Origin of the sequence: Kineosporia sp. NBRC 101731, assembly GCF_030269305.1 — a bacterium.
Taxonomy (GTDB): Bacteria; Actinomycetota; Actinomycetes; order Actinomycetales; family Kineosporiaceae; genus Kineosporia.
In genome coordinates, this window is record NZ_BSTC01000008.1 from 288,358 (window position 1) to 344,806 (window position 56,449).

Annotated in this window: 53 protein-coding genes and 1 tRNA gene (2 of these 54 running past the window's edge); 33 read left to right on the top strand and 21 right to left on the bottom strand. The window is 69.4% G+C overall.

All coding sequences use genetic code 11. From position 1 onward, the window contains the following. Nucleotides 1–1,195, top strand: partial view of a right-handed parallel beta-helix repeat-containing protein gene (locus QSK05_RS22955; RefSeq protein ID WP_285599356.1) — the 3' portion only. Its footprint begins 635 nt before the window's first position; only the last 1,195 of its 1,830 coding nucleotides appear in the window; the start codon falls outside the window, past its left edge; its stop codon occupies nt 1,193–1,195. Nucleotides 1,196–1,262: 67 nt separating this feature from the next. Here the strand turns inward: QSK05_RS22955 and eda are convergent, their stop codons facing one another. Together eda and edd are read right to left on the bottom strand one after the other, a co-directional pair. Then, nucleotides 1,263–1,910 carry a bifunctional 4-hydroxy-2-oxoglutarate aldolase/2-dehydro-3-deoxy-phosphogluconate aldolase gene (gene eda, locus QSK05_RS22960; RefSeq protein WP_285599357.1) on the bottom strand — a complete coding sequence of 216 codons (648 nt, stop codon included), beginning with the start codon at nt 1,908–1,910 and terminating at the stop codon, nt 1,263–1,265. Then, entirely contained in the window at nt 1,907–3,838 is a 1,932-nt protein-coding gene (edd, locus tag QSK05_RS22965; protein WP_285599358.1) for a phosphogluconate dehydratase, read from the bottom strand. Before edd ends, eda begins: the two co-directional genes overlap by 4 nt. Before the next feature lie 111 nt (nt 3,839–3,949). Between edd and QSK05_RS22970 the strand changes: the two genes are divergently transcribed. Both QSK05_RS22970 and QSK05_RS36430 read left to right on the top strand, forming a co-directional pair. Further along, nucleotides 3,950–5,149: an ROK family transcriptional regulator gene (locus tag QSK05_RS22970; RefSeq protein WP_285599359.1), complete on the top strand. Its 1,200-nt coding sequence runs from the start codon at nt 3,950–3,952 to the stop codon at nt 5,147–5,149. Between the two features lie 185 nt (nt 5,150–5,334). Further along, nucleotides 5,335–5,487, top strand: coding sequence for a BBE domain-containing protein (locus tag QSK05_RS36430; protein ID WP_352302247.1), 153 nt, complete (start codon nt 5,335–5,337; stop codon nt 5,485–5,487). A gap of 438 nt (nt 5,488–5,925) precedes the next feature. Here QSK05_RS36430 and QSK05_RS22980 read toward each other — a convergent pair whose 3' ends face one another. Further along, nucleotides 5,926–6,771, bottom strand: a complete 846-nt coding sequence (locus QSK05_RS22980) for a helix-turn-helix transcriptional regulator (protein ID WP_285599361.1) — start codon at nt 6,769–6,771, stop codon at nt 5,926–5,928. Nucleotides 6,772–6,907: 136 nt separating this feature from the next. On the opposite strand from QSK05_RS22980, the gene QSK05_RS22985 reads away from it, so the two are divergent. Beyond that, complete coding sequence (locus QSK05_RS22985) at nt 6,908–7,441, top strand: YbhB/YbcL family Raf kinase inhibitor-like protein (RefSeq protein ID WP_285599362.1); 534 nt, start codon at nt 6,908–6,910, stop codon at nt 7,439–7,441. 66 nt (nt 7,442–7,507) lie between these two features. Here QSK05_RS22985 and QSK05_RS22990 read toward each other — a convergent pair whose 3' ends face one another. Together QSK05_RS22990 and QSK05_RS22995 are read right to left on the bottom strand one after the other, a co-directional pair. Further along, complete coding sequence (locus QSK05_RS22990; protein ID WP_285599363.1) at nt 7,508–8,200, bottom strand: GOLPH3/VPS74 family protein; 693 nt, start codon at nt 8,198–8,200, stop codon at nt 7,508–7,510. Between the two features lie 435 nt (nt 8,201–8,635). Next, nucleotides 8,636–9,328, bottom strand: a complete 693-nt coding sequence (locus tag QSK05_RS22995) for an HNH endonuclease family protein (RefSeq protein WP_285599364.1) — start codon at nt 9,326–9,328, stop codon at nt 8,636–8,638. 227 nt (nt 9,329–9,555) lie between these two features. Here QSK05_RS22995 and QSK05_RS23000 point away from each other — a divergent pair, with 227 nt between their 5' ends. After that, the gene (locus tag QSK05_RS23000) at nt 9,556–10,065 is read left to right on the top strand and encodes a DUF1877 family protein (protein ID WP_285599365.1); all 510 of its coding nucleotides are present in this window, start codon (nt 9,556–9,558) and stop codon (nt 10,063–10,065) included. Nucleotides 10,066–10,270: 205 nt separating this feature from the next. Here the strand turns inward: QSK05_RS23000 and QSK05_RS23005 are convergent. Beyond that, nucleotides 10,271–10,343, bottom strand: a tRNA-Arg gene (locus tag QSK05_RS23005). 553 nt (nt 10,344–10,896) lie between these two features. Continuing rightward, a complete protein-coding gene (locus QSK05_RS23010; RefSeq protein ID WP_285599366.1) occupies nt 10,897–13,506 on the bottom strand; it encodes an AMP-binding protein in 2,610 nt (869 codons plus the stop codon). A gap of 315 nt (nt 13,507–13,821) precedes the next feature. On the opposite strand from QSK05_RS23010, the gene QSK05_RS23015 reads away from it, so the two are divergent. From QSK05_RS23015 to QSK05_RS23025, 3 genes are all read left to right on the top strand, one after another. Further along, the gene (locus tag QSK05_RS23015; RefSeq protein ID WP_285599367.1) at nt 13,822–15,402 is read left to right on the top strand and encodes a TROVE domain-containing protein; all 1,581 of its coding nucleotides are present in this window, start codon (nt 13,822–13,824) and stop codon (nt 15,400–15,402) included. Nucleotides 15,403–15,510: 108 nt separating this feature from the next. Beyond that, entirely contained in the window at nt 15,511–15,879 is a 369-nt protein-coding gene (locus tag QSK05_RS23020) for a DUF6153 family protein (RefSeq protein WP_285599368.1), read from the top strand. A 55-nt stretch (nt 15,880–15,934) separates the two neighbouring features. Further along, complete coding sequence (locus QSK05_RS23025) at nt 15,935–16,492, top strand: DUF305 domain-containing protein (protein WP_285599369.1); 558 nt, start codon at nt 15,935–15,937, stop codon at nt 16,490–16,492. A gap of 50 nt (nt 16,493–16,542) precedes the next feature. Here the strand turns inward: QSK05_RS23025 and QSK05_RS23030 are convergent, their stop codons facing one another. After that, nucleotides 16,543–18,021 (bottom strand): amidohydrolase, encoded by a 1,479-nt coding sequence (locus QSK05_RS23030; RefSeq protein ID WP_285599370.1) that lies wholly within the window; start codon nt 18,019–18,021, stop codon nt 16,543–16,545. 203 nt (nt 18,022–18,224) lie between these two features. Here QSK05_RS23030 and QSK05_RS23035 point away from each other — a divergent pair, with 203 nt between their 5' ends. Genes QSK05_RS23035 through QSK05_RS23050 form a run of 4 tightly spaced genes read left to right on the top strand, consistent with a single transcriptional unit; the run spans nt 18,225 to nt 23,645 of the window. Next, a complete protein-coding gene (locus QSK05_RS23035) occupies nt 18,225–19,784 on the top strand; it encodes an ABC transporter substrate-binding protein (protein WP_285599371.1) in 1,560 nt (519 codons plus the stop codon). After that, nucleotides 19,781–20,740, top strand: a complete 960-nt coding sequence (locus QSK05_RS23040; protein ID WP_285599372.1) for an ABC transporter permease — start codon at nt 19,781–19,783, stop codon at nt 20,738–20,740. The genes QSK05_RS23035 and QSK05_RS23040 overlap by 4 nt, the downstream gene beginning before the upstream one ends. Next, a complete protein-coding gene (locus QSK05_RS23045; protein ID WP_285599373.1) occupies nt 20,737–22,668 on the top strand; it encodes a dipeptide/oligopeptide/nickel ABC transporter permease/ATP-binding protein in 1,932 nt (643 codons plus the stop codon). The genes QSK05_RS23040 and QSK05_RS23045 overlap by 4 nt, the downstream gene beginning before the upstream one ends. Beyond that, complete coding sequence (locus QSK05_RS23050; RefSeq protein WP_285599374.1) at nt 22,665–23,645, top strand: oligopeptide/dipeptide ABC transporter ATP-binding protein; 981 nt, start codon at nt 22,665–22,667, stop codon at nt 23,643–23,645. The genes QSK05_RS23045 and QSK05_RS23050 overlap by 4 nt, the downstream gene beginning before the upstream one ends. An 81-nt stretch (nt 23,646–23,726) precedes the next feature. Here QSK05_RS23050 and QSK05_RS23055 read toward each other — a convergent pair whose 3' ends face one another. Further along, on the bottom strand, nt 23,727–24,704 hold the full coding sequence (locus QSK05_RS23055) for an asparaginase (RefSeq protein ID WP_285599375.1): 978 nt from the start codon (nt 24,702–24,704) through the stop codon (nt 23,727–23,729). A 400-nt stretch (nt 24,705–25,104) separates the two neighbouring features. Here QSK05_RS23055 and QSK05_RS23060 point away from each other — a divergent pair, with 400 nt between their 5' ends. Further along, nucleotides 25,105–25,584, top strand: a complete 480-nt coding sequence (locus QSK05_RS23060; RefSeq protein WP_285599376.1) for a GNAT family N-acetyltransferase — start codon at nt 25,105–25,107, stop codon at nt 25,582–25,584. Between the two features lie 209 nt (nt 25,585–25,793). Further along, nucleotides 25,794–26,357, top strand: coding sequence for a GNAT family N-acetyltransferase (locus QSK05_RS23065; protein WP_285599377.1), 564 nt, complete (start codon nt 25,794–25,796; stop codon nt 26,355–26,357). Here QSK05_RS23065 and QSK05_RS23070 read toward each other — a convergent pair. Next, complete coding sequence (locus QSK05_RS23070; protein WP_285599378.1) at nt 26,354–27,517, bottom strand: hypothetical protein; 1,164 nt, start codon at nt 27,515–27,517, stop codon at nt 26,354–26,356. The two genes, QSK05_RS23065 and QSK05_RS23070, sit on opposite strands and share 4 nt — an antisense overlap. Beyond that, a complete protein-coding gene (locus QSK05_RS23075; RefSeq protein ID WP_285599379.1) occupies nt 27,514–28,590 on the bottom strand; it encodes a helix-turn-helix domain-containing protein in 1,077 nt (358 codons plus the stop codon). The genes QSK05_RS23070 and QSK05_RS23075 overlap by 4 nt, the downstream gene beginning before the upstream one ends. 329 nt (nt 28,591–28,919) lie before the next feature. Between QSK05_RS23075 and QSK05_RS23080 the strand changes: the two genes are divergently transcribed. The 3 genes from QSK05_RS23080 to QSK05_RS23090 all read left to right on the top strand — a co-directional run bounded on the left by QSK05_RS23080 (nt 28,920) and on the right by QSK05_RS23090 (nt 30,870). Beyond that, nucleotides 28,920–29,681 (top strand): hypothetical protein, encoded by a 762-nt coding sequence (locus QSK05_RS23080; protein ID WP_285599380.1) that lies wholly within the window; start codon nt 28,920–28,922, stop codon nt 29,679–29,681. Between the two features lie 206 nt (nt 29,682–29,887). After that, a complete protein-coding gene (locus tag QSK05_RS23085; protein ID WP_285599381.1) occupies nt 29,888–30,472 on the top strand; it encodes a hypothetical protein in 585 nt (194 codons plus the stop codon). An 8-nt stretch (nt 30,473–30,480) separates the two neighbouring features. After that, nucleotides 30,481–30,870 (top strand): hypothetical protein, encoded by a 390-nt coding sequence (locus QSK05_RS23090; RefSeq protein ID WP_285599382.1) that lies wholly within the window; start codon nt 30,481–30,483, stop codon nt 30,868–30,870. 26 nt (nt 30,871–30,896) lie between these two features. Here the strand turns inward: QSK05_RS23090 and QSK05_RS23095 are convergent, their stop codons facing one another. Next, nucleotides 30,897–31,463 (bottom strand): CGNR zinc finger domain-containing protein, encoded by a 567-nt coding sequence (locus QSK05_RS23095; RefSeq protein WP_285599383.1) that lies wholly within the window; start codon nt 31,461–31,463, stop codon nt 30,897–30,899. 29 nt (nt 31,464–31,492) lie between these two features. Beyond that, a complete protein-coding gene (locus QSK05_RS23100; protein ID WP_285599384.1) occupies nt 31,493–32,185 on the bottom strand; it encodes an SDR family oxidoreductase in 693 nt (230 codons plus the stop codon). A 203-nt stretch (nt 32,186–32,388) separates the two neighbouring features. On the opposite strand from QSK05_RS23100, the gene surE reads away from it, so the two are divergent. From surE to QSK05_RS23125, 5 genes are all read left to right on the top strand, one after another. Beyond that, nucleotides 32,389–33,147, top strand: a complete 759-nt coding sequence (gene surE / locus QSK05_RS23105) for a 5'/3'-nucleotidase SurE (protein ID WP_285599385.1) — start codon at nt 32,389–32,391, stop codon at nt 33,145–33,147. Between the two features lie 208 nt (nt 33,148–33,355). Further along, nucleotides 33,356–34,909, top strand: a complete 1,554-nt coding sequence (locus tag QSK05_RS23110; protein WP_285599386.1) for an alkaline phosphatase D family protein — start codon at nt 33,356–33,358, stop codon at nt 34,907–34,909. Nucleotides 34,910–35,066: 157 nt separating this feature from the next. After that, nucleotides 35,067–35,750, top strand: a complete 684-nt coding sequence (locus tag QSK05_RS23115) for an urease accessory protein UreF (protein WP_502879810.1) — start codon at nt 35,067–35,069, stop codon at nt 35,748–35,750. A gap of 61 nt (nt 35,751–35,811) precedes the next feature. Next, nucleotides 35,812–36,489, top strand: coding sequence for an urease accessory protein UreG (ureG, locus tag QSK05_RS23120; RefSeq protein WP_502879817.1), 678 nt, complete (start codon nt 35,812–35,814; stop codon nt 36,487–36,489). Beyond that, a complete protein-coding gene (locus QSK05_RS23125) occupies nt 36,490–37,227 on the top strand; it encodes an urease accessory protein UreD (RefSeq protein ID WP_285599389.1) in 738 nt (245 codons plus the stop codon). Here QSK05_RS23125 and QSK05_RS23130 read toward each other — a convergent pair. Continuing rightward, nucleotides 37,163–38,227, bottom strand: a complete 1,065-nt coding sequence (locus QSK05_RS23130) for a glycoside hydrolase family 16 protein (RefSeq protein ID WP_285599390.1) — start codon at nt 38,225–38,227, stop codon at nt 37,163–37,165. The two genes, QSK05_RS23125 and QSK05_RS23130, sit on opposite strands and share 65 nt — an antisense overlap. Nucleotides 38,228–38,510: 283 nt before the next feature. On the opposite strand from QSK05_RS23130, the gene QSK05_RS23135 reads away from it, so the two are divergent. From QSK05_RS23135 to QSK05_RS23150, 4 genes are all read left to right on the top strand, one after another. Then, nucleotides 38,511–39,200 carry a hypothetical protein gene (locus QSK05_RS23135; protein WP_285599391.1) on the top strand — a complete coding sequence of 230 codons (690 nt, stop codon included), beginning with the start codon at nt 38,511–38,513 and terminating at the stop codon, nt 39,198–39,200. A gap of 56 nt (nt 39,201–39,256) precedes the next feature. After that, complete coding sequence (locus tag QSK05_RS23140; protein WP_352302308.1) at nt 39,257–39,595, top strand: YkvA family protein; 339 nt, start codon at nt 39,257–39,259, stop codon at nt 39,593–39,595. Further along, nucleotides 39,592–40,656, top strand: a complete 1,065-nt coding sequence (locus tag QSK05_RS23145) for an AbrB family transcriptional regulator (protein WP_285599392.1) — start codon at nt 39,592–39,594, stop codon at nt 40,654–40,656. Before QSK05_RS23140 ends, QSK05_RS23145 begins: the two co-directional genes overlap by 4 nt. Before the next feature lie 64 nt (nt 40,657–40,720). Continuing rightward, nucleotides 40,721–41,398 (top strand): hypothetical protein, encoded by a 678-nt coding sequence (locus tag QSK05_RS23150; protein WP_285599393.1) that lies wholly within the window; start codon nt 40,721–40,723, stop codon nt 41,396–41,398. 88 nt (nt 41,399–41,486) lie between these two features. Here QSK05_RS23150 and QSK05_RS23155 read toward each other — a convergent pair whose 3' ends face one another. The 3 genes from QSK05_RS23155 to QSK05_RS23165 are packed head-to-tail and all read right to left on the bottom strand — an operon-like array spanning nt 41,487 to nt 43,842. Next, on the bottom strand, nt 41,487–43,205 hold the full coding sequence (locus QSK05_RS23155; RefSeq protein WP_285599394.1) for an urease subunit alpha: 1,719 nt from the start codon (nt 43,203–43,205) through the stop codon (nt 41,487–41,489). A gap of 7 nt (nt 43,206–43,212) precedes the next feature. Continuing rightward, nucleotides 43,213–43,530: an urease subunit beta gene (locus QSK05_RS23160; RefSeq protein ID WP_285599395.1), complete on the bottom strand. Its 318-nt coding sequence runs from the start codon at nt 43,528–43,530 to the stop codon at nt 43,213–43,215. 9 nt (nt 43,531–43,539) lie between these two features. Further along, the gene (locus QSK05_RS23165; RefSeq protein WP_231486120.1) at nt 43,540–43,842 is read right to left on the bottom strand and encodes an urease subunit gamma; all 303 of its coding nucleotides are present in this window, start codon (nt 43,840–43,842) and stop codon (nt 43,540–43,542) included. Between the two features lie 240 nt (nt 43,843–44,082). Between QSK05_RS23165 and QSK05_RS23170 the strand changes: the two genes are divergently transcribed. The 6 genes from QSK05_RS23170 (at nt 44,083) to QSK05_RS23195 (ending at nt 51,944) form a co-directional block, all read left to right on the top strand. Next, on the top strand, nt 44,083–44,730 hold the full coding sequence (locus tag QSK05_RS23170; protein ID WP_285599396.1) for a thioredoxin-like domain-containing protein: 648 nt from the start codon (nt 44,083–44,085) through the stop codon (nt 44,728–44,730). A gap of 6 nt (nt 44,731–44,736) precedes the next feature. Continuing rightward, nucleotides 44,737–45,495, top strand: coding sequence for a DUF305 domain-containing protein (locus tag QSK05_RS23175; RefSeq protein WP_285599397.1), 759 nt, complete (start codon nt 44,737–44,739; stop codon nt 45,493–45,495). Between the two features lie 25 nt (nt 45,496–45,520). Continuing rightward, nucleotides 45,521–45,997 carry an NUDIX hydrolase gene (locus QSK05_RS23180; protein ID WP_285599398.1) on the top strand — a complete coding sequence of 159 codons (477 nt, stop codon included), beginning with the start codon at nt 45,521–45,523 and terminating at the stop codon, nt 45,995–45,997. A 154-nt stretch (nt 45,998–46,151) separates the two neighbouring features. Continuing rightward, a complete protein-coding gene (locus tag QSK05_RS23185) occupies nt 46,152–46,691 on the top strand; it encodes a hypothetical protein (protein ID WP_285599399.1) in 540 nt (179 codons plus the stop codon). Nucleotides 46,692–46,996: 305 nt separating this feature from the next. Beyond that, entirely contained in the window at nt 46,997–51,247 is a 4,251-nt protein-coding gene (locus tag QSK05_RS23190; RefSeq protein WP_285599400.1) for a PDDEXK-like endonuclease domain-containing protein, read from the top strand. 121 nt (nt 51,248–51,368) lie between these two features. Next, nucleotides 51,369–51,944, top strand: a complete 576-nt coding sequence (locus tag QSK05_RS23195) for a ricin-type beta-trefoil lectin domain protein (protein WP_285599401.1) — start codon at nt 51,369–51,371, stop codon at nt 51,942–51,944. Between the two features lie 3 nt (nt 51,945–51,947). On the opposite strand, the gene QSK05_RS23200 is transcribed toward QSK05_RS23195, so the two are convergent. The 4 genes from QSK05_RS23200 to QSK05_RS23215 all read right to left on the bottom strand — a co-directional run bounded on the left by QSK05_RS23200 (nt 51,948) and on the right by QSK05_RS23215 (nt 55,650). Then, complete coding sequence (locus tag QSK05_RS23200) at nt 51,948–52,358, bottom strand: SRPBCC family protein (protein WP_285599402.1); 411 nt, start codon at nt 52,356–52,358, stop codon at nt 51,948–51,950. Between the two features lie 165 nt (nt 52,359–52,523). Next, entirely contained in the window at nt 52,524–52,943 is a 420-nt protein-coding gene (gene mscL / locus QSK05_RS23205; protein WP_285599403.1) for a large conductance mechanosensitive channel protein MscL, read from the bottom strand. 387 nt (nt 52,944–53,330) lie between these two features. Further along, nucleotides 53,331–53,993, bottom strand: coding sequence for an RcpC/CpaB family pilus assembly protein (locus QSK05_RS23210; protein WP_285599404.1), 663 nt, complete (start codon nt 53,991–53,993; stop codon nt 53,331–53,333). Nucleotides 53,994–55,299: 1,306 nt separating this feature from the next. Further along, complete coding sequence (locus QSK05_RS23215) at nt 55,300–55,650, bottom strand: FmdB family zinc ribbon protein (RefSeq protein WP_285599405.1); 351 nt, start codon at nt 55,648–55,650, stop codon at nt 55,300–55,302. 251 nt (nt 55,651–55,901) lie between these two features. Between QSK05_RS23215 and ribD the strand changes: the two genes are divergently transcribed. Continuing rightward, a protein-coding gene (ribD, locus tag QSK05_RS23220; RefSeq protein WP_285599419.1) for a bifunctional diaminohydroxyphosphoribosylaminopyrimidine deaminase/5-amino-6-(5-phosphoribosylamino)uracil reductase RibD crosses the window boundary here: on the top strand, nt 55,902–56,449 show its start. Its footprint extends 565 nt past the window's final position; the window shows 548 of its 1,113 coding nt (coding positions 1–548); it begins with the start codon at nt 55,902–55,904; its stop codon lies beyond the right edge, outside the window.

Here is a 56,449-nt window from a genome sequence, read left to right on the forward strand (position 1 = left end):
CACGCCGACCACGACGACCACGAGTGCGCCGGTCACCACGACGACGCCCGCCGCCACGGCGACCACCAGCGCCCCTGCGACCACCACGTCCAGCGGTTCCGCGGTGGCCGGTGCCCTGTACGTGTCGCCCAAGGGCACGGCCAGTGCGGCCGGTACCGCGGCGGCCCCGACCACCCTGGCCAACGCCATCACCAAGGTGGCCGCCGGTGGCACGATCTACCTGCGGGGTGGCACCTACTCGCTGTCCGCGACGCAGACCATCGCGGCGGGCAACAACGGCACGGCCAGTGCGCTCAAGACCATCTCGGCGTACCCCGGTGAGAAGCCGGTGCTGGACTTCTCGGCGATGGCCACGGGTGACGCGAACCGCGGTCTCGCGCTCAACGGCAACTACTGGCACCTGTACGGATTCACGGTGCAGAAGGCCGGTGACAACGGCATCGCGGTCGGTGGTAGCCACAACACCATCGAGCGCGTCGTGACGGCCTACAACCGCGACAGCGGCCTGCAGATCTCCCGGGTCTCCTCGGCCGTCGCGAAGGCGGACTGGCCGGCCAACAACCTGGTGCTCAGCTCCGAGTCGCACGACAACGCCGACCCCGACGGTGAGGACGCGGACGGCTTCGCGGCCAAGCTCACCGTGGGCGTCAACAACGTCTTCCGTTACACCGTTTCGCACCACAACATCGACGACGGCTGGGACCTGTTCGCCAAGGCCGACACCGGTGCGATCTCCCCGGTGACCATCGAGGACTCGCTCTCCTACAGCAACGGCACGCTGAGCGACGGTACGGTGAACGCCTCGGGTGACCGGAACGGCTTCAAGCTCGGCGGTTCGGACATCAAGGTCAACCACATCGTCAAGCGCAGCATCGCTTACAACAACGGCCACCACGGCTTCACGTACAACAGCAACCCCGGCTCGATGACGATCGCGAACAACCTCGGCGTCGACAACGCCGAGCGCAACTACGCGTTCGACGAGGGCACGTCGACGTTCACCAGCAACACCTCGTGCCGCTTCAAGGTGAGCGGCTCGAATGACAAGATCACCGGCACGGCCGGCAGCACGAACCAGTTCTACTCGGGTAGCAACGGTTCTCGCTGCTCCGCCTACAGCGGTGCCTTCGCCTGGTCCTTCGACACGGCCGGCAAGCTGGTCACCACCTTCGGTGGCAAGGCCGTCACCTTCTGATCCGGTCCGACACCAAGAACCGCCCCGGCCAGAGCTTCTGGCCGGGGCGGTTCTTTGCGCGCAGGAGCTACCGCAGGGTCCGGGTCGCGGCGGCCAGCGCCGTGATCTGCTGCCAGTCGGCGTCCTTCACCGCGGTCTGGGGCGTCAGCCAGGTTCCGCCGACACATCCGACGTTGGGTAGGGCCAGGAAGTCGGGAGCCGACTCCGGGGTGATGCCGCCCGTCGGGCAGAACCGCAGCTGTGGCAGCGGACCGGACACAGCCTTGAGCAAGGCCGTTCCGCCGACCACGGTGGCCGGGAAGAGCTTGGCCTCGGTGATGCCCCGCTCCATGAGCCGCATCATGTCCGACGGGGTTGCGCAGCCGGCCAGGAACGGCAGCCCGACGCGGTCGAGACCGTCGAGGAGACGGTCGGTGCTGCCCGGGCTGACCAGGAACCGGGCACCGGCGGCGGCCGAGTCCTGGGCCTGCTGCTCGGAGCAGACGGTGCCGGCACCGATGAGCATGTCGGGGACCTCGGCGGCGATGGCCCTGATCGCGTCGAGCGCGGCGGGGGAGCGCAGGGTCACCTCGATGATGCCGACGCCTCCGTCGAGGAGGGCGCGGGCCAGGGGCACGGCGCTCTCGACGTCTTGCACGACGACGACCGGGATGACCGGGGAGACGTCGAGGAGCGAGGTGGTGGTGTCGGCGAGAACGGCCGGTGCGGTGCTCATGCGTATCGTCTTTCGCTGGTTCCGAGGTCGAGGGAGATGCCGGTCTCGATGCCGGAGTGGTGGGTGGACGCGCCGTTGGAGGCGCTGCCGAGCATGCCGAGGGTGTCACCGAAGACGGTGGCGCCCTGGTCGGCCGGCCCGACCGTCGAGCGGAACGCGGCGAACAGTTCCCGTCCGGCCCCGAAAGCGGGTGCTGCAGTGCGGGTGACGATCGGCCGGGCGGCGAGCACGGCCGGTTCGACATCCACCTGCAAGGTGCTGGTCAGGCAGTCGAGGGTGATGACGTCGCCGTCCTGGATCCGGGCGATGGGTCCGCCGGCGGCGGCTTCGGGGGTGACGTGGATGGCGGCCGGGATCGCACCGGAGGCACCGGACATCCGCCCGTCGGTGACCAGGGCCACGCGCTGGCCGCGGTCCTGCATGATGCCGAGCGCGGAGGTCAGGCCGTGCAGCTCGGGCATGCCGTTGGCCGCCGGTCCCTGGTGGCGGATGACGACGACCGCGTCGCCGTCGAGGTCACCGGCCCGGAACGTCGTGAGGAAGTCTGCGTCGGTGTCGAACACGCGAGCCGGTGCGGTGATGACCAGGTGTTCCGGGGCCACGGCCGACACCTTGACCACGGCCTGACCGAGATTGCCGTGCACGATGCGGATTCCGCCCTCCGGGGAGAACGGATCGCTGACCGGGCGCAGCACGTCGGCGTCCAGCGTCCGGGTTGGGCCGGGACGCCAGGCGAGCGAGCCGTCCACCACGACCGGCTCTTCGGTGTAGCGGCGCAGACCCGGACCCGCAATGGTCTGGACGTCGTCGTGCAGGAGCCCGGCGTCGAGCAGTTCCCGGATCAGCAGGCCGATCCCGCCGGCGGCATGGAAGTGGTTCACATCGGCCGAGCCGTTGGGGTAGATGCGTGACAACAAGGGGACGAGGCGACCCAGGTCGCTGATGTCGTCCCAGGTCAGGGTGATGCCGGCGGCGCGGGCGATCGCCACCAGGTGGATGGTGTGGTTGGTGGAGCCACCGGTGGCCAGCAGCCCGACCACGCCGTTGACGACAGCCTTCTCGTCAATGACGTGCGCGATGGGCGTGTACTCCGACCCCTGCGGCGTGACGCCCGTGACCCGCGCCGCGGCGGCGTCGGTCAGCGCGTCGCGCAGCTCGGTTCCCGGATTGGGCAGGCTCGCACCCGGCAGGTGTAGGCCCATGACCTCCATCAGCAGCTGGTTTGAGTTGGCAGTGCCGTAGAAGGTGCAGGTTCCCGGGCCGTGGTACGACGCGGCCTCGGCCTCGAGCAGCGTCTGCCGGTCGACGAGACCCTGCTCGAACTGCTTGCGGATGCGGGCTTTCTCGCCGTTGGGGATGCCACTGGTCATCGGGCCGGCCGGGATCAGCACGGTGGGCAGGTGCCCGAAGGCCAGCGCGCCGATCAGCAGGCCGGGCACGATCTTGTCGCAGACCCCGAGCATGATGGCGCCGTCGAACATCTCGTGGGACAGGGCCACAGCAGTGGACATGGCGATCACGTCGCGGCTGAACAGCGAGAGCTGCATGCCGTCGCGACCCTGGGTGATGCCGTCGCACATGGCCGGCACGCCGCCGGCGAACTGTGCGATGCCGCCCGCGCGGATGACTGACTTCTTGATCCGGGCGGGGTAGTTCTCGAACGGACGGTGGGCCGAGAGCAGATCGTTGTAGGCCGAGACGATCGCGATGTTCGGCTTGGTGGTTCCGCGCAGGGCGGTCTTCTCCTGGGCGTCACCCGCGGCGAAGCCGTGAGCCAGGTTCGAGCAGCCGAGCCGGCCGCGGGCCGGGCCGGCGGCGATGGCTTCGGAAACGCGCTCGAGGTAGGCGGTGCGGGTGAGCTCTGAGCGCCGGGCGATGCGGGCGGTGATCTCCTGGATGGCCGAGATGGGCCCAATGGGTCCGTTCATGTGACGAGGGTAACCAGTTTTGCTTCCGAAAGACATAACTCCTGTCCCTCAAAAGCTAAATTAGAGTGAACGCGTGGAAACGGTGCGGGGGATCGGCCAGTGAGGGGCACTGTGACGGCGGTCACTGCCGGTGACGTACTTCAGCTGGTTCGCGACGGGGAGGCCCGTTCGCGCGCGGAGGTCGCCCGGCTGACCGGTTTGTCGCGGACGGCGGTCGCCGCCCGGGTGGACGCGCTGGTCGAGGCCCGGCTGGTCGCCGAGACGGAGTCGCCGGGGATCGGCGTCGGGCGTCCGCCCAAGCGTCTGGACTTCGAGGCCGGGGCCGGTCTGGTGCTCGCCGCCGCCATCGGGCGCAGCCGGGCGCAGTTCACCGTATGTGACCTCGCGGGGCGGGTTCTCGGAGCCGACGAGCTCGAGCAAGAAGTCGGTCAGGGGCCGGCCGACGTCCTGCCGAGGGCAGTCAGCCGACTGCGGGCCCTGCTCCTGAAGGTCGGGCGGGACCCGGCGGACGTGCTCGGGATCGGCGTCAGTATCCCCGGCACGGTCGACCCGGTGGCCGGTACGAGCCTCAACTCGGCGATCATGCGTGGGTGGGACAGCGTACCGATCGCGCCCTACTTCGCCGAGCTCTCCTCGGCGCCCGTGGTGATCGAGAACGACACGAACGCGATCGCCCTGGCTGAGCTCGACGCCCACTTCACGCGCTACCAGGACGCCCTGATCGTGAAGGCATCCACCGGTCTGGGCGCGGGAATCGTCGCGGGAGGCGTTCTGCAGCACGGAGCGCGGGGTGCGGCGGGTGATATCGGACACGTGAAGTACCGCGGCGCCCACAACGTGCCGTGCCGGTGCGGTGACAGTGGCTGCCTCGAGGCGGTGGCCGGTGGGTGGGCGCTGGTGCGCGACCTGACGGCTCAGGGCCGCGAGGTCGCACACGTCCGTGACGTCGTCAGCCTCGCCCTCGAAGGTGACGTCGTGGCCCGCCGGGCCATCCGGAGCAGTGGGCAGGCGATCGGGGCGGTGCTGGCCGCCGCCGTCACCCTGCTGGATCCGGCCGTCATCGTCGTCGGCGGTGACATGGCCCCGGCCTACGACCTGCTCGTGGCCGGCCTGAGGGAGACCCTCTACCGCGACGCCACCACCGTCGCCGCCCGAGACCTCGATGTCCTGGCCGCAACTCACGGCGCCGACTCCGGAACCCGGGGCACCGCGGTCCTGGCCCTACGGCGTGTGCTGAGTCCCCGGGCCGTCGACGACCGGCTCAGCCTCGGCATCACGCGGGCACGGTCGACACTTCGGACCGAAGTCTGAGGTCGGGTTCTGGCTGACCGCCCGGAATGCCTGTCCCGCAGTCGTTCCGTTGAGAAGGCACCGCGGTCTCAGATGCCGTTCTCGCCACCGTCGACGTAGAGGGTGGTGCCGACCAGGCCTCGCTCATGCAGGGCTATCTGGCCCGGTGCATCGAGACCCTCGCGCCGTGGGCGCACCCCCGGACGATGGTCAACTTCCTCTCCCCGGACGAGGGTCGTTCCCCGGAAGAACTGCGGAACGTCTACGGCACCGACCTCAATGACCGTCTCGTCGCGGTGAAGGAGAAGTACGACCCCGAGAACATGTTCCGGCTCAATCACAACACCGTCCGCGCATGAGCACGGGCCTCCTCGGGTCGGCGAGGGTGGCGGCACCTGGCCCAGGCATTCGGCCAGCCGCTTGATCTCCTCCAGGTCGCCGGTTGCCGGGTTGAAAATAATTTCTTCGACTCCGCTTTCCTCGAAGCCGGCGCAAATGGCGCGGACCTGATCCGTGTCGACCGCTGCGTTCCCGGCGATCAACCCGGCAACCCCTCGGACCACCGTGAAAGTCTCGTTGGAGCGGGGATGTACGTGCTCACCCACGACGGCCGCCCCCGGGAGGGCGTACAGGTCGGCGACCGTTCTGCCTTCACTACTGACAGCAGCCTGACGCAGAACGCCGTATTCGCCGGTGGCCGGATTGGTCACGACATCGAAGGTCATGCCGTCCATCCTGGAACGGGCCGGACGACGTCATCAAGAAGACACAAAAAGTGCCTACTCCGTGTGCGTGGCTCAGCCGACCACGCGCAGACCACTGTGCTGGGAAACAATGGTGCGCAATGCGTCCTCTGTTGCCGCATCCGCCGGAGTGATGACGGAAAGGCGCTGATCCGAGCCGTCCTGGACGGCCAGCACGTCGTAGCGAAGGGTCATGACGCCGACGGTCGGATGGAGGACGCGTTTGGTCCCGTTCGTGCGTTCCTGGACCGTCTGGTCGTCCCACCAGGTCGCGAAATCGGGGCTCTTCTGCCGTAGTTCGCCGACCAGGGCCTGGAGTCGGGGGTCGTCCGGGTGCCGGGTGAGGTTCGCCCGCAGATTGCCGACGTGCTCGCGGGCGATCCGGGTCCAGTCCATCTGGAAGTCGCGGGAGGCGGGTTCGAGGAACAGCGGCAGCGTCGTATTGGTCGCGACGGCGAAGCCGGGCCCCAACAAGGCTACGGCGGCGGCATTGTGGGCCAGCACGTCGAACCGGAAGTCGAGGATCCAGGCCGGGGTCGTCGGCATGCTGCGCAGCAGGGTCTGGAGCGACTCGCTGGCCGGGGCGGGCACGTGCCGGGCCGGCGGGGCCTCGCCCCGGGCGATCAGGTGCAGATGATGACGCTCGGCCTCCGAGAGCGCCAAGGCCTGCGACACCGCGTCCAGGACAGCGGTGCCCGGTACGCCGACCCGCCCCTGCTCAAGCCGGATGTACCAGTCGATGCTGACGGCGGCCAGCTGCGCGACCTCCTGCCGCCTCAGCCCGGGCGTCCGGCGCCGGGCGACCTCCGGCAGGCCGACGTCACCCGGCTGCACCCGGGCCCGCATCGCCCGGAGAAAGGCAGATAGTTCGGGCCGGTTCGTCGCCCTGGGCGCTGTCACCGCCCCAGCCTGCTACGCCGCGCGGTGGTTCGTCGAGAGCCGAGGGTGGCACTCCGGGCACCAGCATGCCAAGGGTCTCCCTGGGAGTTCCCGCAGGTCGCAGGGTTGTGGGTGTTCGCAGTCCACCCTCTTGCCGATGGAGCACCCCAGCATGAACAACCCGTTCGACCGTCTCCCCGAGGTGCCCGCCTTCGAGCTCAAGAGCGCCGCCGCCGTCGACGGCCGGCCCCTGCCGCTCGCCCAGATGTCCGGCGCCTTCGGGATCCCGGGTGGCCAGGACATCTCCCCGGACCTGACCTGGTCGGGGGCCCCCGAGGGCACCAAGAGCTACGCCGTGACCATGTACGACCCGGACGCCCCGACCCTGTCGGGCTTCTGGCACTGGGCCGTCGCCAACATCCCCACCACCGTCACCTCCCTGCCCGCCGGTGCCGACCTGCCGGAGGGAGCGATCCAGCTGCCGAACGACGCCCGCATGCCGCAGTACATCGGCGCCGCCCCGCCGGCCGGCCACGGCCCGCACCGCTACTTCATCACCGTGCACGCCCTGGACGTGGAAGACATCGGCGTGCCGGCCGAGGGCACCCCGGCCTTCCTCGGCTTCACCATGGCCTCCCACATCCTTGCCCGCGCCACCATCGTGGCCACCGCCGAGACCCCGGCCTCCTGACAGCACTGGCCCGGTTCCCGAAGGGGAACCGGGCAGGCCGTTGATCACGCTGGGAAACGGTGCTCGTCAGCTCGAGGCGATCGCGCTTACCGCCCCGGCCGATGCAGCGCCGAGGGCGATGGTGCGCAGTGCCGCTGTCACTGCGTCTCCCGCGGGGGAAGCGGCGCCTAGCTCGAGGATCCGATCGCGCAGGTCGCGCGCGGACAGTTCCGGCAGATCCCGGCCCAGCACTGTCTTGTGGACGCCGAGGCCGAGGAGGATCGACAGGATCGTCAGGTCCCGGTTGGTCACCGGGCCGCCGGTGAGCGCCTGACGTAGACGCGCGCGCAGAGCTTGTTCGGGAACTGGGTCGAGCGTCGGGTGCTTGGCGGGCACGAGACCACGGAGGCGGGCGTCGCGCAGGCCGAGAGTCCCCGCGTCGGCGAGTCGCTGACCGGCCGCCGCCTCCGGATTGAGTTTTCGGTCGCGGACCAGTTTGGCGAACTCGTCTCCGTCGCGCTGAACGAGTTGGGCGAGCGCGGGGTCGAGGACGGGGTCGCCTAGTGGTGCGGGATCAGTCACGTGGATCCGGTGCCCCTTGGCCTCCTCGACCGTGATCCGGCCGGCGGCCACGAGGTCTGCGACCATGGCGGCGGTCATGCCGATCCCGCGCTGCGTTCCGAAGCCTTCGCGGACGCCGGCATCGGTGGTCAGCAGGAGGAAGAGCTCCTCGCAGATGAGCTGTGTCGGGCCATCGGTAGGGCCGTCGGTGGCGGTCATCGGGTCACCTCTGCACGGGTGATGCCGCACGCCGGTCGCTGGGCCGGGACGAGGCCGACGACGGCGAAAGCGGCGACGAACGACGTCGCCGCAGGGCTTCTGGTGATGATCATTGGCAGGGTGCTCCTCGCTGTCCGCCCTCAGGGGCGTGGCCGTCGATCGACGTTCGACCGATGTCTGGACCAATCCTAGGAAATGGGGCAAGACCCACCAAGAACCAGGAAACGAAGGGTGTCCCTTCGTGCGGGTCAATCAGGCGTTGCGTGGGCTGCGCCCGGCCTCGATCAGCCGCGAAGACCGCGTCCAGCAGCCCGGCGTCGACCTGGACGCGGACTCCGGTGCCCCCGAGTTCGGCGCCGAGCGTCTACCCGGCCGCCGAAACTCGCAAGAATTCGTGGGCCATTCCTTGGCCCATGGTTTTGCTGCGCCGGGACCTCACCCGCGGGCGGGCACCTTCATCTTCACGTGTCCACAGTCTCCGGCCAAGAGCTTCGTCAGTGCGCGCTTCTCGGCGGTGTCGATACTCAGTTTCCACCGGTACTTGATCGCGACCCACTGTCGGGCATACGTGCAGCGACTCTTGGCCGGCAGCCACTCGGCGGGGTCCTGGTCAACCTTGTCCTGATTGACGCTGCGGGTGACCGGCTTGAGTGTCCAGGTGTAGCCGAGGTCGTTGGCGTAGCGGAGGCGCTTTTTCTTCTTCCACTTCGAGGCGCCGGACTTCCAGGCCTCACTGAGGGCGACCACGTGGTCGATCTCCAGCTTCTGGGCATCGGTCCAGGTGCGGCCGTCATAGGGCGACGTCCACTTCCCGGTGAGCACGGCGCACCGGCTGGCGGAGTAGAAGGTGACCTTGACCTGGGAGTCCCGCTGCATGACCTCGGAGCGGGTGTCCTGGCAGTCCTTGTCCACGTCCAGCCAGTCCTTCCCGAACTTGTCCCGCTCGTAGCCGCCGCGGTGTTCGGCCCTCACCGTGAGTTTGCCCAGCAGCGCCTTGCCCGTGGTGGTGCGGGCGGCAGCGGTCGGCGATGTCTGTGCCTCGCTACGCGCCTGGGCCGGACCCGCGCCGATCGACGAAGACAGAAGGACGGCCGCCAGACCGAGGACGACGGAAACGGGGCGACGCACGGAGAGACCTTCCGGGACGTTGAACGGCACCGGCTGGTGCACGCCTCATGATGACCGAGTCGGGGCCGCGCCGGAGTGCATTCCGGGGCACGAATCTATGGGCGACCGGAATCTTGTCGAAGGTGTCAGACCGACTGTCGCATCAAGCTGGGCCGACGGGGTGGAGGATGCCCGTGCACGAGACTGCTGCGCGCCTCAGGGAGCGAACGTCGTGGTAGCCATGTCTGGTGGCGATCGTTCAGCAACTCGCGCGGCCGACGATGGATCAGCTTGGTCGCTGTCGGGAGTCCGTGGAGGAACTGCATCGGCTCTGTTCCTTCGAGATGCTTCCGGCAGGTGATCATTTGGACCTGGATTGGGCCCCTGACCCGCTCATGCGTCTTGGACGGCTGACGTCGATCACGGCGGCGGCCGAAGCCGCGATCAGCAAAGCGCTGTCGGACAGCATCGAAGTCAATCCTGCTTACCGGGAGCATCAAGACACCATCTGGGGCCACCCCGTCACCTACCTCGAGCAAGATGACGTGGCCGAGGTCGCCTCTGGACTGGCTGCGATCGATGCGCCTGCGGTCATTGGTGGATTGCCCCGCTGGAATCGACGAATCAACTCGCGATTGTTCGACGGTCAGAAGGCGTCCGACCCCAAGCACTATCTCCTACAGCACCTGGCCGCGCTTCGAACGTTCTACTCAGAGGCAGCGCAAGCGGGTCGTGCTGTCGTGCTCTGGTGGGACTGACCGGCGTCACCCCGGCCGGAAGGCCCCTGTGTCATAGGCGCCTGACCTGCACGGCTGCTCCAGGAAGGTGTCCCTTCTGAGGCACACCCGGGACACAGTCAGCCACGCAACTCTGGTTTTTGACAGCATCCGGTGGCATCCACCGGTAATTGGAGTGAAGAGGTAAAAGAACTGGTCAGGGCCTGAATAAGGCGTCTGACCGGGGTGCCCCCGAGAGGATTCGAACCTCCGACACACGGTTTAGGAAACCGATGCTCTATCCCCTGAGCTACGAGGGCGTGAGTCGTCCGAGGACGACCCGCAGACCATAGGCTATCGCAGGACCGGCTCGGGGCGAGAGCATGTCCGGCGAGGCAGCGAAGGTCACACCGCCTGCGGCTGGGAGCACGGGGGCCGCGACCCCCCCAGATCTACGGGATCGTGTGCGTTCGCAGCGCCATGGGCGCAACGAACGCACACGATGACCATCGGACGCGGGCCCGGACCGGCCAGACCGGGCTCCGTAATCCGGTTGCCGCTCCTGCCCGGGCACTGAAATAGTGAGTGCAGCACGAAGCGCAGGCGAGGGTTACTTCTGGCTCTCTGGGTTCGATTCCTGGCGGTGGCTCCGGCCACTGTGTACCCTCGCCGACCCGGATCTCGTGCCCACAACTGAATTCCGAAGCGTAGACGCGGGTTACTTCGACTCCTAATCGGCGGGTTGCGGGTTCAAGTCCCGTCGCCGGAACTCGATCCGGCGTAGCTCAATTGGCAGAGCAGCATGTTCCTTCGTCGCCTTGGATCTCGGAATTCAGCAGTGGTCGGGAAGGGTCAGTACTGGTCGGGAAAGGGTCAGTACTGGTCCGGCCAGGCCTTGCTGGGGCGGATCAGGTGCGGTCGGCTGCCCTCCCGGGGTCGCCGCGGCGTGCGCGACCGCCGTTGCTGAGCCGGTTCCAGCTGGCTCCAGATCACCTCGGCGGTCTTGCGGGCGTACGGGTCGCGCAGGATGGACATGTGGTCGCCGGGTACGTGGGTGAGGCGCCAGGTGCCGGTCAGGTACGGGGTCCAGGAGCGGCGCACGGCCTTCTTCTCGCTGTCCGCCGCCACGATCACCAGGGTCTCGCCGTCGTAAGGCTTTCCCCGGTAGCGCAGGTGCAGGAAATTACTCTGCCGCCAGAAGCGCCAGTACTGGTCGTCGGTGGCGCCGCGCAGGCCGGTGGTGGCCACGCCGATGGCCGCGCGCAGCTTCTCCACGGCTGAACCCTCCAGCGGGACGTGGGATTTCCCGTCCGGCGGGAACGAGTCGATGACGACCAGGAGAGCTACCTCCTGACCAGCCTCCCGGAGCCGGCGGGCCACCTCGAGTGAGAGCACGCCACCGAACGAGTGTCCACCGATGAAGTACGGGCCGGCCGGCTGCACCGCGCGCAGGGTCTTGATGTGGCGCCGGGCCGCGGATTCCACGCTCCAGTCGGGAAGGCCCCGGGCCTCCAGGCCGTGCGCCTGGAGGGCGAACACCGGCTGGTCGTCCGGGAGATGGCGGACGAGCGGCACCAGGGTGACGCCGAGCCCGCCGCCACCGGTGAAGAGGAACAAGGGTGGACGAGATCCGTTGGCCCGCAAGGGGACGAGGGTCTGGTGGGCGGCGTCGGTCGTGCGCACGACGCGCTCGGCGAACTGCCGCAGTGTGGGCGCCTGCACCAGCACGGTGGTCTGGGCGTCGCTCGCCGGCACCCCGAGCTCCGAGGTCATCCGGCTCATCAGGCTCTCGGCGGCCAGGGAGTCACCGCCGAGCTCGAAGAAGTCGTCTTCCAGGCCGACCTCGGGCAGCGTCAGCACACTGCACCACAGCGCCCGCACGACCTCTTCCCATTCGCTCAGGTTCTCGGTGCCCCGGCCGGCTGTGACCACGGGCGGTTCGGGCAGCGCGGCGCGGTCCAGCTTGCCGCGGTCGGTGCGGGGCAGGGCCTCCAGGAAGACGATGGCCTCGGGCACCATCCACGAGGGCAGCACCCCGGCCAGGTACTGCCGGGCCACGGCCGCGCTGGGGCGGTCGGCGCTGGTCACGATGTAGGAGATGAGGCGTTTGCCCTCGTTCTCCCCACCCTTGGACGCGCCGATGGTGATCGACTCGCGGACCTCGGGCAGGGCCGACAGCGCGGCGTCCACGTCACCGGGCTCGACCAGGTAACCGCGGATCTTCACGCTGTGGTCGCGCCGCCCGAGCAGGCGCAGCGCTCCGTCCGGGCCGATCGTGCCGACGTCGTTGCTGCGGAACGTGCGGGCCCCATCACCGGCCGGGGTGAACGCCTGGCTGGCCTTTTCGTCACCCAGGTACTCCAGTGCCAGGTTGAGTCCGGTCAGGGTGACCGTGCCGGAACCGCCGGGAGGCACCGGGGTGCCCTCCTCGTCCACAATTCCGATCTCGATGTCCGGCATCGGCATCCCGACGGGCAGTGCGCCGGTCAGCACCGGATGCGTAGGAGCGACCGGATAGTCGGTGCAGTAACCAGTTTCGGACGAACCGAACCGGTTGCGCAGCTCGCAGGTATCGGGCAGCAGGGCCCGGGCGGCCTCGAGATCGGGCCCGTAGGCGGCCTCACCGGCGAACGTCACCGACCGCAGTCCGCCGAGCAGTTCCGGGTCCGGCCCGCTGTTCACCAGGTTCCGCAGGATCGCCGGGCTGGCCTGCATGATCGTCACGTGGTTCTGGTGGATCCAGGCCGGCAGGTCGCGGATGCCACGGCCCCGGATGTCGTACATCGCCGTGGTGGTGCCGACCAGAACGCCTGCGACGGCAGCCATCAGCCCGGCGTAGAACGCCATCGGCAGGGCATTCGCGACCACGTCGTCGGCGTCGTAACAGTCGGTCGCCCGGGCGACCGCCCAGGCCTCCCGCACGAGCATCCGGTCGTCGTGCACCACTACTTGGGGACGCCCGGTGGAACCGGAGGTGAGGGCGTAGACGACGCGGTCGGTGGGTGCCGGGGCCAGCGTCCAGAGCTCCTCCAGATCGGCCTCGGTTCCTGGGTTCTCGCCGGAGGTGTCGACGATGACCCGGCCTACCAGCCCGGCCGCGGTCTCGGCGTTGGCCGGGTCGGTGAGACAGATCCGGGCGTCGACCCGTTCCACGAACGCGCGCAGCCGGGCCGGGGGAGTGCGCGGGTCGAGCACCAGGATCGGGCGGCCGGACGTGAGCCCGGCCCACAGTCCCGCGACAGCGGCCGCGCCGTGCGCGTACAACAGTGCCACGGGCTGTTGCGGCGGGGTTCCGACCACGGCGGCCGCCACCTGGTGCCGGAGGGCGGCGGTGCGCCGGGCGAATTGGCCGTAGGTGAGGCTCAGGTCGTCGTCGTGCACGGCCACCTCGTCGGGCAGCGCGGTGACCACCTGCCGCAACCGGGCCACGCTGCCCGCCTCGATGTCCCGGTATCTCAGCGGTTCGACCGTCCGCGTGGTCATCTCAGCCCTTCCTAGGCCCACACCACGCAGAACGTGCGTGAAAGTTCTTATCCGTTGAGCCCCATGGTAGGCGCGGGACTTGGGCGGAATCTGGGAACAGGTGAAAACACCTGCCGCGTGGGCGGTCGTCATGCGCCAATGGTCCGTTGGGTGCGGATCGCATGTCCGTCGGACGGACCAACCTCTGGGGGAAGTCACAGCCGCCGCGCGACGGGATTCATAAATCAGTTGTTCTCCCCGGCGTCGTTTTGGGACGGTACTGGCGCGCGAGGTCCGGATGATCCGGACGCGCCCACGTGATGTAGAGGGACGATCATGGGAAAGTTCTCGATCAGGAGTGCCGGCCGGGCCGCAGTGGCCTCGCCGGTGAAGAGTGACGGCCGCCGCGGCGCCACGCACGAGGGTGGGCGGGGGTACGGGCGCGACGCCAAGTCGGAGCTCTATCTGCTGGCCGTCACCAACATGGTCTCCGAGAACACTTTCTACGAGGCCGCTTCGGATCGGGACCAGCGTTTCCGCGCCCTGGTCCACGCCGTCACCCTCGAAGATCCCAGCTGGATAGCGCGTTTCGTGCCCTACCTGCGGGACGGGATGAACCTGCGCTCGGCGTCGGTGGTGATGGCGGCCGAGTACGCGCTGGCCCTGCGGGGGGCCCCGGAATCGACCCGGGCCCAGGCACCTTCGGTGCGAACGGTGATCGGTGCGGCGCTGCGGCGAACGGACGAGCCGGGCGAGTTCATCGGGTACTGGAAGTTGCGTACGGGTAAGGTGACGCTGCCCGGCGGTGTGCAGCGAGGCGTGGGTGATGCTGTCGCACGGCTTTTCTCGGAGTACGGCGCGCTCAAGTACGACGGGCGCAGCCACGGTGTGCGGCTCGGCGACGTCATCGAGCTGACCCATCCGCGGGCGGGCAGTGCGGCGCAGGGTGACCTGTACACGTACCTGCTCGACCGGCGTCATCACCCCGACGAGGTCCGCGCCGGCCTCGGACGGCTACCGATGATCACGGCGAACCGCGCGCTCGACGAGATGCCGCAGGAGCAGCGTGCGGCGTTCCTGCGGGAGCCGGGTGCGCCCGCGCGGCTCACGGAGGCGGGCTTCACCTGGGAAGAGCTGTCCGGCTGGCTGAACGGGCCGATGGACGCGGCGGCCTGGGGCGCGGTGCTGCCGTCGATGGGCTTCATGGCCCGGTTGCGGAACCTGCGGAACTTCGACAAGGCAGGACTGACCGACGCCGCAGTGGCCCCGGTCATCGCCATGCTCAGCGATCCGGTGAAGGTGGCGCGTTCCCGGCAGTTCCCCTTCCGGTTCCTGGCCGCGTACCGGGCCGCACCGTCGCTGCGGTGGGCCTACCCGCTGGAGCAGGCGGTGAACCACAGCCTGGCCGCCGTGCCGTCCCTGCCGGGGCGCACGCTGATCCTCATCGACCGGTCCGGCTCGATGTGGGCGCCGCTGTCGGCCCGCTCCGACCTGAACCGGGCCGACGCCGCCGCGATCTTCGGCACGGCCCTGGCGGCCCGGGCACAGGATGCGACGCTCGTGCAGTTCGGCACGACCAGCCAGGTCGTGGCCCGGAAGAAGGGGGAGTCGGTGATGAAGGTGCTCGACCGGTTCGGTGACCTGGGTGGCACCAACACCGCCAGTGCCCTGCGGGAGCGCTACGCCCAGCACGACCGGGTCGTCATCGTGACCGACGAGCAGGTGAGCCAGGGCCAGAACGTCGACGCGGCCGTTCCGCCCCAGGTTCCGCTCTACACCTGGAACCTGGCCGGTTACCAGGCGGGACACACCCCGTCGGGCCACGCGAACCGCCACACCTTCGGCGGGCTGACCGACGCCGCTTTCCGGATGATTCCCCTGATCGAGGCGGGAAAGTCCGCGGACTGGCCGTTCTGACGCGTACCGGGTGGGGGTCGGTGATCCCCACCCGGCACGCCCCTGGTCCCTCGACGTCGTGACCTACGACCGTGGCCTGCCCGGAACACACCTCACTACCGTGATGCCGTGCGCCGTACCGAGGGGAGACGCCTGGTCGTGCTCGCCGCCGTGATCGCGGTGCTGGCCGGCCTCCTGGCCATGCATGCCCTCTCCATGGGCGGCCACGGCGACCACCCGCAGACCGGCGTCACCACCCATCAGGAGCACGGCCGGACCCCGGCGCCTGATCACGATCAGCACGAGATGACGACCATGTGCCAAGCCGTGCTCAGCGGTGCGGCGGCGTTCGTCCTGCTGCTTCTGGGGCTGGGTCTTCTTCGCCGGCGGGTGTTCCGCGAAAGTCCTACGAACACCTGCGCGACCACCTCGTCCTTCATCGGACAGCACCGAAGACCACCCCCGTCCCTGACCGAACTCTGTATCAGCCGGACCTGAGTCGCGTCTGCCCGCCGACGACTCGAACCGCTCTGATACGAAGGGTTTCCTCAGTATGCGCACCAACAAGTTCATCGTTGCCCTGGCCGTTCTCGTGCTCACCGGATGTGCCGGTACGAGCACCTCGACCGCCGATCACACCCGCGCCGACGTGACGTTCGCGACCGGCATGATTCCGCATCACGGCCAGGCTCTCACGATGGCCGACCTGGCCCTGGACAAGGCCGAGAGCCCGCAGGTCAGAAAACTGGCCGAAGAGATCAAGGCCGCCCAGGACCCCGAGATCGTGCAGATGTCAGGTCTTCTCAAGGGATGGAATCAGCCCGTCCCGACGGTCACGGGTCACGTCCACGACATGGTGGGAATGAGTCACCAGGGTTCCGGCATGATGACCGCCGCCCAGATGATCGAACTGGAGAACGCGAAAGGCGCCACGTTCGACCGGGAGTGGACAGAAATGATGATCCAGCACCACCAGGGCGCGGTGGCCATGTCCGAGACCGTGCTCGACGAGGGCAGTAGCCCCGCGATCGAGACCCTCGCCGGGGCGATCATCCAGGGCCAGACCGCCGAGATCGACGCCATGCAGGCTCTGCTGGAAAAGTCTCTGTAGGCGAACGGACGCCCTCCCGCCCCGGGCGGGAGGGCGTCCGCCAGCAGGCGTCAGAACTCTCGCCAGGTCCAGCGCCCGCCGAGAAGGGTTCCGGCGACGGGTAGTTCGCGTAGCTTTTCGGGGGACAGCGTGGTCGGGTCGTGATCGAGCACGATCAGGTCGGCCGGCTCGCCCACGGCGACACGGGTGCGGGTGCTGGCGTCGAGGGCCACGGACACCGGGATGTTCTGCTCCGGGTGCCAGGGCTCGCGGCCGTCACGACTGCGGCCGGTGGCGGCGGAGATCGCCAGCCAGGGGTCGAGCGGAGCCACCGGTGCATCTGAGCCCAGGTGGAGCTGCGCGCCGGCGTCGAGCAGCGACCGGAATGCGAAAGCCCTTCCGGTGCGCCCCTCCCAGTGATGGTCGGCGACGTCGCGGTCGTCCATGGCGTGTTCCGGCTGCACGCTGGCGACCAGGCCGAGCCGGCCGAACCTCTCGAAGTCGTCCGCGCCGACCAGCTGGGCGTGCTCGATGGTTCCGGGCACGCCGAGGCGCTCGAACTCGTCCAGCACCTGCTGGTTGGCCTTGTCGCCGATGGCGTGGACGGCGGCCTTGATGCCGTTGCCGTAGGCGGTCTCCAGCAGATCGCGCAGTTCCGACGGGGAGACACTCTGCACCCCACAGGCGTGCGGGTGGGCCGGGTCGAGGCCGGGGTACGGGTCGTGGCACAGGGCGGTGCGGGTGTTCAGTGAGCCGTCCACGATCACCTTGAGGCGGCCGAACGAGATCAGGCCTTCGGGATCGAGCACGTCGCCCGTCCGCAGCCCGGCCGCCACCGCCGCCGCCAGACGGTCCGGCCAGACCGAGGCCTGCACGCGCAGCGCCGTGACCCCGGCCGCCACCCGGGCGGGCCACTGGGCCACGTTGTCGGCACTCTCGAAATCCACGACCCCGACGACGCCCCGGCGAGCAGCGGCGTCCGCGGCCTCCCGGTAGTGGGCCACGTCGGGAGCGCTCTCACCCACCAGTGCGTTGGCGTCGATCCACTCGGCCTCGCGCACCAGGCCGAACTCGTCGGGTGTGACCCCGAGCCGGGCCGCGGCCCGGGAGTTCACCCAGCCGCAGTGCAGATCACCGCTGACCAGGATGACCGCTCGGTCCGGGGCCACCGCGTCCAGCGCCGCCAGGCTCGGCGGGTGCGGCCACAGGCCGTCGCGGAACCCGTAGCCGACCAGCGCCGTGCCGTCGTCGGGGCGGGTCGCGAGGGCTTGTGCGACCACGGTCAGGGTGTGCTCGGCGCTCAGCGTGCCGGAGAGGTCCAGCCGCCGGCGGGCCTTCACCCACTGGGTGAAGTGCACGTGGGCGTCCCACAGGCCCGGTCCCAGCCACCGACCGTCGAGACGCACCTCCTCCAGGGGCTCGACGACGTCCTCCGGCAGGGGATCTCCCGCAGGCAGCACGGCGTGGATCTTCCCGCCGAGCAGCACCACGTCCGCGAGCCCGGTCGTCCCGGGCCGGCGGGCCTGGCGCAGAACCATTCCCTGGGTCATCAGTCCTCCTTGATCCGGCGTGAAGTGGATCGCTGACGTAGCGTACGGCCCCCCTGGCCGAGGCGGTTGAAGGGGCCTCTGGGCAAGGCAACCCTGAGTGCAGTGAAAGTGCCTGTATGGCAGAAATTGCGCTCTGTGCCTACGCTTTGGTGGCGCACGGGTCTTCGCGACCTGCCGGGTGGGGCGGACGAAGGAGTCACCATATGCACCGTTCACTGCCAGTTCTTGCCGCGATCGCCGTGCTCCTGGCGGCCTGCGGCGGCCCGGCCTCGTCCGACAGTAGTTCCGGCACGGGAACTCTCACCGCCGTGATCGGCTACGGCAACAACCAGAGCTGGGACCCGACGCAGACCGCGTCGGCCTTCTCGATGGCGGCCTTCACCAACGTCTACGAGCCGCTCGTGGCCGGCGACCCGATCACCCGTGAGCCGGAGGCCGCGCTGGCCGCGGTACCGGACGAGGTGGACGGCACGACCATCACGTTCCAGCTGCGCGAAGGGGCGAAATGGTCGGACGGGAAACCGGTGACGGCCGACGACGTGGTGTTCACCTACGACCGCATCCTCGATCCGCAGGAGAACGTGCAGCTGCGGGCCTTCTTCTCGGGCTGGCTGGACGAGGTGGTGGCCAAGGACGACTCGACGGTCGAGTTCCGGCTCAAGCGTCCCTTCCGGTACGCGCTGAACCGGGTCGAGACCGCGATGATCGTGCCGCAGCACGTCTTCGACGGGAAGTGGGAAGAGGCGGCGGCCGGTAAGACGCTCGGGTCGGGGCCGTACGAGATCAGTGAGCAGGCCGCGCTCGACCACACCACCTTCGTGAAGAACGACCAGTACAACGGTGATCATCCGGCGCAGTACGACTCGATGGTCTGGAAGTCGATCGTCGACGCCGCACCCCGCGTGGCGGCCGTGTCGGGGGCCCGGCCGCAGGCGCAGATCGCGGACAACATCCCGCCGGCCAACATCGATCAGCTGCGCAAGGACGGCCGCCAGGTCGAGGCGGTGCAGGGGCAGAACAACGTCTTCCTGATGTTCAACACCCAGAAGAAGCCGTTCGACGACAAGCGGGTGCGGCAGGCGCTGCACTACGCGATCGACGCCGACAAGGTGGTCTCGGTCGCGTTGAAGGGGCAGGGGGTCGCGGCCACCTCGTACCTGAACCCCGAGCTGGAGGCCTACCAGAAGGCGTCCACCGACTACGCCTACGACCCGGCGAAGGCCCAGCAGTTGCTGAAGGAGGCCGGGGTCAGCAATCTGAGCATCACGCTGGGCTCGACCAACACCTCGCTGGTGGCCGACACGATCAACGTGATCAAGGAGGGCTGGGACGCGGTCGGGGTGAAGACCACGCTGAACGCCCAGGACACCAAGGCCCTGTTCTCGAAGCTCGACGGCGGCGAGGACTACCAGGTGGTGGCGGCCTCGGGTAACCCGCAGCAGTTCGGCAACGACCCCGACCTGATCGAGCGCTTCTACTACAGCCCGGCCTCGCTCTGGTCGTCCACCTACGCGCGGTTCCAGGGGCCTGACGCCGACGCGCTGTACGACCAGATGGACAAGGCGGCGTACGCGGAGGACGACGCGACGGCGAAGAGCGAGAACAAGAAGGTGCTCGACACCATCGCCGACGAGGCCGTGCTCTACCCGGTGGTGTTCACCCGGCTGGTCACGGCCTGGGTGCCCGACCGACTGGGAGATGTTCAGGCCCAGGGCTATCCGGGCATCAACGTGCTGCGGGCCCAGCGGATCGACGCGCCATGACGGTGGTGGCGCGGATGCTGGCCCGGCGTCTGCTGCTGTTCGTACCGCTGGTGCTCGGGGTGATCCTGTTCGTCTTCGTGGTGATGCGGTTCGCGCCGACTGACCCGGCGCTGGCCGCGTTCGACGGGGGCAACGCGACGGCCGAGCAGCTGGAGGCGTTCCGGGAGGCGAACGGGCTGAACGACCCGCTGCCGGTGAGGTACGTGCACTTCGTGATCGACCTGCTGCACGGCGATTTCGGTACCTCACTGATCACCCGTCAGCCGGTGCTCGACACGATCCGCACCGCACTGCCCCTGACTGTGCAGCTGACGGCGCTGGGCATCGTGATCGCGCTGAGCGTGGCCACGCTGCTGGGGGTCACGGCGGCGGTGTTCCGCGACCGCTGGCCCGACCAGCTGATCCGCCTGGTCAGCCTGATCGGGGTGGCCGCCCCACCGTTCTGGGTGGCGTTGCTGCTGATCCAGTGGCTGGCGGTGGGCCGGGGCATCTTCCCGACCGGGGGTTATGTGAACCTGGCGGAGGGGATCGGGCCCTGGCTCAATGCCCTCGCCCTGCCCGCGGTCTCGCTGGCGCTGCCGGTGGCGGCCCAGATGACGCGGATCATCCGCACCTCGGTGGTGGAGGAGCTGGACAAGGACTACGTACGCACGGCCCGGGGGCTGGGTCTGCCGCCGCTGGTGGTGGTCGGGCGCAACGTGCTGCGCAACGCCCTGGTGAATCCGCTGACCGTGCTCGGCCTGCGGATCGGGTACATGCTCGGCGGGGCGGTCGTGATCGAGACGATGTTCGCGTTGCCGGGCATGGGGCAGAACATGATCCAGGCCGTCGGCGACGGTGACACGGCCAAGGTGCAGGGCTTCGTGCTCACCATCGCGGTCGGGTTCCTCGTGGTGAACCTCGTGGTCGACGTGCTCTACCTGATGGCCAACCCCCGATTGAGGACGAACTCGTGAGGCTCCGTGCGGGGCTGGCGGTTCTCGAGCGGCCCGGGATCCGTTTCCGTCGACTCGGCTGGGCGTCCGGACTGGCTCTCCTGGTGCTCCTGCTCCTGGTGATGCTGGCCCTGCTCGCTCCGGTGATCGCGCCGTACAGCCCGAACGCGATCAGCGCGGACACCGGCGGGCCCTCGGGCGCCCACTGGTTCGGGGTGGACGACAGCGGTCGCGACGTGTTCACCCGCCTGCTCTACGGCACCCGCTGGTCGCTGGCCATCGGGCTGCTCGCCACCCTCTTCGCGCTGGTCTGCGGGGCCGTTCTGGGTGCCTTCACGGCTACGGCCGGCCAGGCGGTGGACGAGCTGGTGATGCGGGTGCTCGACGTGGTCATGGCGTTCCCGGGCATCGCGCTGGCGGCCGTGCTGGTCGCGGTGTTCGGCCGGGACATCCCGGTGCTGATCCTGGCCATCGGCTTCCTCTACGTGCCCCAGGTGACGCGGGTGGTGCGGGCGAACGTACTGGCCCAGTACGCCGAGGACTACGTCGCGGCGGAGAGGACGATCGGGGCGCGACGGTTCTACACCCTGACCCGGCACGTGGCGGTGAACTGTGCGGCGCCGGTGCTGGTGTTCTGCACGATCCTGGTGGCCGACGCGATCGTGTTCGAGAGCTCACTGTCGTTCATCGGTGCGGGTATTCAGCCGCCTGACCCGTCGTGGGGCTCGGTGCTGGCCGACGGGAAAGACCTGGTGCTGATCGGTGGCTGGTGGGCCACACTCTTCCCGGGCCTGCTCATCCTGGTCACCGTGCTGGCACTGAACCTGCTGGCCGAGGGGGTCTCCGACGCCTGGGCCGCTCCTGCGGCGCGGCCGCAGGCGCAGCAGGCCGTGGCGGCCGATGTCGCCCGGGCCGCCGCGCAGAACGTTGCGCCGGTGCTGCCCGACGATCAATTGAGGACGGTGGGGGCACGTCTGCGCGGACGTCACCGGGATCTCTCGGCGGCCGAGGTGGTGCTCGACGTGCGGGGGCTCTCCGTCACCTTCCCGGCGCGACACCGGGGAACCTCAGTGGTGCAAGACATCTCGTTCAGCGTGCGGGCGGGGGAGGTGCTCGGGCTGATCGGTGAGTCGGGGTGCGGCAAGTCCCTGACGGCGCTGTCGGTGATGGGTCTGCAGCCGCCGGGCGCGGTTGTCTCCGGGGCGATCGATTTCGGGGGTCACGATCTGCTGGGACTGCCCGCCCGGGAGCGGCGCCGGCTGATGGGCCGCGAGATCGCCATGGTCTATCAGGACGCGCTCAGCTCGCTGAATCCCGCGATGACCGTGAGGAGCCAGCTCAAGCAGGTGGTGCGGCGGGGCGGTCACCGCACCCCGGCGCAGCTGCTGGAGCTGGTCGGCCTGGAGCCGGAGCGCACCCTGCGGGCCTATCCGCACGAGCTCTCCGGCGGTCAGCGGCAGCGGGTGCTCATTGCCCTGGCGCTGTCGCGTGAGCCTCAGTTGATCATTGCCGACGAGCCCACGACGGCTCTCGACGTCACCGTGCAGGCCCAGGTGATGGAGCTGCTGCTGCGTCTGCAGTCCGAGCTGGGTTTCGCTCTGGTGCTGGTGTCGCACGACCTGGCGCTGGTGGCCGATCACACGGACCGGGTGGTGGTGATGTACGCCGGGCAGGTGGCCGAAACAGCGCTGACGGCAGACCTGATCGCCCGATCGCAGCATCACTACACCCGTGGGCTGCTGGCCTCGGTGGTGTCCATCGAGCAGCAGGAGCAGGTGCTGGCCCAGATCAAGGGGGTGGTGCCGTCACCGGCGGACTTCCCCGGCGGCTGCCGGTTCGCCGATCGCTGCCCCGCGGCCCAGGAGAACTGTTCGGTGGAACGGCCCTTCTTGCGCGGCGACGACGAGCACCTGGTGGCGTGTCACTACCCGGTCGAGGTGACCAGATGACCGACTTGATGCAGCTGCGCGACGTGTCCGTCGTCCATAAGATCCGCGGTTCAGGTCTTTTCGGAAGCGCGGCGGTACACGCCCTGACCGGGGCGACCCTGACGGTCCGGGCCGGGGAGACCGTCGGCGTGGTGGGGGAATCCGGTTGCGGCAAGACCACTCTGGCCCGGGTGCTGGTCGGTCTGCAGCGGCCGAGCTCGGGCGACGTGAGTTTTCGCGGGCAGTCGCTGTGGTCGATGTCGGCCCGGGAGCGGCGCCTGACATTCGGCGCCCACATCGGCACGGTGTTCCAGGATCCCTCCACCGCGCTGAACCGGCGCCTGTCGGTACAGCGCATCATTGCCGACCCGCTCGTGGTGCATCAGCGAGGTTCTCGCGCCTCGCGGGCCGAACGGGTGCGGGAGCTGATGAATCTTGTCGGGCTGCCGACGGCCGTGGCCGATGCCCTGCCCTCCCAGCTCTCGGGTGGTCAGCGGCAGCGCGTGGCGATCGCCCGGGCCCTGGCGCTGGAACCAGCGCTGCTGGTGGCCGACGAACCCACCTCGGCGCTGGACGTGTCGGTGCGGGCGCAGATCCTCAACCTGCTCGACGTGCTGCAACGAGAACTGGGCCTGGCCATGGTGTTCGTGTCACACGACATCCAGACCGTGCGCCGGATGTCCGACCGCATCGTGACCATGTACCTCGGCCGGATCGCGGAGGAGGCACCGGCGACGGGCGTGTCCCGGCACCCCTACACGCACGCCCTGTTCGCCGCGACTCCGCGACTGCTCACGGCCGCCGAGCCGATCCCGCTGCGCGGCCGCGTGCCGTCGGCGACGAATCCCCCGTCCGGATGCAACTTTCGCACCCGTTGTTGGCGGGCCACGCCGGAGTGCGGCGAGGCCCTGCCCCCGTTGACGGTGGAGGAGTCGGGCGTCAGCTACCGCTGCCTGCACCCGATGGTGGACGAAGGTCAGCGGGGACACTTTGCATGATCACGAACGAAAAAGAGGGGAGGGAGAGGGGCAAGAAAACCTTCCGTGATCATGCAAAATATCCCCAGAGTTCTAGAACTCTCAGCTGTCGGCGATGGTCTCGAACCGTTCCCGGAGTTCCTCGCCCGACCAGCCGTGCATCAGGCAGAGCAGGAGCAGGAGGCGGGCCTTCACGCCGGTGAGGTGGCCGCCCCACAACAGGCCGCGGCCCAGCAGGTCGATCTCGCCACCCGGGTAGCCGTACGTGTGACGCAGGGTCGGGCCCGCTCCGGCTCGACTGCACAGGACGATCGGCAGGTCGCAGGCGACCACGGCGTCCACTGCTCCGGCCGTCACATGACCCCCACCCATGCCCTCCAGCACGACACCCGCGTAGCCGAGTCCGGCCAGTCCGGGCAGGAGGCGCAGGTCGTCGTCCACACCGGTGCTGACGAGAGCCACCGCCGGGGGGTCCGACGGCAGCACAGGCACCGGCAGGTTCGGTGCCGGGCTCGCGGACAGCGGCAGGTGCGTCTGGCCCTCGCGCACCAGCCCGAGCGCGCCCCAGGGTGCGGCGGTGAAGGCGTCGGTGTGCACGGCGCTCTCCTTGCGCACGGTGCGCCCGGCGAAGATCCGGTCGGCGAACACCACCAGCACGCCCCGGGCCTGCGGTGACGAGGCCACCTGGACGGCGGCGACCAGGTTCGCGGCACCGTCGGCACCGGGGGTGTCCCGGTCGCGCATGGCCCCGGTGATCACGACCGGGCGGTGGGATCCGGCGCCGAGCAGGTCGAGGAAGAACGCCGTCTCCTCCAGGGTGTCGGTGCCCTGGGAGACGACGATGCCGCAGACGTCGTTCGTGGTGCCGATCAGCTCCCGCAGGGCGAAGAGATCGGCGAGGCCGAGCGAGGGGGAGGGCAGCAGCCGGAACTCGTGCGGTACGACCTGCACGTGGGGCAGCCAGGGGGCGAGCTGCCCGGCCAGTTCGTCGGCGCCGCTGCGGGGAACCACACCGGGTGTCCCGTCGCCGGCCGAGGAACTGATCGTGCCTCCGAGGGTGATCAGCAGAACCTTCTTCACAGGGGTCAATCTGAGGCCCACCGGCCTCTCGCGTCGAATCGGGCACCTGTGGACCTGACCGGGGCCTGACCGGGGCCTGACCGGGTCCTCGCCGGTTCCTGACGGACGGTCTGGCGCCCGTCACCTGAAGTCACCTGAAGTCAGCTGAATGCTTCGTGTTCATCAGTGAAATGAGACACCGCATGACCGCTGCACCTAGCGCCGACTTTCGTTGCCAGAGCTTTGTGATGCGCGTGAAACTGGCGAGAGCGCTGATGCGTACGGACGCGTTCATTCGGCGAAGGCGCGTCCGTGACACTGGTTTCTGTCTTGACGGGGTGCGGCGGTGACGAGTCAAGTTGTCGAGTCTGGCTTTAGTGGACAAGGTTTCGGTTCCCTCGGAGGCATCACGGTGTTCCGGGTGCACGAGAGCGAGTGGCGGGTGCTGCGGGAGGCCCGGCTGAAGGCTCTGGAGACCTCTCCGGAGGCGTTCTGCGGGAACTATGCGCGGGAGCGGCTGGTGCACCGGCGGACCTGGCGGCGCCGGGCCCACCAGCAGCAGTGGACGGTGGCGAGATCGGGCTCCCGGATCGTCGGGCTGGTGGGGATGCTCGACGAGCCGGACCGGGAGGAGGGGCCGCTGGAGACCCGGTGCATCGAGTCGGTGTGGGTGCACCCCGACTTCCGCCGGCGCGGGCTGGTGCGGCTCATGCTGCAGGGGATCGAGGAACAGGCCCTGCGGCAGGGGGTGGGCACGCTGATTCTCTGGGTGCTCGAATCGAACCGCCCGGCCTGGGAGGTCTACCGCCGACTGGGTTACCGGCCCACCGGCCTGTTCCAGGACATCACGGCCGGTGGCCGGCTGGAGGTCGAGCACCGGCTGAAGAAGGTGCTGGGCTGACCTGATCTCGAGACCGGGGGATTGCCACGGGCCGTGGGGAAGGTTCGCGGCAATCCTTTTCCGGCTTACCCGGCGGATGGGGTGAATCACGTAAGGCCGGGTAACTGAATGCACCGGGAAGAATTCCCTCCGCAATATGTGCGGGACGGCTTCGTGGCGCATTATGGTTCCGCTGTCTTTCACCTTTTCCGCAGACGGAGAGCGACGGCGTGGCCACGTTAACGGGTGAGTGGGTCCGGTCCGGATCGCGCCTGCCGCTGGACATCGTGAGATTGACCGAGGCCGACTGGCGAACGCTGGCGGAGGTGCGTCTGCGGGCCCTTCGCGACTCGCCCGCGGCCTTTCCGGTGGACTGCGAGAAGGAGCAGGGCCGGGTTCCCCAGGAGTGGCGGGACCGGCTGGCCGACTCGGACTGGGTGGTGGCCCGCCGGGAGACCGACGGCGAGATCGTCGGACTGGCCCACCTCACCGCCGAGCCGAAGCCCGACCACGGCCCCTACCCGCCCGCCGAGGTGAGATACATCGAGTCGGTCTGGGTCGCGCCCTCTGCCCGGCGGCAGGGGGTGTCGCAGCGGATGATCCAGGCGCTGGAGGCGCAGGCCCGGCAGGACCCGCAGATCCGCAGTCTGCTGCTCTGGGTGCTCGCCGGTAATCATGTCGCCTGGAACGTTTACCAACGGCTGGGTTTCGTGCCCACTCGGGAGCGTAAGCATCGCTTCTACACCTCGGACGCGACCTACGTCTGGGAACGCCGGATGCGCAAGATGCTCTAGGCAGCGGTGAGCCCGAGGTGCTCGAGCGCCGCAGCCCCGCCGTTCCATCGCTGGGTGGCCCGCTCCCAGTCGGCCAGATCGGCCTGCCACGCCTGGAGGAAGCCGGCGCACAGGGCGGGGCTGATGCGGCTCAGCTGGTCGGCGGCGGCGCGTAGCGAGCGCACCGCCCGGGGTTCGTGCTGGTTGAGCAGCAGGGTGGCCGTGCGCTCCAGATCGGCGCCGCGAGCGGCGATGAAATGTTCCCAATATTCGGCCGTGGCCTCGCGAAGTCTTTCGGGGAAAGACATTTCCGAGGGTTGACGGTCGAACAGCGCGTACAGGCCCTCGGCCAGGAGATCGCCGAACTCTTCCTGCCGGGCCCGCAGCGGGTTCGCGTACGGGTCGTACGGAGCCTGCCGGGCCTCGCCGACCTGGGCCAGTTCGCGGTTGGCCGCGTGGCGTGAGAAGAAGAACCAGTCTTCGTTGTAGATGTCGGGGAAGAAAGGCAGCGGCTGGTCGGAACAGTTCACGCCCAGCGCCCCACCGGTGACGAAGTTGTCTTGCGGCAGCCCGGCCAGACGGCGGGCGTGGCAGACCACCGAGTTGTCGGGGAACGAGCGGCAGACCAGGCCGGCGACCTGCCGGGAATCCAGCTCGCGAGCCAGCCGGTCGGCGGTGGGCAGATCGAGACCCGCACTGCCGGAGGTGGAGTCGATGTCGTCGTCGAGGAAAAGAATCTTGCTCCAGCCCTGCCGGCGGGCCAGGAGCAGGCCGAGGTTGCGTTTCAGGCTCAGGTCGCTGCTGCGGCCCGAGCCGGCCCGGGCGAAGACGGACGACGCGGTGCGGTGCGGCAGGATCGCGTGGGTGTAGTGCCGGGGCACGTCGATCGCGATCGCGTGGCAACCGGGTGTGCGGTGTGCCCGGTGGGCCACCTCGGACGCCTGCGTGTGGCGACTGCACAGGGCCACGAGCTGCACCCCGAGCCGGGCGGACAGGTCGAGGGCGCTCTGCAGGGCCGCGGCGCCCCGGGAGGCGGGTACCACGATGGCATCGAGGGGAGTGGTCTGCGTGGTCCAGGGGAAAGCATCTTTTGCTAGAGCGTTTTCGTTCAGGAGTGCAGCGTGGGACGGGTGCTGACGTACGCCGTTGTCATGTACGGACGGGTAGGTCAGCGCCGTCACGACACGTCCTCGTCGCTCTCCGAGGTCCACTCGAAGAGCCGGGCGCGGGCACTCTTGAAGTCGGGTGCGATCACCTTGCCCTGGATCACCGGAACCCGCATGAGCAGGGCGAAGCCACCGCTCGGGAAGCGCTCGCCGAGGAACTCCTGATTGCCGGCCCGGATCGTCTCGTCGGTGACCGACAGGGCCGCCCCGAGCACTCCCCGGCTGTGGATGCCGTTGAGGATCGTCAGGGTGCGGTTGGAGTTGAAGGGGTTGGCCACCCGGGCGACCAGGGCGACGTCTTCGATCAGCTCACCGGTCTTCTCGTCGGTGACCGGGAAGAACACCTGCTCCGGGGTGGTGCCGGACTTGGTGAGCCGGAACACCTCACCGGTGGCCAGATCGGGGTGGTCGATCTGCTCGACCGGCATGTCGATGAGGGAGAGCACCCGCCGGGTGGTGCGGCTCCAGCCGATACCGCCGATCAGCACCAGGTGGTTCTGGATCTCGTTGCGGCTGACGCTGTCTGACGTGCGGTAGAAGACCTTTCGCTCCGGGTTCAGGGCCCGGATGTGGCCGAAGACCTCGATCAGCGCGTCGGTGTCGGCGAACTGGTGCAGCAGCGTGTAGTTCGGGGAGTCCTCGGCCGCCAGCGGGCCCCGCGAGTCTTGCGGTGCGTCGGGGCAGATGATGACGATGTCGCCGTCGTCGAAGTCGAGCAGCGTGCGCTGGCCGGTGTCGGCCTCGACCTCCTCGCCGCCCTGCAGCAGGTCGAGCAGCTCGGCGTGCAGCCGGTCGTACTCCAGCAGGTCTTCGGGAGTGTCTTTGAGCTCTTGCGGTGAGGGCAGATGCGCCCGGCGGCCGTCGAACGAACGCTGTACCGCGAAGAACCGGGCGTAGGCCTCGAGGCGGATGGGCGTGGGAGTTTTCGGGTTGTTGGCCGACTCCCAGGAACTCAGGGTGGCCGGCGCGACCCGCGCCTCGGTGCTGAGGGCGCCGGCGAGCAGACTCTGGGTGAGGCCCGGACGACCCTCCCGGAGCTCTTTCAGCCTCTGCGCCAGACGCGCCGCGTTACCCGCACTTGCGGCCATGCCCAACCCCCTCCAGGTCAGACTGCGGATGCGAGCGTAATGAAATGAAACGTCCGCATTCGGAGTCTACGGTCTTACTGAGAGCTTGGCGAGGTTCACCCAGGGTTGGGTGTACCTCGGGGCAACTTTCGCCCAAGCTCGGGTGGGGTCCGGTCGGCATGACGGGGTGCACCTTTTCCGGCTTACCGGTGGACGGTGTCGTGCGGGCCGGGTGAATGGTGCCGGTAAAGCCGGGTTCCCTCGGGCGGGCCGGCCGGATATCTGCCTAATCTGACGCATGGATACGCATTCACCCATTCCCGGCCCGGCCGATTGACGAGGGCCGTGGAATGACTACTTTTCCCGAACAGGTTCGTGCGCTGGAACGCGGTGACTGGCGCGCCGTGATCGGCGGACCGATCGACACGACCGCCGGCCGCCGGACCGCGACGCATCTGGCGCGCTGGGCGCGTCTGGTCGCCGACAGCATGCGACTGCAGACCCTGGGCCGGGTCACGCAGGCCCACCACCAACTGGAGGAGGCCGCGTCGTCGCTCGCCGCGGCCACCGGTCGCACCGGTCGTCGGTCGCCCGGGGCGCAGCCGCATCCCTCGCGGGTGGCCGAACACCTTCTCTGGCGGGCCGGCCTGGTCCTGGCCCGGGAGCAGAACGAGCTGAACGCCCTGCGCCGGTTCAGCGGACGGATCGCCAAGGGCCGGCCGGAGCTCGTCTGCGCCGGTGTCGAGTACCTCACCTGGGTCGAGTTCGACCCCTTCTCGGTGCGCCCGGGGCGGGACGACGCCCGGCTGCTGGGGCTCGACGACCCGGCCGCCGCGGAGCGGTTCGGTACCGGCAACCGGATCGACCTGTGTACGCGGGCCACCGGCCTGCGGGAGTTCGCGGGGGTGTGGGACGGCCCGGTCAGTGGACGCACCTGGCAGCGGATGGGTGGGTACCGGGGGATCCGCGCCGAGGCTCTGCTGTTGCTCGCGGCGCGGGAGGAGTCCCGCTCGCCGGACCCGATGCAGGCCGCGCCGCGACTTGGCCGCCTGCGGGCCTGGGAGTACGCCCGTCAGTGGAGTGCGGACAGCGTCCCGGGTGCAGTTGCCTGAGCGGGGAAAGATTTGAGGGTGAGTTTCGCGAGGGCCGGCCGAGCACCAGGTGACTTCCGGCGGTGGGGAAAGTGCGGAGTTCGTCGGTCCGGCGCCGGAACCTGGAAGTGCAGGTCGGTGACCGGACGGAGTTACCTAGAGATCGTGAAAGTCCGGCAGCGTGACTTCGGCTGCTGCGCGATGCACCCACGCAGCACGCTCATGGCATGAACACGACTCGAAGACAACTCCTCCGGACCGTCCCGGTCGTCCGGATCCCCCTCCAGCACAACAACTCGCAGGCGACCACCGACACCGGGGCGGGACCGGCGTCCACCATCGGGCAGCCGGGGACCACCCCGTCGGAACCGGCCCGGCCACCCCGGAAGGTGCTGCCGGACCAAGGGGCCGGCAGGCGTCCACCCTTTCCGCCCTACCTCACCCGCCTGCTGAGGGGCACCGCCCTGCTCGACCTGGCCACCGGCGTCCTGATGGTGGGCGTGCAGACCGGTCGGGTGCCCGGCACCTCCCGGGTGTGTGAGGTGGCCACGCTCGGCGGTCATCCGCAGGTCGTGGGCCTGGTGGCGGTGCTGGTCGCCGTGGCCCTCGGGGTGGCCGCACTCTTCACGGCCGGGCTGACCCGCGCCGGATCCGCCGCCACCGTCGGTCTCGTCGCCACGGCTGTGCTCGGCCTGGCGGCCGCGGCCGGGGTGATCCTGGTGGCCGCGCTCGTCCTGTCCATCGCCGGCCTGACGTCCGGCATCGTGCTCAGCATCATGATGGGCGCTGTCCGAGGGGAACTCACGAGATGAACACCCGGATGACCACCTCTTCGACCGCCCCTTCGGCGGATGGACGACGGCCGTCGCCGATCCGGGGATGGCGGCCCTGGCTGTTCGTTCTGCTCGACGTGATGGCGGTGGCCTGGATGACCACGGCGGGCGGCTGGTTCGACGACCGATTCGCGGTGATCACCCTCGGCGGCCATCACCATCTGGTGGCGGCCCTGGCCGCAACCAGTTTCGTGATCCTGGCCGGCCTGGCCGGCTCGACCCGGGGTTTCGCCCGGGCGTCCGGGCCCGAGCTGGGGCTGCTCGCCGTGGCCGTGGTGCTGACCCTGGTGGCCTGGGCGGGTCTGCTGATTCTGGTGCTGCTCGTGGTGCTCGGCGGAACGACCCTCGGTCTGCTGGTCAAGCTGGCAAGGCGTTGAGTCTTTGAGTCGTTGAGGCGCCGGTCTCAGGACTCTTTCTGCCGGGCCCGGTAGGCCCGCACGTTGGCCCGGTTGCCGCAGGTGGCCACATCGTGCCAGGAGCGGCTGTTGTTCTTCGACCGGTCATAGAAAACCGTTGCGCAGTCCGGATTCTGGCAGCGCTTGAGACGGCGGAGCAGATCCTGTTCCCGGGCCCGGAACAATTCCAGGGCCACCGCGGACGAGATCCAGCCGATGCCGGTGCCGCCGGGTGCTGCCTCCACCCCGTTCGGGCCGGCGGTCACGGTCACCTGGGATTCCAGCGCCGGGACGTCACTCTCACCGGTGACGACACCGTAGAGGCTGTCCCGGACCGTGGCGAGCCGCGCCAGGTCGGCATCCCGGAGCCGGAGGCTCACGGCCTCCAGCCCCGGGTGGACGGACTGCCAGTCGGCCAGCACCCCGTCGAGCCATTCCTGCGCCGTGCCGGTCTCGTCCAGCAGGTCGATCCGGTAGATCAGCGGCCCCTGTGTGTTGAGCAGCTCCTGGGTGAGCAGCAGCGAGTCGGGGGCGACCGAGGTGGACAGTCGTTCTGTCGCAGCGAATCTAGGCATCCTCAGTCTCCTTCCCGGGCGCTTCGGCCTCACACCATAGCGAGCGCCTCCGGCGGCCCGGTCAGCGCGCCCTTGGCGAACCGGCTCACCTCGTCCGCGAGGTACTCGGTGTCGCCGGCCAGGATCGCCGCGACCGTGCCCTTCGCCACGTCGGCCGGGTCGATCTTGGGCACGTCCAGGGCCGCGGTCATGTCGGTCCTGGCGTAGCCCAGATGTACACCCAGCACCTGTGTCCCGGACCGGGCGAGGATCGGGCGCAGGGAGTTGGTCACCGACCAGAGCGCCGCCTTCGAGGCGCCGTACACCCCGGAACCCGCGAGCCAGCTCAGCACCGAGTGGATGTCGACCAGCGCCCCGCCGCCGTTCGCGGCCAGGATCGGCGCGAAGACCTGGGCCACCCGCAGCGGGCCGAACACATTGGTCTCGAACACCGCCCGGGCGTCGTCGGGGCTGATCTCGGTCAGGGCCACTGGAGCGATCGTGCCGGCGTTGTTGATCACGATGTTCACGTCGGGCGCGGATTCGGCCAGGCGCAGGATCGAGTGCTCGTCGGTCACGTCGAGCGGGAGCGGCACCAGGCGGGGGTCGCCGGTCGGTGCGGGCTGCCGGGCCGTGACGTAGACCTTGGCCGCCCCCTCGGCGAGAAGTGCCTGCGCAAAGGCCTGACCCAGCCCGCGCTGTCCGCCGGTGACCAGTGCGACTGCGCCCTTGACGGTGGTCATGTGGTGCTCCTTCGTCGGTGTTCGGTAAGTAGTAAACATGGAACACCTATTACTAGCCTGGCCGCAAGATGCTTTCTCGTTTTGGTTCTGTCGGTAAATGAGGGACGCGGGTCACGAGCGATCGCGAAGGCTGGGTCGGGATGGGACGGGAGTGCGGCTGGGGGACGATGCGCGATGGGGTGTATCGGGGGAGGCTGGGACCCATGAGCCTGCGCGCGCTGATCACGAATGACGACGGAGTGTCTGCCGAAGGGCTTCGGGTGCTGACCGAGGTCGCGCTGGCCGCCGGGCTGGAGGTGACCGTGGCCGCGCCGCACGAGGACCGCAGCGGGACGGCGGCGATGCTGAGTGCCCTGGAATCAGGTGGGCGGCTGGTCTACGACCGGGCCGAGGTTGCGGGGTGCAAGGCCTACGGGGTCCACGCGTCGCCGGCGATGATCGCGTTCGCCGGGGTGCGGGGCGCCTTCGGGGAGGTACCCGACGTGGTGCTCTCCGGCATCAATCACGGTGCGAACACCGGTCGTGCGGTGATCCACTCGGGCACGGTCGGGGCGGCGCTCACGGGAGCCAGTCATGGGGTACCGGGGCTTGCGGTGTCGTTGGCGGGGGCTCCCGTGACGCACTGGGACACGGCCCGGGTGGTCACCGCGCGGGCGCTGGACTGGTTCCTGCAGCACCGGGCCGGGCTGGTCGCGGTGAATGTGAATGTTCCTGACGTGGCGCCGGACGGCCTGTTGGGACTCCGGTCTGCGGATTTCGCGGGCTTCGGCTCGGTCCAGGCCGAGATCGGGGAGTTCGGCGAGGGTTTCGTGACGATGGCGTTCACCGAGCTCGGGGAGGAGGTCGCGCAGGACAGCGACCTGGGCCTGCTGCGGAAGGGCTGGGCCACGCTGTCGTCGATGCGCACACCGATCGTGGCGGATCTGGACCTCCCGGCCGGGCTGGACCAAGGGCTGGAGTAGAAGGCCTGCTCCCGGTCCCCACCGTTAGGCGTCTCGACCGGGCCGGTTACCAAGCGAACGGACGAGGGCCAAGGTCCCCGGTGTGGCCATCGGAAACCGCACGCAATCCTGGCGGGGCCCACCGGGGTGGCACGTCGTCATCCATTGGTCGCTTTTGCGTCACTTGCCGGTGTCTTCGTGGCCCCCGGCAGCCACCAGCCTGAGGTTCATGCCTCACCATTTCTCCCGGCGCGGTGTTCTGCGCGGTGCCGCCGGCGTTGCCGGCCTGGCCGCCACCAGCGGCTTCGCATCTCCCTCGCTGATCACCCGGAACCGGGCGGCGCTCACGCACGGCGTGCAGTCCGGCGACGTCACCGCCGACAGTGCCGTGGTCTGGACCCGCTCCGACCGTCCCGCCCGGATGTTCGTCCAGGTCTCACCCACCGGCCGGTTCACCGAGCACAGCCGCACCTACCGCGGTCCGGTGCTGACGGTGAAGAGCGACTTCACCGGACGGGTCGATCTCACCGGTCTGCCTGCGGGTGAGGACATCAGCTACCGCGTGGTGCTGGGCGAACCGGACTCGCACCGCGTGGTCGGGCAGCACGTCGACGGCCTGCTGCACACCGCCCCGCGGCGCCCGCGGGACGTGCGCTTCCTCTGGAGCGGTGACCAGGCGGGTCAGGGCTGGGGCCGCAACCCGGATCTCGGCGGGTTCCCGATCTACCGGGCGATGCGGGCGCGCGACGCGAACTTCTTCCTGCACTCGGGCGACTCGGTCTACGCGGACGGCCCGATCACCGGCGACGTCACCCTGCCCGACGGCCGGATCTACCGGAACGAACTGGAAGAGGCCAAGTCCCACGTCGCCGAGACGCTCGACTTCCGGGGTGCGCACCGCTACAACCTGGGCGACGCCGGGATGCGGGCCTTCCTCGCGCACACCCCGCTGGTCTGCCAGTGGGACGACCACGAGGTCAGCAACAACTGGTACCCGGGCGAGATCCTCGACGACACGCGCTACACCGAGAAGGACACCGACGTGCTCAAGCGTCGCGCCTACCAGGCGTGGACCGAGTACCAGCCGCTGAGCACGAAGACGGTGAAGGAGCACCAGATCTACCGCAAGGTCTCCTATGGCCCGACGCTCGACATCTTCATCCTCGACATGCGCACCTACCGCAACGCCAACACCCCGGGTCTGGAGGCGGGCGGCATCTCGGCGGACGGCGGCATTCTCGGCGGTGAGCAGGCCCGCTGGCTGGTGCGGGAACTCCAGGCGTCGAAGGCGACCTGGAAGGTGATCCAGTCGGACATGCCGATCGGCCTGGTGGTGCCGGACGGCGCCGACATCGAGGCCGTGGCCCAGGGAACGGCCGGCGCGCCGCGCGGCCGGGAACGCCAGATCGCGTGGATCCTGCGGGAGATCAAGCGTCGCCAGATCGTCAACACGGTGTGGCTGACGGCCGATGTGCACTACACCGCGGCCCACCACTACGACCCCTCCCGCGCGGGCTTCACCGACTTCGACCCGTTCTGGGAGTTCGTCAGCGGACCGTTGCACGCCGGCGCGTTCGGCCCCAACGCCCTGGACTCCACCTTCGGCCCGCAGCAGGTCTTCGCCGCCACCCCGCCGCGCGCGAACACCTCCCCGCTGGAGGGCTCCCAGTTCTTCGGTGAGGTCGAGATCGACGGCTCGTCGAAGGATTTCACGGTGTACCTGCGCGACATCGAGGGAAAGTCGCTCTGGTCGAAGACCCTGAAAGACCAAACCCCGTCGTGATCATGCAAAACCTCCCCGGACTTCTAGAACTGTCAGCAGGAGAGTTCTAGAACGCTGGGGAGGTTTTGCATGATCACGGACGAGGTGGTGGGGTGCCGTAGACACTTTGCATGATCACGGAGGGAGGGGTGATGGTTTGTAACACGGGCGACCTAGCATGACCCTCGTGCTCGCTCCCGGAACCGCCGCGCTGCTCGCGCTGGCTGATCAGCGTCTGCCCAGTGGTGGGCACGTGCACTCGGGGGGTGTCGAACAGGCCATCACCGACGGGCTGATCACCGGGGTGAAGAGCCTGGAGCGCTTCCTGGAGCGCCGCCTGCGCACGACCGGCCTGGTCACCGCCGGTCTGGCGGCCGCCGCGGCCACGATCACCACCCCCGCCCAGCTCCAGCGTCTCGACCGCGAGGCCGACGCCCGCACCCCTTCACCCGCCCAGCGGCTGGCCTCCCGGGCCCAGGGTCGCGGGCTGCTGCGCACCGCCAGAGCCACCTGGGCCGCGCCCTCCACCACACTGAGCTGGACCGACCTGGGCCCCCGGCCGCATCACCCGATCACCCTGGGCTGCGCCTGCGCCGCGGGCGGAGTGACCCCACAGGGCGCTGCGCTCGCCGCCGCCTACCTCTCGGTCAGCGCGCCCTCGACCGCGGCCCAGCGACTGCTCGCCCTCGACCCGGTGACCGTGGCCGCCGTGACGGTCCGCCTCGGTCCCGCGATCGAGCAGGTCGCGGCGGTCGCTGCCCACAACCTCGAGTTCGAGCACCTGCCCGATGATTCCGACCCCCTGCTGGATCTGCTGGCCGAGCGCCACGCCGCCCGAGAGGAGCGCCTCTTTGCGTCCTGACCTGTATCTCTCCGACTCCGCCGACGGTGGAGCCCGCCTGGGTGTGCCGCGCCCCGCGGCCCTGCCGCACGAGCTGCCCGGCGAGGACCCGCACGAGCACCTGGCCGGGCCCGGGCGTCTGTCCGGTGAGGACGGCCCGCTGCGCGTGGGCATCGGCGGCCCGGTCGGCTCGGGCAAGACCGCGCTGGTCGCGGCCCTGTGCCGGGTGCTGGGCGAGAAGCTTCAGCTGGGTGTCGTCACCAACGACATCTACACCACCGAAGATGCCGACTTCCTGCGCCGCAACGCGGTTCTGCCCGACGAGCGCATCGTCGCCGTGCAGACCGGCTGCTGCCCGCACACCGCGATCCGCGACGACATCACCGCCAACCTCGACGCCATCGACGACCTGGTCGAGCGTCTGGCCCCGCTCGACCTGGTGCTGGTCGAGAGCGGCGGCGACAACCTCACGGCGTCGTTCAGCCGGGGCCTCATCGACGTGCAGATCTTCGTGGTCGACGTGGCCGGTGGCGACAAGGTGCCGCGCAAGGGCGGTCCGGGCGTCACCACGGCCGACCTGCTGGTGATCAACAAGACCGACCTGGCCCCGATGGTCGGCGCCGACCTGGACGTGATGAGCGGCGACGCGCACAAGGTGCGGGGTGACAAGCCCGTGGTGCTGCAGTCGCTGCGCGAAGACCCGGGCGCCACCGACGTGGCGAACTGGGTGCTGGCCCAGATGGCGCGCGTGCCCGCCTAAATGGACTCCCGGATCGAGATCGTCGCAATTCACCGGCGGGGTCGCACCGTCATCGAGTCTGTCCGCGGCGGCGGCCATTTCGCCGCCCGGCAGACCGGTGAGGGAGAGATTCACCTGGTCGGCATCGCGGCCGGCCCGCTGGGTGGTGACCACGCCGTCATCGATGTGCACGTGCGGGCCGGGGCCCGGCTGGCCGTGCGCAGCGCGGGCGCGACGATCATTCAGCCCGGGCGCCTGCGGCCGGACTCGGTGATCGAGCTGAACCTGTGGGTGGACGACGACGCGCAGCTCGACCTGGCCACCGAGCCGACCGTGGTGTGTCACGGTGCCCGGCACGAGAACCGCACCACGCTGGCCCTTTCCGGATCCGGTCAGGCCCGCGTGGTGGAACAGGTGCTGCTCGGCCGGGCCTACGAAGGACCTGGCGAGTGGTCGGGTCGCACCGTGCTCACCCGTGACGGCGAACCGCTGCTGCGGCACACGCTGCGCTCGGCCGTGGTCGCGGTCGGGGGCACCCGGGTGATCTCGACGCTGGTGCGCACCGGTCTGGAGAAGCCGGAACCGGCCACGCACGGCGACGCGGTCGCCCTGCCCCTGGCCGGCGGTGGCCTGCTGGCCACCGCGACGGGCTCGGACCTGTTGCCGGTACAGGTCGATCTGCTGGCGGCGGAAGCTATCTCGTGTAGGGCTGCGACGGCTGACGTCGCGGCGGCTGCTTCTTCCGGTTCGGGTAGCTGAGGATCGCGATCGCCGAAACGGCCATGATGCTGCCACCGATGAGCCAGGGCCAGATGCCACCGGTCAGTTTTCCCCCACCCGACGAGCCCGACGAGCCCTCAGAAGCCGCGGCCGCGGTCGTCGGGGTGGCTGTCGGGGTGGCGGTGGCGCCCGGCGACCCACTGGCCGTCGGAGTGGCGCCGGCCACGGTGCCGTCCGTGCCCACGCTCAGGGTCTTGCCGGGCGTGGGCTTGGTCCCCGTGTACCGGTAGATCTTCATCTGCGTGATCGTGAACGCCGCCGGCAGCTTGGTCTTCGAGGTCGGCTTCCCGGTCAGGTCGTCACCGGTGGTGGTGGCCATGCTGATCCAGCGTGAGCCCTTGTACGAGTTGGTGGAGTAGAAGATCTCCTTGCCGTCCAGCCGCACCAGGAGATGCTTGGGCGCCCACTCGATCGTGTATGTGTGGAACTTCTTGTTGGCGAAGTTCTGCTCGGAGAAGGCCTGTTCGGAGCCCTTGCCGTAGCCGTTGCTGACGTAGGCCGTGTCCTGGTCCGGAGCCAGCAGCTCGATGCTGGTCAGCGCGTTGCTGCTGTCTTTCGACGGGGACAGGGTGAGGTAGCTGTTGATGCCCTTGCCCGCGGGCACCTTGGCCTTGACCTCGAACTTGCCGTAGGTCTGGCCCCAGCTCCAGCAGCCCACGCCGCCGGTGGTGTACGGCTGGCCGTCGGTCTTCTTCTTCTCGACCTCCAGCTTGAGCTCACCACCGCTCATCACGGCGTTGCTCTCGGACCAGGCGCTGTTGCCGGCGGTGTACTCACCGGAGTACTTGATGCAGCCGTCGGGAAGGGTGGACCCGTTGAAGTTGACCTCGCTGTGCAGCGCCCAGCTCGACTTCTTGGCTGCTACGGGTGCTGGGGCGGCTTCGGGGGCCGTGGCACTGGCGGCGACAGCCGGCGCACCTGCCATCACGGTGGCGGCGAACATCGCCGCGGTGGCCGCGAGGTAGCTCTTGCGCCTCATGCCTGCCACTGCCTGCCTCTCAGAAGGGTTCGGGAGTCGTTGTACCTTACGCGCCATTCCTGTCACCTGAAGAACCGCCGGTCGGGTGACGCCCGCTCGGGTGACGGGGCCGTGCCGCCGACCAGCCACACCACCCTCCTGCCGATGCATGCCCTCGGCAAGGGCAGCATGCGGTCCGGTTCCGGGAGGGCTTGTGGCACGGGCAGAAAATGGTGGACGTCGTTCTCGCCCGGTGGGGGTCCCTCCCGGTAGGAGGGGCCGGCACCGCTCCACCCTCGCGGCCGTGTCGATCGGCCTGGCCGTCGTGGCCGGTGGCCTGCTCACCACGGGAGCGCTCGACCCGGTGGTGACCGACGTCGTCGCCCTGGCCACCTCTGACCGGTCGGACCGGGCGGACGAGCCGGAAGGGCTCAAGGCCGGCAAGGTCGCCGACTGGATGTACTACGAGGACGTGCCCGAGTGGTCGTCGGTGCGCGGTGTACCCCAGGTGGCCCGCCCGACCGGGCCGGCTCAGCCCGGCCGGCCGGCGATCGCACCGCCCGAGCATCCGCACCGGTTCATCTTCTCCGGCCCGCCCCCGATGCCGACCTACAAGCTCGAGCCGCGCGACAACTGCATGCAGCCGCACAACCCGGTCTCCATCGCCCACAACTACGTGGTGAAGGCCATCGGCAACGGCTCCGTCTCGGTGCGCTGGTGGGACATGGGCGACCCGGACACCCAGCAGTACGAGGTGGTCGCGGTGCCCCAGTACGTCAACCAGTTCGACTACTCACGGCCGAAGGCTGACCCGCCGAAGACCTTCACCGCGGTGAAGGCGACCAAGGGCTGCAAGCAGATGAGGACGACCGTCACGAACCTCACGGTGGGCGCCTCGTACACTTTCTCCCTGATGGGTATCAACAAGTCCCCGCTGAACGGGCGCCTCTACTCGATCACCCGCGCGGCCAGTGAGGTCATCAAGATCACGTGACCTGGATCGTCATCGCGGCCGTGATCGTGGGCCTCTACGCCCTGAGCTGCCTGCTGATGGTGGTCCTGGCCCACCGCCTGCCCCCGGGCCTGCTGAAAGACCTGGCCGGGTTCCTGCCCTCCTGCGTCACCGCCGCGCGCCGGCTGCGGCAGCACCCCGACGTACCGCGCCGGGCCCGGGTGGCCCTGCTCGTGGCCGTGCTGTGGGTGCTCTCGCCCATCGACCTGATCCCGGAGTTCCTGCCCGTCATCGGCCCGCTCGACGACGTGGTGGCCGTGGTGCTGCTGCTGAGGTACGCGGCCCGCAGCATCCCGCGTCCGGTGCTGCTGGCGGCCTGGCCCACCGATCCGCGTCTGCTGGAAAGACTTCTCGGCAAGCCCGCGGTGAGTTCGTGAGGGCAAGGTTCGGGAAAGTCCTGCCCTGGCTGATCCTGCTGTTCCTCGTCGTCGCCCTCTCGACGGTGCTCGACCTGGCCGGCCTGCCCTCGCCGGTACTGTTCGGCGCGCTCGTCGCCGGTCTGGGCTACGCGCTGATCGCGCCGCGTACGCCGGCGGTGCCCGGCTTCGCCTTCACCACCGGCCAGGCCGTCCTCGGCGCGGCGATCGGCAGCACCCTGGAGCCGAGCACCCTCACCGCCCTGGGCGCGGACTGGTTGCCCGTGCTGCTGTCCTGCCTGGCCACCCTGCTGCTGAGCGTGGCGGCCGGCTCCGTACTCATGCTCAAACCCGGAATCTCCACCGCTACCGGCGTCTTTGCCATGATCGCGGGCGGGGCCTCGGGCATCGTGGCGATCTCGCGGGATCTGGGCGCCGACGACCGGGTGGTCGCCGTGGTGCAGTACCTGCGGGTGCTGATCATCCTGCTCGGGATGCCGCTGGTGGCGCAGGTGGTGTTCAGCCCCGAGCCGACTCCCGGGATCTCGTTGCTCGTCACGCAGAGCGTGGAGCCGGCGCTGCCACACGCCGGGCTGATCATCGCCGCCCTGGCCCTGGCCGTCGGCCTGCCCCTGGCCCGCTTCGTCCCGATGCCCGCCGGTGCCCTGCTCTTCCCGCTGATCGTCGCCGCGGTGCTGGCCGGCACCGGCACGATCGCCGCGACCGTGCCGGACTGGCTGCAGAACATCGGGTTCGCTCTGATCGGCCTGCAGGTCGGCCTGCGGTTCACCCGGGAGAGCCTGAAGGCCGTGGCCTCGGTGCTGCCCCTGGCCGTGGCTGCGATCATCGGCCTGATCGTGGTCAGCGCGGGTCTGGGCGTGGTGCTGGCCCACGCCACCGGCCGCACCTCGCTGGAGGGCTATCTGGCCACCACACCGGGCGGTCTCTACGCGGTGCTGGCCACGGCGGTCGGCAGCGGCGCCGACGTCACGTTCGTGCTGATGGTGCAGGTTGCCCGGTTGTTCGTGATGCTCTTCTGTGCCCCGCTTCTGGCCAGACTGCTTGCCGGACCCCGGGCGTAGTCAGTTCGGCCCAAGCCGGACCCAACCTGGTTCGGACCACTCAGTAGTCACTAGCGTCACAGGCATGTTCAGAAGACTCGGGGGAGTCACGGCGCTCGTCGCCGGACTGGCCTTCACTCCACTCACGTCGGGCAGCGCGCACGCCACCCCGTCCGATTCCGAGAGCGGCAGTCTGAGAACCGCCGCCACCTGCGCCTACACGCCGAGCACCTTGGTTCTGGGGGCCGATCCACGCTCCGTGAAGTTCGTGGTGCCGGACGCCGCGGACTGGCGGGTGCGCATCCCCGACCTCGCCGTCGACTCCCGGCCGGGTTTCCAGGTCAAGCATTTTGAGCCCAAGGACTACAAGAATGCCGACGCCGGGCTGCATCCCGTGACCATCAGTCGCGACGGTGTCAGCTGCGCGGCGAAGTTCCGGTTGCTGCGCCCGAGCATGCTCACCCTGGTCGTCGTGCACAACCACCCCTACCGCTACATCGGCGGTCAGCTGGTGCGCACCAACTACGGAACCGGCGCGGCGCGCAGCCCGATGCCGGGGGCCCGGGTCGCGATCCAGTACCTCACCAAGGACGGCTGGGTGACGGCGAAGTACTTCACCACGAACAAGAAGGGCATCTTCATCGGCAAGCTGAAGGCACCCAAGCGCACCTGGCGGGCCGCGATCGAGAGGACCAGCACCACAGCCGCTTCCGTCTCCCACTCGGCCAAGACCGAGCGGGAGTACAGCGACACCGGTCAGTAACGTGCCGTACGGCAGAGGGAAGGTCAGGAACTCCTGACCTTCCCTCTGCCGACCGACTGGAGCCTGCGCGTCCTCCAGGAAAAGCTGCTCAGAACATGAAATACCGCTGGGCCATCGGCAGCGAGGTGGCGGGCTGCTCCTCCCAGACCGAGCCGTCGATGCGCACCGTGAAGGTGTCGGGGTCGACCTGGATATCGGGTGTGGCCGTGTTCTCCGGCATGTCGGCCTTGCCGCGCTGCCGCACGTTCTCGACCGGGACCAGACGCCGGTCCACGTTCAGCCGGCCGGCCAGCCCGTCGTCGATGGCCTGCGGGGCCACGAAGTGAACGCTGGTGGCCGCCGCGACCTTCGGCGCCGCACCGAACATCGGGCGCGGCAGGATCGGCTGCGGGGTCGGGATCGAGGCGTTGGCGTCGCCCATCTGGGCCCAGGCGATCATGCCGCCCTTGAGCACCACCTGCGGGCGCACCCCGAAGAAGGCCGGGTCCCAGAGCACCAGGTCGGCGAGCTTGCCCTTCTCGATCGACCCGATCTCCTGCTCCATGCCGTGCGCGACAGCCGGGGCGATCGTGTACTTCGCGATGTAGCGCCGGGCCCGCCGGTTGTCGTTATCCACGTCACCCTCGAGCAGCCCGCGCCGGGACTTCATCACGTGCGCGGTCTGCCAGGTGCGCAGCACGACCTCGCCGATGCGGCCCATCGCCTGGGCGTCCGAGCCGATCATCGAGATCGCGCCGAGGTCGTGCAGCAGGTCCTCGGCGGCAATGGTGCTCGGCCGGATCCGGGACTCGGCGAACGCCAGGTCTTCCGGGATCGACGGCGACAGGTGGTGGCAGACCATCAGCATGTCCAGGTGCTCGGACAGCGTGTTGATCGTGTGCGGCCGGGTCGGGTTCGTGGAGCTCGGCAGGATGTGGCCGTAACCGGCGACGGTGATGATGTCCGGCGCGTGCCCACCGCCCGCACCCTCGGTGTGGTAGCTGTGGATGGCCCGGCCGTTGATCGCGGCCAGGGTGCTCTCCACGTACCCGGCCTCGTTCAGGGTGTCGGTGTGGATGCTGACCTGCACCCCGCTCGCGTCGGCCACGGTCAGGCAGGCGTCGATGGCCGCCGGGGTGGTGCCCCAGTCCTCGTGCAGCTTGAAACCCGAGGCCCCGGCCCGCAGCTGCTCCCACATCGCCTCGTGCGACACGGTGTTGCCCTTGCCCAGGAGGGCGACGTTGACGGGCTGGCCGTCCATCGCCTCGAGCATCCGGGCCATGTACCAGGACCCGGGCGTGACGGTGGTGGCCTTGGTGCCCTCGGCCGGGCCGGTGCCGCCACCGATCAGCGTGGTGATGCCGTTGCCCAGGGCCTCGGGCACGATCTGCGGGCAGATGAAGTGCACGTGGCAGTCGATGCCACCGGCCGTGAGGATCTTGCCGTTGCCGGCGAGGATCTCGGTGTTCGGCCCGACCACCAGGTCGGGGTGCACACCGTCCATCGTCTCGGGGTTACCGGCCTTGCCCAGGGCCACGATCCGGCCGTCGCGGATCCCGACGTCGGCCTTGATCACACCCCAGTGGTCGAGCACCAGGGCGCCGGTGATCACCAGGTCGGGCGTGCCCTCGCCGCGCGTGGCGCGGCCCTGGCCCATCGACTCGCGCAGCACCTTGCCACCGCCGAACACCGCCTCCTCGCCCGCTCGTCCCGGACCGCCGCAGAGGTCTTCGGTGGGGGAGATGACCAGGTCGGTGTCGGCCAGCCGGACCTTGTCGCCGACGGTCGGGCCGTAGAGCTGGGCGTAACGGGCGCGGGAGAGGTCCAAGTGGGTTTCAGCCTTCCTGATCCAGGATTCCGGGGGCGGGCAGGCTCAGACCGGGAACGACCCGGGAGCCCGCGATCGGGACGAGGGTGACCTCACGGTCGACGCCGGGCTCGAACCGCACGGCGGTGCCGGCGGCGATGTCCAGCCGCTTGCCGTGGGCGAGTTCCCGGTCGAATTCCAGGGCCTGGTTCGCCGAGGAGAAGTGGAAGTGCGAACCGACCTGCACGGGCCGGTCGCCGGCGTTCACCACGCGCACGGTGGTGCGGGTCGCACCCTCGTTCAGGGTGATCGCACCATCGGCGGGAATGACCTCACCAGGGATCACGTCAGCTCCTCAGATGATCGGCTCGTGCACGGTCACGAGTTTCGTGCCGTCCGGGAAGGTGGCCTCGATCTGGACCTCGGCCAGCATCTCGGGCACCCCGTCCATCACGTCGGCCCGGGTCAGGACCTCGCGGCCGGCCTGCATCAGATCGGTGACCAGGCGCCCGTCGCGGGCTCCCTCGAGGATGAACGAGCAGATGATCGCCGTGGCCTCCGGATGGTTCAGCCGCAGGCCGCGGTCCTTACGCCGCCAGGCCAGATCAGCTGCGTAGGAGAGCATCAAGCGTTCCTGCTCGTGCGGGCTCAGCTGCATTCCGGGATCCGCTCCGATCTTTCACGTCCTGTTACCGGTGCCGCACGATACTGATCTGTTGTTACAACTACGAGCACATCGTCCACAGAAATCTATGTGAAGCTTGAACTTGTTCTGGATCGTTGCTGGTGGGCCGGTAGCGTTGCCGCGAGCTTTCCTGTGTGAAGTCCGGAACCCCGGCGCTTCGCCGACCGTCAGCAACATGTCGACGCCCAGTCCCCCGAGAGGCACGCAACCGTCATGACCAACGCCAGGAAATCCCGGCAGGCGACCGCGGAGAAGGCGGCGAAACTCCGCGCCGAGCAGGCTGCCAGTGAGCGCCGGCGCCGTTTCGCCCTGACCGCAGGGGCCTTCGTGATCGTGATCGCGGTGGTCGGCGGTGGGTTCGCCGTCGTCAAGGCCGCCCGCGATGACAGCGCCAAGGACGCCGCCAAGGTCGCCGCCACCAAGCTGACCGGTCTGAAGGAATACAAGGACCTGACGCAGAACCACGTCTCGACCCCGGTGACCTACGCCCAGACCCCGCCCGTCGGTGGTGATCACAACCCGGTCTGGCTGAACTGCGGCGTCTACGACGCGCCGGTGCAGAACGAGAATGCGGTGCATGCCCTGGAGCACGGCGCGGTCTGGATCACCTACCAGGAGAAGCTGCCGAAGGCTCAGGTCGAGGAGCTGAAAGACATCGTCGGCAACCAGACCTACCTGGTGTTGTCGCCGTACAAGGACCTGCCCGACCCGATCACGCTGTCCGCGTGGGGCCTGCAGCTGTCCGTCGACACCGCAGACGACCCGCGCATCGAGAAGTTCATCAAGGAGTACAAGCAGGGCACGCAGACCCCTGAGATGGGCGCCGCCTGCACCGGTGGCGTCGGCGAGCCGACAGGCTGATCCCCGATGGCAACGACGGGTGAGTCCGGTCACGCCGAGGCCGCGTCCGAGACGGTGCCGGGCGACGAGCTGTACGAGGACGACGGGCTGGAGAGCTCGCCGTCCTCGTCGGGCGGTTCCTGGCTGACCGGGCGCACCCTGGTGCGGATGGCGATCGCCGGGCTCGTCCTGCTGGCCGGCCTGGTGCTGGTGGTGTCGTACGTGCAGGGCCCGGCCACGCCGTCCGACAACTCGGCGGCGGCCGGCCTGGCCCGCGACATGATCGACCACCACGCCCAGGCGGTGGACATGGCGACGATCGTGCAGCGCCGCACCCAGGACGACGACGTCCGGTACCTGACCACCGACATGGCGCTGACCCAGTCCAGTCAGATGGGGCAGATGCAGGGGTGGCTCAACCTCTGGGGCCTGACGATCGGGCGCACCGGGCAGCCGATGCAGTGGATGCAGGGCCATGAGGCCGAGCACGAGCTGTCCGGGATCTCCGCCGACGACACCCACGTCGACGAGAACGGCCTGATGCCCGGTATGGCCACCCAGAAGCAGGTGAACGAACTGCGCTCGCTGCCCACGAAGCAAGCCGACATCCTGTTCCTGCAGCTGATGATCAAGCATCACCAGGGTGGCGTGGCGATGGCCCGGGCGGCGCTGCAGCTCACCGACGAACCGGTGGTGGTCAACCTCTGCAAGACCATCGTGAAGGGTCAGCAGGCCGAGATCGCGCTGATGCAGAACATGCTCAGCGAACGCGGAGCCCAGCCGTAGTCAAGCCTTAGGTACCGTTCGGCGCATGGCGACCCCTGAGTTCATTCTCAAGCTGCGGGAGAAGATCGGCACCGACGAGCTCTGGCTGCCGGGCGTGACCGCTCTGGTGCGGGACGAGGCCGGGCGCATCCTGCTCGGCCAGCGATCGGACAACCTGCTCTGGTCGTTGCCGAGCGGGATCTCCGAGCCGGGAGAGCCGATGTCTCTCACCTGCACCCGCGAGGTGCTGGAGGAGACGGGTGTGAAGATCGAGGTCACCGGCCTGATCGCGATCCACACCACGGCCCCGGTCACCTTCCCGAACGGTGACCGCACGATCTTCGTCGACCATTTCTTCGACTGCCGCCCGATCGGTGGCGAGGCGGTGGTGGGCGATGACGAGTCGGTCGCCGTCGGCTGGTTCGACCCCTCTGACCTGCCCGAACCCCTGTCTCCCGGGGTGGCCCGGGGCCTGGAGCGGGCGCGTGTCTACGCCGAAACGGGCCGAGCCCAGTTCGACTAGAGCTCGGCCGGCACACGGCTGGCACTCGGGGGGTCTTGTCTGCCAGTGCCTTTGTACCGCACCGTGTGATCACGTGCGATGGGGCGCCGCGTCGGCAGATCGGCCTGTTCGGGTCCCTGATGCCGTCCGGCGACCCCCGGTGGAGGGAGCTGGCATGTCTGATTCTCTGAACCCTCTGAACGTCGAGATCGCCCCTTATCAGGGCAGCGACGACCTGCTGAGCGGGTTCGTCGTGAGCGGCCGCTGGCCCTCGTCCACCCGGGAGTGGGCGCAGTTCCTCCTCCTGGCGGTGCGGCTTGCCGCCGTGCCCGGCCTGGTTCCGACCACCACCGTGTTCCGGGCGGTCGAGGACACTCCGGAGGGCCCGCTGCCGGGAGCGGTCGGTCTGGTGACGTCGGCGGGCCCGGTGCTCGGCGACGGCGCCCCGGGGCCTGGTCAGTTCGGGCGGCACACCCCGCCCGCGCTGCTGCTTCTGCACCCGCCCTCGGAGAGCCGGCCCTCGATCCCCGAGGCCACCGGGGCGGCGTCGGGCTGCGTTCTGCTGCCGGGGATTCCGCACCTCGGCCTGGAGCACCGGGCCTCCTGGGTGGAGGCCGAGCGGGACGGCACCATCACCCGGCTGGTGAGCATGGTGGGTGTCGATCCGACGCAGGACCCCGACACCGCGGTCCTGGCGATGCTCCTGGCGGCGTGAGGCAGCGTGAACCTGGGCGTGATCATGCAACCCGTCCTCGGGAGGGATTGCATGATCACGACCCAAGTGCGCCGTGATCATGCACGCTGCGGTCATCCGACCCGTTTCGGCTGTCCCACGTTCGAGTGTCAGACCGGTCACACCGAATTTCCGTCCCCGGAGCCCGAAGACGCCTCTCACCAGGCTCGTTGCTCGTCCGCCCGGTGGGTCGGGCAGTCGTCCGAGCGGGCACTGCCCCGCGCGTGCTTCCGGCGCGCCGGGAGCGCTTTCCGGGTCCACCGGGAAGCGCGGGCTAGCGTTGGGTGGTGCCCGAGCAGTCCGCCGCGGGGCCGCTGACCCAGCGGTCCCTGACGCCCCGTGTCGAGCGCCCGGCGGAGTCTTCGACGGGCGCTCCCGGCGTCGACCTCGAACGGGTGGCGGCCGCTGTCGACGCCTGGCGCCGGGCCCTGGCCGGATCGGGTCTGCCCGACACGCTTCTCACCACCGGCCCACAAGCCCGCGAATCCTGGCTGGAACTCACCCACGCGCACCCCTCCGGGCTGGCGCAGCTGTTCGCCGGCCGGCCGACGCGACTGTCCAGCCTGTTCCGGGAGCCTGACGCCCACGACGTGGCGTGGAACCAGGTCCGGATGATCCGCCGGGCGGCGATCGTGCTCTCGGCCCAGCGCGGCGTGCAGGCCTGCTGCCTGTCGATCGGGGTGGCCACCTGGCGGCCCGCCGGCTCGTCCGAACCGGTGAACGCCCCGGTGGTGCTGCGCGGCTGCTCGATCCGCCCGCGCGGTGGCGAGAGCGACTTCGACCTGGATCTGGACGGCACGGTCCTGATCAACCCCGAGCTGGTGCGCCTGCTCAACGACGACTACGGCATCGAGGCCGACGGCAACGAGCTGGCCGCGCTGGCCCACGGCGAGAAGGGGTTCGACCCGCGGCCGGTCTACGCCTGGCTCGAGGAGCACTGCGACCAGCTGCGCGACTTCACCATCGAGCGCAGCCTGGTCCTGGCCACGTTCGCCGCCGGTTCCGGCGCCGTGCTCGCCGACCTCGACGCCGCGGTCCCCGCGATCGCCGCGAGCGAGCTGCTCAGCGCGGTGGCGGCGTCGACCGCGCCGCTCGTGGTCCGGCTGCCGGACACCCCCGCGACCGCCACCGGCGGCGCCGGGGGCTCGACCGCGTCCTCAAGCACCTCTACCGGCACGACCGGCACGACCGGCACCCGGGGAGCCGGCGGGATCCCGCAGCAGAAGCCCGCGCTCGGCGAACCCGAGTCGCGGCGCCTGGCCGTGGTGGGCCGGCTCGGCCCGCGCGGGGCCCGGCCGGTGAGCCCACCGGCCGAGGCCGACCCCGCCGACGAGCTGCTGGTGCTCGACTGCGACCCGGCCCAGACCGACGCCGTCGCGACCGCGCTGCGGGGCGAGCACCTGGTGATCGAGGGCCCGCCCGGGGCCGGCGCCACCCACACGCTGGCCGCCACGATCGCCGGGCTGGTGGCCGCGGGCCGTCGCGTGCTCGTGCTGAGCCCTCGCCGCGCCAGCACCGAGACCCTGCTCAGCCGGCTGTATGACGCCGGCATCGGCGATCTCGTGCTCGACCTGCGCGACTCTCCCGGCGGGCGGCCCGCCACCCGCACCGCCGCGCTGACCGACACGCTCACCGCCGCCCTGGCCGCCGCGACCGGTGGCACCTCGGGTGAACTGCCGCCGGTCGGCAAGGCGGCGCTGGACGACGAGTCGGCCCGCACCGTCCGCCGGGCCCGGGCCCTGCTCGACGGCGATGTGATCGCGCTGCACGAGGTGCGCCAGCCCTGGGGTGTCAGCGCCTACGACGCGATGGTGGCCCTGGCCGACCTGACCTCCCGCACCGGTGCTCCCGCGGGCCGGGTCCGGCTCGGTGACGAGGTGCTGCGCGGCCTCGACGGCATCACCCGGGAACGGGTGCGTGCCCATCTGCACGCCGCGGCCGCGGCCGGGGCCTTCACCCTGAGCCGGGACGACACCCGGTGGTACGACGCCCAGGTCACCACCAACGAGGACGCCCGCAAGGCGCTGGAGGCCGCGCTCGTGCTGCGGGCCGGCCTGCGTCGCACCCGGATCGCGATGGACGGGGTGACGGCCGCCGCCGGGCTGCGGCCCGCGACCTCCGCGCAGGAATGGCTGCCGCTGATCAACCTGCTGCTGGGCGTGCGCACCGTGGTCGACTCGATGCTGCCGCAGCTGTTCGACGCGCCGCTGGCCGAGCTGGCCGTGGCCGTCGCCCCGCGGGGCGAGCGGCGCAGCGACGGCAGCGGCCCCGGACGGGTGGAACGGCGCCGCCTCCGGCGTCAGGCCCAGGCCCTGGTGCGCCCCGGGGTGCACGTCGGCGACCTGCACCAGGTGCTGCGTACGGCGCAGGACCTGCGCCACCGCTGGCAGGAGTACGCGCTCGTGCCGTCCTCGCCGGGCGTCGTGGTCGGGCTCACCGAGGCCGCCACCACGGTCTCCTCGGCGATGGGTGCGATCGCCGTGCTGGCCGGGACCTTCGCCGACACACCCGCGCCCGAACTGCGCTCGATGCCACTGGACGACCTGGAGGCACACGTCGCCGACCTGTCCGGCGACACCCAGGGCATTCTCGGCCAGCCCCGCCGCGCCCGTCTGGTGCAGGCCCTGCGCGACGCCGGGCTCGGTGATCTTGTCGACGACCTGCGCGAGCGCCGGGTCGGGCCGGAAGACATCGACGGTGAGTTCGACCTGACCTGGTGGTCGTCCGTGCGGTCGAGCATCGTGCGCTCCGACCAGCGGCTGGCCGGCCACGACCCGGACGCGCTGCGGGCCGCGGCCGAAGATCTGCGCACCGCCGAACAAGCCCGCATCCAGGCCGGTTCCGCACTCGTGCGCACCGCCGTCACGCACCGCGCCGCGAAGGTCGTCACCGCCCAGCCCGAGCAGATGCGCACCCTGCGCACCTGGCTGACCCGGGACGACGACCGCCCGCGCCTGTCCGACCTGGTGCGCCGTTGCGGTGACGTGCTCTCGGCCCTCACCCCGGTCTGGGTGATGAGCCCCGACACCGTCGCCGCCTGCCTCGCCCCCGCCGACCCGAACGTCACCCCGGTCGTCGACACCGTGGTGGTGGACGACGCCGGCCACATCGGCCTGCCCGAGGTCGTCGCGGCCCTGGCCCGGGGCGGTCAGGTGATCGTCGCCGGTGACCGCCGCCGCCTCGCCCCGCCCGACGGCAGCCGGTCGGTCGTCGAGGCGCTCGCGCCGTTCACCAAGGTGTGCCGCCTCGACCGTGACCACCGCAGTACCGACGGCCGCGTGCTCCTCCCGCTCGCCCCCCGCTACCCGGAGGGCTGGCAGCAGACCCCGGGCACCGGCGTCCACGCGCCCCTCTACCTGGAGGCCGTCGCCGACGGCATCGCCATCCCGCCGCCGGGCGAGGAACTCCCGGTCAGCGCCGACGGTGAGGTCGCCCGCGTCATCGACCTGGTCGAGCGACACGCCCAGCAGCACCCCGACCAGTCGCTCATCGTCATCACGCTGAGCGAGCGGCACGCCGAGCGCATCGAGGAGGCCCTGCGCATCAGCCTGCCCGAGCGGTACGACCTGGCGCAGTGGCTCAGCGGACAGCGCCGCGCCGGACTGGCCGAGCCGTTCACCATCCGCCCGGTGCAGCGCCTCCTGGGCATCGAGCGGGACGCCGCCATCGTCTCCATCGGCCTGGCCCGTACCCCGCACGGACGGGTGCTGCACCGCTTCGGGGTGCTCGACGGTGACAAGGGCGCGGCCGCGCTCACCACCGCCGTCAGCCGGTCGCGGCACCGCACCACCGTGGTCTGCTGCTTCACCGCCGACGACCTGCTGGTCGACCGGCTGCGGACCGCCGGGGCCCGGCTGCTGCGCGACGTGCTGCTGGCCGCCGGAGGCCGGAGCACGGGTAGCACCGGGCGTATGCCGAAGACTTCCGACGCGCTCGCCGTCGACCTGAGTGACCGTCTCAACGCCGCCGGGCTGCCGGTGCGGCTCCGGGTCGGTGACGGGGCCTGGCCCATCGACATCGCGGTGGCCGATCCACGTGTGCCCGGGCGGATGCTCGTGGCCGTCGATCTGGACGGCCCGGCCTTCGCCTCCCGCAACACCCGGGAGCGGGAGCGGCACCGTCCCGCCCGCTGGGAGCGGGCGGGGTGGGCGTACCACCGGATCTCGGCCATGGACCTCTCCGCCGACCCCGAGGGTGAGGTTGCCCGCATCCGGCAGGTCTGGGAGGCCGCCATGACCCGGCCGTTGCCTCCCGAGGTGTACGAGTTGTCTCCCGGCTTCACTCCGCAGGCCCCGGTGATGGAGGACGTCGTTGTCGCCGCCGGGGTGTCCGTCCCGGTCACCGGGATGGCGCCGTCTTCCGTGCTGGGTGTCCCCGTGCCGGAGCCGGTAAAGTCTGACGACGTGGGACCTGAAGACGAAGAACCGGCTTTCCCCGACCGTTCCGACGACGACCGGGACGAGGGCTGGGGTGACCGCGACGAGCGCAGCAACCGCGACGACGAGCTGCAGCGGGATCGTCCGCCGCACTGGGAATAAATAATCCGGGCCGGACCCGAACTTTCTGGGAAGAGCCTGCATCCAACCTGATGACCCCAGCGTGAGCATCACGTGAGCCGCCCGGTGCTACCCGGGCGGCCGGCCATCATCAGGAGGAATCATGTTCTCGGCGCGAATCTCCCACCGTGCGAAGACCGTCACCGCGATCGCCGCTGTTCCGGGCATGGCCGCCGGGCTCTGGCTGGCCACGGCCGGTACCGCCCAGGCTGCTGAGAAGTCCGATGGGGCAACCATTTCGGCGGCGGCGGCGAAGCCGATCACCGGCGAGGCGGTGCTGATCAAGGCCTCGAAGCTGAAGGGTAAGAACCGCATCGTCACCGTGCGCAGCACCGGTACGGCCGACCTTCACCGTTCGAAGCCGACCGCGTCGAACGGTCTTTCCACGGACGGCACGTCGATGCTGTTGAAGAAGGTCGGCTCCAGGTACCAGATCATGAGCCTGAACGACAGCGAGGAGATCAACTCCTACTGCCTGCAGCAGAAGCTCAGTGGCAAGCTGAGTATCGCGGTCTGCAACAAGAAGAGGACCAACCAGCTGTTCAGCTTCGAGGAGAACGGCAAGAAGTTCGCGATCGCCGGCAAGTGGGGCTACCTCAAGGCCGATAAGCGCAAGCTGCGGATCGCCGACATCGACACCGAGTCGATGAGCTTCTTCAGCGTCACCGCCCGCTCCTGAGAATCAGCCTTCCAGAAGGCTCTTCAGGTGAGTCAGGTCTGACGCGACCGCCTCGGCGTCACGGTCGAAGTCCTCGTCCGTGACGCCCTCCAGACGCCGCACCGTGAACAGGACCTCGCTGACCGGGCTGTCGGGGTCCGGCCCGTCGGGGGTCACCCGCATCGGGTTGTAGAACGTCTGCCCGTCGCCGAGCGACACCCAGTGGTCGAGCACCCCGAAATCGTTCTCCGGGGCGAACTTCAGCTTCGCCCGGCCCATCGGTGACGAGGCGACCCAGTCACCGTCCACCTGCTCCACCCGGTCACACAACCCGGGGGCCCAGTCGGGCAGGCGGGTGGGGTCCGCGACGAACGCGTAGACCTCCCGGGCCGGGCGGTTGATCCGGATACTGACGTGCCGTGAGTCGATCGCCATACTGCTCATCGTCCCAGGGCGCTCACCCAGTGCAACCCGTGCAACCGGCGAAACCCGTTCAATCGGTGCAGCTCGGTGCAGCCGGTGAAACGCGAAGGTGCCGGTGTCGCGAACCCGTGTTCGCGGCACCGGCACCCAGCCGTACCCATGCGCCATCCATGCGTCTCAGCTCTGCGGGCCCTGCTGCATCGGACGGTCGCGCAGCAGGTCACGGATCTCCTGCAGCAGCAGGATGTCTTCGGCCGGCGTGGTCGGTTCCGGCTCCTCCCCACGGCGGCGACGCTCCATCAGCGCGTTCATGGGGACCACAACCAGGAAGTAGACGACAGCGGCGACGATCAGGAAGTTCAGCAGCGAGGTCAGCACACCGTTCAGGTCCACCAGCGTGGCGTTGTCATCGACCTTGGGGCGGATCTCGAAGTTCAGGCCGCCGACCTTCGCCGAGCCGACCGAGGCGATCAGCGGCTGGATGACACCCTTGGTGACGGACGTGACCACGGAGCCGAACGCCGTGCCGATCACCACCGCAATAGCGAGTTCCATGACGTTGCCACGCATGATGAACTCTTTGAAGCCCTTGATCATGATCTGTCGTGCCTCCGGGGGGTGGGGGTGGGACCACGGCGAGAGTAGTGCGAGCAGCGAGCACCTGCGCTACGGCAAAGCCATGGGTACCACGTCACACAGTGCCCGCAGGCGGGATGGACGCGCGACGGCTGGTCACACACCGTCAGGTCTGGTCGACCGTGCCGGTGATCGTGCGCAGTCATTGCGGGTGGGGCGCAACGAATGCACGCGATCCTGGCTGGCGGCTGGTGATGCTGGCCAGGAGGGTCGTTCGCGGAGGCGTTCACTTGGCAGCAGGGCCATCGCCTTCACCGCAGGGCCACTGCCTTCGCGGCATAGCCCTCGCCTCGGCGGCACCCTCGCCTTCGCGGCGGCACCCCTGCCTTCACGGCGGCACCCCTGCCTTCACGGCAGCACCACCACCGACACGCTCGACCCGGCCACGGCGCCCGCCAGCCGATCCGCCTCATCGGCCTGGACCGCCAGTACCAGGAGGCCGGCCAACGCATCGGCACCAGAATCCCCGGACGCCCCCTCGCCCTCACCGAGCACGCCAAGTCCCACACCGCCACCAGCTCCCCCTCCGGCCACCCCGGTGCGCCCGGAAGCCGCCAACACCAAGGCATTCCGCGCCGGACGCGCAATCGTGGCCGGACTCGACGTGGATTCACCACCCGCCTCGGCCGCCGGCCAGGTGGAGGCCGGGCCGGCGATGACATCGACATGATCCCCGGCCCGGACCAGGGCGGCGCTCGCCGGATCGGTCAGCCGCACCGGTACAGCAACAGTTCCGGCGGGCAGTCCTCGCAGCAGTCCCGGTCCGAGCAGCCGGACATCGGTCAGTACCTCGCCCTCGCGCACGGACACGGCCAGAACCTGTCCGGCCGGATCGGCGGAGAGGCAGCCGGACGGCGCCATCTCCGCCGGCCAGCTGGCTACTTCCAGATCGCCCGACGACAGCCGCCGACCGGCCGAAAGGTCATGCGTGGCGACCATGACGCGGACCATCGTCGGTGACGCCGGCCCGGCCGCCCGCACCGTGAACCACACCGCGAGCAGCATCAGCATGACCAGGACCGGACGCCGGTGACGCGCGAACCAGAGCCGAGCCACGCGTACCCGGCCGCTACCCAGCCGGGGCGGATGTCGCAGCGCCCGGTAGCGAATGACAGGCCCTGACTCGACGATCCTTCGAAACGGTCTTTCGGCCGGTGCTTTCCGGCCAGAAGGGGGACCGGCTACCGGCAAGTGCGTTGTCAATGAATCAAACTCGTCGATTCTCCAGCTTTGCCCGTCGCTCAGGAGGTCCGAGCTGTCCCGGACCGCATGACGTGCTGACTCGCCGGAAGACCGCGTGTCTGCCCGGCCAGGAACCCATCCGGAATCTGGCATGCCCCCAACGCTAGGCAGATCCGGAGACGGTCGCCCGGCTGAATCGGCGCCTGTGGACAAACCAGCTGTTGTGCGGAGGTGTGGAGCACTACTGGTGGCTCCTGGGTGCAGTGCGGGTGTCCGTGGAGGGATATTTTCGGTTGCGGCTCCCCGAGGTGCGCGGTTGAATGATGGTGCCGGTGACAAGAGGTCCAGGGGACCTTTTCTCGGGAAACTGAGATAGCCGGCTTTTTCATGCCCTGCCCCAGGGGGTCAGGCAGGAGTGCAGTGTCGGCTCGACGCACGAATCGTAGGCTTTGCACTCGCGTCCTTCGAGGATGCGTTGGACGGCCCAGAGTCCGTAGTCGGCGACCTGCATCCCCCACGCTGTCTGGGCGTCCCAGATGCAGGGGACGATCTCGCGATCCTCGACCTGCGCGCAAACGTCTTCCCGGGCGTGGCGTATCGCCTCGCGTTTGTTGTGCGTCTGAGGGATCCGACCACCACATAAAGGGTGTCACCAGGTGCGCTGACCTGTGGTGGGAGTTGTCTGAAGTGCATGAACCAGGCTGTCCGGTAAAGCTTTACCGGGTGTGCGCGCACGCTGGGGTGAGGATTTCTCTTCAGGAGAAACGTCGTATCAAAACGCGGCCCTTGGCCCTTGATGAGGTCGAAGACCTCTGAGCGGGTGGTCCAGGTGTCTTCTTTCGTGTGCACCCCCGTCGGCAGGCGGACACCACGTTTCTCCAGGGAGCACCGTAGTTGCAGTCCTTCCCAGAGCTCATGCCCGTGCTCATCCGCAAAGACGGCTGTGCCGAAACCGAAGTAACGACTGCTGCCCGGGCCGGACGACATGTCCAGATTTCCGGCCTCGTCGGCATACATGTACACGTCCGTCACGGAAGGTCATATTGCCAGTGCTGGCGGTGAGATCGGGAACTCTGTGCAAAACGCCGATCACCCCGCGCCCGGAAGGGCTGCGGGGTGATGACGGCGGATCAGCTCAGGCTGCGCTACCGCTGGAGGTCGAGGTGGTGGACTTGCTGCTCGACGACTTGGAGTCGGACGAGGTGGAGCTCGTCGACTTGCTGTCGGACGAGGTCGACGACGATGACGAGGAGCCGGACGAGTCCGAGCTGGTCGACGAGGCCGCCGGCGTGGTGGTGCTGGTGTTCGAGCCGCGCGAGTCATTGCGGTAGAAGCCCGAGCCCTTGAACACGATGCCCACCGAGTTGAAGACCTTGCGGAGCTTGCCACCGCACTCGGGGCACACGGTCAGAGCGTCGTCGCTGAACGCCTGCTGCGCCTCGAAGCCGTGGTTGCACTCGGTGCACGCATAGACGTACGTGGGCACGTCGTCCTCCTGTAAGCCTGGGCTGGCACTCTCTGCCGTTGAGTGCCAACAGCATAATGCACCAGCGGGTGTCGCCCCGACGGATGGCTGCCCGGTGATCAGCGAGAATCATCCTGGCGGCTGTGGAACGGGACCGGGGGGACGGCCATTCCCGCGACAGGCACGACTACAGCACGACCGGTAAAGGGACCGATTCGAACCGGGGGACCAGGGGGTTCGTCAACGCCCCAGACCGAGGAGACGTGACTGCAATGGCGAGCGACGCCGAGATCGAGGCGATGCGTCAGGCGATCGGGCTGGCGGCCCGGGGACTGGCGACGGTACTGCCCAACCCGGTGGTGGGGTGCGTGCTGCTGGGGCCGGACGGCACCGTGGTGGGCGAGGGCTGGCATGAACACGCAGGGGGGCCGCATGCCGAGGTGATGGCCCTGCGGGCGGCCGGGGAGCGGGCCCGAGGGACGACCGCGGTCGTCACGCTGGAGCCCTGCAACCACACCGGCCGCACCGGGCCGTGCTCGGAGGCCCTGATCACGGCCGGGGTCAGCCGGGTGGTGATCGCGGTGCCGGATCCCTCCGACGCGGCCTCGGGAGGAGCCGGCCGGCTGCGGGAGGCGGGGGTGGACGTCGAGATCGGAGTTCTCACCCAGGAGGCCGAACAGGGCCTGGAACCGGGCGAGGGGAACGAGGTCTGGCTGACCGCCGTGCGCCGGCAACGTCCGTTCGTCACCTGGAAGTTCGCCGCCACGCTGGACGGACGGGTGGCCGCGCAGGACGGGACGAGTCAGTGGATCACCAGCGT

What these genes read in the sequence shown, in the direction of transcription:
- eda (WP_285599357.1), bottom strand. Translation starts at nt 1,910, where the DNA reads ATGAGCACCGCACCGGCCGTTCTCGCCGACACCACCACCTCGCTCCTC.
- edd (WP_285599358.1), bottom strand. Translation starts at nt 3,838, where the DNA reads ATGAACGGACCCATTGGGCCCATCTCGGCCATCCAGGAGATCACCGCC.
- QSK05_RS36430 (WP_352302247.1), top strand. Translation starts at nt 5,335, where the DNA reads ATGGTCAACTTCCTCTCCCCGGACGAGGGTCGTTCCCCGGAAGAACTG.
- QSK05_RS22985 (WP_285599362.1), top strand. Translation starts at nt 6,908, where the DNA reads ATGGAGCACCCCAGCATGAACAACCCGTTCGACCGTCTCCCCGAGGTG.
- QSK05_RS22990 (WP_285599363.1), bottom strand. Translation starts at nt 8,200, where the DNA reads ATGACCGCCACCGACGGCCCTACCGATGGCCCGACACAGCTCATCTGC.
- QSK05_RS23010 (WP_285599366.1), bottom strand. Translation starts at nt 13,506, where the DNA reads ATGACCACGCGGACGGTCGAACCGCTGAGATACCGGGACATCGAGGCG.
- QSK05_RS23015 (WP_285599367.1), top strand. Translation starts at nt 13,822, where the DNA reads ATGGGAAAGTTCTCGATCAGGAGTGCCGGCCGGGCCGCAGTGGCCTCG.
- QSK05_RS23025 (WP_285599369.1), top strand. Translation starts at nt 15,935, where the DNA reads ATGCGCACCAACAAGTTCATCGTTGCCCTGGCCGTTCTCGTGCTCACC.
- QSK05_RS23030 (WP_285599370.1), bottom strand. Translation starts at nt 18,021, where the DNA reads ATGACCCAGGGAATGGTTCTGCGCCAGGCCCGCCGGCCCGGGACGACC.
- QSK05_RS23035 (WP_285599371.1), top strand. Translation starts at nt 18,225, where the DNA reads ATGCACCGTTCACTGCCAGTTCTTGCCGCGATCGCCGTGCTCCTGGCG.
- QSK05_RS23040 (WP_285599372.1), top strand. Translation starts at nt 19,781, where the DNA reads ATGACGGTGGTGGCGCGGATGCTGGCCCGGCGTCTGCTGCTGTTCGTA.
- QSK05_RS23050 (WP_285599374.1), top strand. Translation starts at nt 22,665, where the DNA reads ATGACCGACTTGATGCAGCTGCGCGACGTGTCCGTCGTCCATAAGATC.
- QSK05_RS23075 (WP_285599379.1), bottom strand. Translation starts at nt 28,590, where the DNA reads ATGGCCGCAAGTGCGGGTAACGCGGCGCGTCTGGCGCAGAGGCTGAAA.
- QSK05_RS23080 (WP_285599380.1), top strand. Translation starts at nt 28,920, where the DNA reads ATGACTACTTTTCCCGAACAGGTTCGTGCGCTGGAACGCGGTGACTGG.
- QSK05_RS23085 (WP_285599381.1), top strand. Translation starts at nt 29,888, where the DNA reads ATGAACACGACTCGAAGACAACTCCTCCGGACCGTCCCGGTCGTCCGG.
- QSK05_RS23090 (WP_285599382.1), top strand. Translation starts at nt 30,481, where the DNA reads ATGACCACCTCTTCGACCGCCCCTTCGGCGGATGGACGACGGCCGTCG.
- QSK05_RS23095 (WP_285599383.1), bottom strand. Translation starts at nt 31,463, where the DNA reads ATGCCTAGATTCGCTGCGACAGAACGACTGTCCACCTCGGTCGCCCCC.
- QSK05_RS23100 (WP_285599384.1), bottom strand. Translation starts at nt 32,185, where the DNA reads ATGACCACCGTCAAGGGCGCAGTCGCACTGGTCACCGGCGGACAGCGC.
- surE (WP_285599385.1), top strand. Translation starts at nt 32,389, where the DNA reads ATGAGCCTGCGCGCGCTGATCACGAATGACGACGGAGTGTCTGCCGAA.
- QSK05_RS23110 (WP_285599386.1), top strand. Translation starts at nt 33,356, where the DNA reads ATGCCTCACCATTTCTCCCGGCGCGGTGTTCTGCGCGGTGCCGCCGGC.
- QSK05_RS23115 (WP_502879810.1), top strand. Translation starts at nt 35,067, where the DNA reads ATGACCCTCGTGCTCGCTCCCGGAACCGCCGCGCTGCTCGCGCTGGCT.
- QSK05_RS23125 (WP_285599389.1), top strand. Translation starts at nt 36,490, where the DNA reads ATGGACTCCCGGATCGAGATCGTCGCAATTCACCGGCGGGGTCGCACC.
- QSK05_RS23130 (WP_285599390.1), bottom strand. Translation starts at nt 38,227, where the DNA reads ATGAGGCGCAAGAGCTACCTCGCGGCCACCGCGGCGATGTTCGCCGCC.
- QSK05_RS23140 (WP_352302308.1), top strand. Translation starts at nt 39,257, where the DNA reads ATGGTGGTCCTGGCCCACCGCCTGCCCCCGGGCCTGCTGAAAGACCTG.
- QSK05_RS23150 (WP_285599393.1), top strand. Translation starts at nt 40,721, where the DNA reads ATGTTCAGAAGACTCGGGGGAGTCACGGCGCTCGTCGCCGGACTGGCC.
- QSK05_RS23165 (WP_231486120.1), bottom strand. Translation starts at nt 43,842, where the DNA reads ATGCAGCTGAGCCCGCACGAGCAGGAACGCTTGATGCTCTCCTACGCA.
- QSK05_RS23170 (WP_285599396.1), top strand. Translation starts at nt 44,083, where the DNA reads ATGACCAACGCCAGGAAATCCCGGCAGGCGACCGCGGAGAAGGCGGCG.
- QSK05_RS23175 (WP_285599397.1), top strand. Translation starts at nt 44,737, where the DNA reads ATGGCAACGACGGGTGAGTCCGGTCACGCCGAGGCCGCGTCCGAGACG.
- QSK05_RS23180 (WP_285599398.1), top strand. Translation starts at nt 45,521, where the DNA reads ATGGCGACCCCTGAGTTCATTCTCAAGCTGCGGGAGAAGATCGGCACC.
- QSK05_RS23185 (WP_285599399.1), top strand. Translation starts at nt 46,152, where the DNA reads ATGTCTGATTCTCTGAACCCTCTGAACGTCGAGATCGCCCCTTATCAG.
- QSK05_RS23195 (WP_285599401.1), top strand. Translation starts at nt 51,369, where the DNA reads ATGTTCTCGGCGCGAATCTCCCACCGTGCGAAGACCGTCACCGCGATC.
- QSK05_RS23200 (WP_285599402.1), bottom strand. Translation starts at nt 52,358, where the DNA reads ATGGCGATCGACTCACGGCACGTCAGTATCCGGATCAACCGCCCGGCC.
- mscL (WP_285599403.1), bottom strand. Translation starts at nt 52,943, where the DNA reads ATGATCAAGGGCTTCAAAGAGTTCATCATGCGTGGCAACGTCATGGAA.
- QSK05_RS23210 (WP_285599404.1), bottom strand. Translation starts at nt 53,993, where the DNA reads ATGCTGATGCTGCTCGCGGTGTGGTTCACGGTGCGGGCGGCCGGGCCG.